This window comes from Bacillus pumilus (assembly GCF_900186955.1).
GTDB classification, from domain to species: Bacteria; Bacillota; Bacilli; order Bacillales; family Bacillaceae; genus Bacillus; species Bacillus pumilus.
Window position 1 is genome coordinate 517,161 of the sequence record NZ_LT906438.1, and the last position, 56,606, is coordinate 573,766.

Below are 56,606 nucleotides of genomic sequence, written 5' to 3' on the forward strand. Positions count from 1 at the left end.
CAAAAGCACTTAACACTGAGAAGTTCGATATACATCCAATTTATATTACAGAAGAGGGCGAATGGCTAAGAGGAGAAAAACTCACTGAACCAGTATCAAACGTCAGAATGCTTCAATTTGAACAGAGCGCAAAGACGTTTTTACCAACTTCTTTAAATGAGAGCATGTTTCCACAGCCTGCATCCGCTGATGAGAAGATTGATGTTGTCTTCCCATTATTACACGGGCCAAATGGTGAAGATGGAACGATGCAAGGATTACTTGAACTGCTAAATATCCCGTATGTCGGCAACGGCGTTCTTGCTTCTGCCGCGGGTATGGATAAAGTCATGATGAAAGATGTTTTTGCTCAAGCAGGACTTGCACAAGCAAAGCACCTTTCCTTCAATAAAAAAGACTATGAGAAAGCCACAGCAGACAGCTTAGAACAGGTAGAACAAGTACTTGGCTATCCATGCTTTGTGAAACCTGCCAACATGGGATCAAGTGTTGGAATAAGCAAATGCCGCAGCAAAGAAGAGCTGCAAACCGCATTCGACTTGGCTTTCCAATATGATCGTCGTGTGGTCGTAGAAGAAGGCGTCGTAGGAAGAGAACTCGAGATAGGTGTATTAGGAAATGACGAGCCGAAGTGCTCTGTCGTTGGTGAAATTGCACCTAAAACAGATTTTTATGACTACAAAGCAAAATATGAAGATGGCGATACAGATTTGATCATTCCTGCGAGTGTGTCAGAAGATGAATACAAGACGATTCATGATATGGCGATTAAGGCATTTAAATCCCTAGATGGTTCTGGTCTTGTACGTGCAGACTTCTTCCTCACAGAAAAAGGCGAAGTGTTGATCAATGAAGTGAATACAATGCCTGGATTCACACCATTCAGTATGTTCCCGCTTCTTTGGAAGCACACTGGTGTAGAGTATCCAGAGCTAATTGAAAAGCTAGTGTCACTTGCAATTGAACGCCATCAAGAAAAACAAACCATTAAAACGACTTTTTAATGTGAGCAACAAGCAGACACTATCCTTAGGTAGTGTCTCTTTTCCTTCAAACGTGAAATGAGAAAGAGAGGCGAAAAAATTATGATCAAACGTACAGTGAATCAAATCGCCCAAATGGCTGGTGGGACACTATCTAATCAAGCTTTTGGCGAAGAGCAAATTTACGGAGTGACGACAGATACACGAAAAGTATCAAAAGGTGCATTGTTTATCCCCTTAATTGGAGAACATTTTAACGGTCACACATTTGCTTCTAAAGCAGTGGAGCTTGGAGCCGCAGCCGTTCTTTGGAATCAAAAAGAAGCCAATCCACCGTTCGGTGTACCTGTCATTCTTGTCGACGATACACTGGCAGCACTGCAGCAATTGGCAAAATCATATTTAAAAGAAGAAAACCCTCGTGTTGTCGGTATTACAGGAAGTAACGGGAAAACGACAACGAAAGATATGATTCATTCCGTCTTACAAACAACGTATCAAGTTCATAAAACAGACGGTAACTTTAATAATCATATTGGTCTTCCGCTCACTATTCTTGCGATGCCAGAAGGTACAGAGATAGCTGTCTTGGAGATGGGCATGAGTGCAAAAGGCGAGATCGAGTTCTTGTCAAACCTAGCTGAGCCTGAAACAGCAGTCATCACCAATATCGGAGAATCTCATATGCAAGATTTAGGATCAAGAGAAGCCATTGCTGATGCAAAATGTGAGATCACAAAAGGGCTAAAAAAGGATGGTACCTTTTATTATTTAGGAGATGAACCTTTGATCCGCGACAGAGCGACTGCACTTTCGCAGCAAGTGAAAACCTTTGGAGAAGCAGAGGACTGTGATATCAAGGTAACGCATATCAACCAGCTTGCAGAAGGAACTGAATTTCAGGTCGAAGGGTATGCCCAGGGGTTTCTCATTCCTGTATTAGGGAAACATAATGTAAAGAATGCCCTTGCTGCCATTGCCATAGGCCAGCATTTCGGACTGAATGAAAGACAAATCGCCCAAGGACTCATGCAAACAAAGTTGACAGGGATGCGTCTTGAACTGTTTAAAACGGAAAAAGGAATCACTGTTATCAATGATGCATATAATGCAAGCCCTACTTCCATGAAAGCTGCCATTGATCTTGTAGGAGATATGGACGGCTTTGCAAATAGGATTCTTGTACTTGGAGACATGCTTGAGATGGGCAGCGAGGAAGAAACGTATCATTATGAACTAGGCCGCTACATCAAGCCTGAATTCATTGATCATGTGATGACGTATGGCCGCCTAGGTGCATTCATCGCTGAAGGAGCAAAGAAATCATTCGGTGATGCGCGCGTGTTCTCATTTATGGACAAAGAGGAACTGAAGAAAAAACTTGCTGATGTAGCAGGTCCTGACGATGTTGTTCTCGTCAAAGCCTCACGCGGCATGAGATTAGAAGAAGTCATTACTGCGCTATAAAAAGTGAGCGGCAAAGAAGGTGACAGAATGATTGGCTGTCTATGTATACATGGATTCACTGGCGCCCCCTATGAAGTGGAACCGCTAGCGCAATATTTAAAGCAGAAGACAGATTGGAACGTTCAGTCTGTCACGCTTCCGGGACATGGAGATGAACTTCAGCTAAAAGGTATTCTCTATCAAGAATGGATTGCGACAGCTGAATTAGAACTTCTTTCTCTTTACCGAACATGTGATACCATTTTTTTGATCGGGTTTTCCATGGGAGGAATGATTGCTTCTTATCTTGCAGCGAAGTATCCAGTTGCTCGTCTCGTCCTTTTAAGTGCTGCGGCGAAATATGTGAATCCAAAACAAATGATTCAAGACACAAGGCAGTTGGTGAAAGAATCATTGTCTGGGCTGATTGATACGAACCCTTTGTATGATAGATACCGTCATAAGCTAACGAGCACACCGCTGTCAGCCGCTGTTGAATTTATGAAGCTGGTGAAGCAAACGAAGAGCTCCCTTGAGAAACTACACCTCCCTGTGTTAATTGTTCAAGGGGAAAGCGATGGGATTGTGCCAGCTTCAAGTGCACAATTTATTGATCATAAAATCCCGTCTCGTCAGAAAGAAGTGTTTTATTTACCTGACTGTAAACATCATGTTTGTCACGAGCCGTGTGCACAGCAATTGTTTGAAAAAGTAGAGCAATTTCTAAAAAAAACAATTTAATCTATAGAAAAGCGAAAATGTGGCTAAACTAATATAAATTGAATCCCACTTGTTAAAAATTGCATCATTTTTGTCGAATGAGTGACAAGCCTATGGTACAATAGGAAAGAAAAGGTGGCTGATTCGGTTGTTTCAATACGACGGAAAAACCTTTGTCCCGCAGTCTAATTCGAGTAACGGAGAAGTATCGGCAGGCACCATATTTCAATATCGTCAGGACGGGAATATATTAACGGGCACATATCAAGGCGGCAGTATTGTATCTGGTGTACTTGTAGGAACTGTAAATGAGGATGGAACACTTCATTTTAGGTACCACCATGTCAGCAAAGACGGCAGCATGAGAAGCGGGTCTTGCAATTCTACACCTAAGCAGTTGGATAACGGAAAAATTCAACTGTTCGAAAAGTGGAAATGGATGGATGGCGATCAAAGTGATGGTGAATCTGTCATTGTGGAACAGTAGATATATCCATTTCTGTCTTGTTGAAAAACAAATAGTGTAATGGTAAGATATAAGGTAGGGTAATTCGGGCTTTGTATATAATGGACCTGTCCTTTCGGGTAAGGGCAGTTTTTAATGATCATTCACGAGATTACTGAAACAGCAATTAGAAGGAGTTTGAATAATTTGACTATAACGTTTCAAGATTTTCAATTAAGCGAAAGTCTCATGAAAGCTATTAACCGCATGGGATTTGAAGAAGCAACACCGATTCAAGCGGAAACAATTCCTCTCGGTCTTCAGAATAAAGATGTCATTGGACAAGCACAAACAGGAACAGGAAAAACTGCAGCGTTTGGTATTCCTCTTGTAGAAAAAATTGACCCAGCGTCTCCAAATATCCAAGCGATTATCATTGCGCCAACAAGAGAATTAGCGATTCAAGTATCTGAAGAGCTATACAAAATTGGACAAGACAAGCGTGCGCGTGTACTTCCGATTTACGGTGGACAAGATATCGGTCGCCAAATCCGTTCGCTCAAGAAAAATCCTCATATCATCGTAGGGACTCCAGGACGTTTACTCGATCACATTAACCGTCGTACAATGCGTCTTCAAAATGTTGAAACTGTTGTGCTTGATGAAGCAGACGAAATGCTAAACATGGGTTTCATCGAAGACATTGAATCGATCCTTTCAAATGTACCAAGTGAACACCAAACACTTTTATTCTCTGCGACAATGCCTGCACCAATTAAGCGCATTGCAGAACGTTTCATGACAAACCCAGAACACGTAAAAGTAAAAGCGAAAGAAATGACTGTCTCTAACATCCAACAGTTCTACTTGGATATCCATGAGCGTAAGAAGTTTGATACATTGACTCGTCTTCTTGACATTCAATCACCTGAGCTTTCAATTGTCTTCGGCCGTACGAAACGCCGCGTTGACGAATTGACTGAAGCACTTAACCTTAGAGGTTATACAGCTGAAGGAATTCATGGTGACTTGACTCAAGCGAAACGTATGGTTGCGCTTCGTAAATTCAAAGAAGGTTCAATCGATGTGCTTGTAGCAACAGACGTTGCAGCACGTGGACTTGATATCTCAGGCGTAACACACGTGTATAACTTTGACGTACCACAAGATCCAGAAAGCTACGTACACCGTATTGGACGTACTGGACGTGCTGGACGTACAGGTATGGCGGTGACATTTATCACACCGCGTGAAAAAGATATGCTTCGTGCGATCGAGCAAACAACTAAACGTAAAATGGATCGTATGAAAGAACCAACACTAGATGAGGCAATCGAAGGACAACAACAAGTAACCATTGATCGTCTGCGCACAATCATCAGTGAAAACAACTTAAACTTCTACATGACAGCTGCTGCTGAATTGCTAGAAGATCATGATTCTGTCACAGTGGTTGCGGCTGCCATCAAAATGATGACAAAAGAGCCAGATGCAACGCCTGTTCGTTTGACAGATGAAGCACCAATGGTTTCAAAACGCAATCGTAACAACCGCAGCTCTTCTAAACGTAGAGACGGTGGCGGCGGAGGCGGCTATCGCGGAAAAAGTCGTTCATCTTACGGTGATAAAAAGCGTTCTTCAAATGACCGCAATCGTTCTTCTAGCGATCGCCGTCAAAAGAAATCTTATAATAGCTAATTCAAAAGCGAATCCTTTGCAGGATTCGCTTCAGTGTGTAGACAAACCCTCGCATTCGTTGTCAGGTCTGCGCGCTGGTGCTCACGAATGTTCAATTCGCTCCGCGCCAGTGCTCGCCCTTCCTAGACTTCAAAGGTTTTCTATCACGCTGAAAAGAAGACAAAGTGCTAAAATCAACATCATTTTAGCACTTTGTCAACAATCTAAAGCGAATCCTTTGCAGGATTCGCTTTTTTTAACAGGTTTACTGAAACTTTTTAGGCTTTCTTTCGTAATATATTGATAGAAAAGTAAGAGAATGGGGGAAGAATGTGAGAAAACAGCCGCAACGTCAAATTAGTTTAAATGGTTTAAAGGTATGGCGTCTTCAAAATGGAATTATCTCATTGATTTTCTTACTCATCATCATTGGGGTATTTGTTGCTAGTTATTATCTTCAATGGCCATATTGGATTGGCGCCATCCTCGCCGGTTTATGGGTCTTGCAGGTTATTTTTGGCATCTGGCTTATACCGAAAATACGTCATCGCATCTGGCGCTACGAAGTATTCGAAAATGAAATTGAAATTCAGCATGGACTCATTCGCGTTACACGTGTGATTGTACCGATGGTGCGTGTCCAGCATGTCGATACATCACAAGGGCCGCTCTTAAGGCGCTACCGTTTGGCATCTGTTCAAATATCGACTGCTGCCACAGTTCATGATATACCTGCGCTAGAATTAGAAGAAGCAGATGAGCTTCGTGATTACATATCTCGTTTAGCAAGGGTGACGGAAGATGATGTCTGAACCAAAACGTGTACATCCAATCTCGATGTTCATTGATTTTATATCAGATGCCGTATCCATGATTAAAAACTTCATTATCCCTTTTTTCGTGCTTATTTTTGTGAACTCGAATTCGAGCATTCGTTTTTATGCATTTATCTTTCTTGGTGTGCTTCTTTTATGGAAAGCTGTTTCAACCGTTTTAGCATGGAGACGATTTACCTACCGGATGGAAGAGGATGAATTTCGCGTGGAATCGGGCGTCATCACAAAAAAGAAAAAATATATTTCGTTAGAGCGAATTCAAACGGTGAATACAAGTGAAGGTATCTTCCAACGGATTTTTGGTTTGGTGCGGGTCCAAATCGAAACAGCTGGCGGAACAGACGGTCCGGAAGTGAGTCTGACGGCGATTACAAAAGCAGAAGCGGAACAATTAAAGCAATCGATTTTCAACCGGAAGAAAAGCTTGCAGCAAGAAGAAGTGGATGAAAATGGGGATGTCCCGCATGATCCTCTGACAGCGCAGCAACCTGTAGAAAAAGAAATCAATGTTTCCTACCGAATGGGTGTACCAGAGCTGCTTTTGGCTGCGACCACTTCCAGCGGGATCGGAGTCATTATTTCTGGGTGCCTCGCCATTTACACACAAATAGATGAAATTCTTCCTTTGGACGGTTTCCTCAAGCGGTTTTCTTTTTTAAGTCATGCGAGTGTTGAGATTTATGCGATTCTCATATTTATTGCCGTATTGATTGCTTGGATTCTTAGTGTTGGGGTAACAGCCCTTCAATATGCGAATTTTACCGCAAAACGAAAAGGGAAAGACATCATCATCACAAGAGGGCTCATTGAGAGGCATCAAATGACCATTCCGCTTGCGAGAATTCAAGCAGTGAAAATCAAAGAAAATATTCTTCGTGAACCCTTTGGCTTTGCGACGGTGATGCTTGTGAGTGCAGGAGGTTCTATTACAGAAAAAGAAACCTCTTCCGTCTTATTTCCACTGATTCGGAAGAAAAAAATCAACGAACTGCTCTCTCAATTCACAGATGATTATCATTTGGCGCCAGAAGCTGAACTGAAAAAGGTGCCAAAGCGTTCACTCAAGCGCTACCTGATCTCTTTCGGCTTTGTGCCATTACTTGTCGGCGTAATCCTATCTGTCCGTTTCCCGCCATGGGGGTATTTGGCACTCATTCCGCTGCCTATTGCTTTGTTTTTTGGTTATTTAGCTTATAAACAATCAGGCTATACGATCAAAGATCCATTGATTCAACTGACATCAAGAGGCATTGGCAAAACCACTGGCATTGTCTTGAGAAAACGAATGCAAAACTATACGATGACGCAATCTTTCTTCCAAAAGAAAGGCCGAGTGGCGAGTATTCACACCTTTGTGAAATCCTCTGCGCTGCTTGATTCCTTTGGTGTGCATCACCTTGAGGAAGAAGATGCAGCACGTGTAATGGATTGGTATTCGTATGAAAAAAATAAATCTTCTTAAACAAAAAATGTCGATCCGCTTCCTGTTAATAGGAGTGATCGACATTTTTTATGAGGTTAGTAGCGTCTTTTTTTTGAATGGAAAAATAGCGTAAGAGGTGCTAGGAGCATGCCGCCGATTAATCCAAATAAGTGAGCCATGATATTGATGTTCGAGTTGACGAACGTCATGATGACAGAGACGGCAAGAATCGTTAAGATCACCTGAGAATTGCCGCGGTCCATCATATGCGGTTTAAATAGAACAAGGTATAAATAAACGCCAAACAAACCGAAGATCGCACCAGACGCGCCGACATGTACATACTCTAAAGGCTCCACCCAATAGGTTCCGAGATTGCCAATGAACCCTGCACCAAGATAGATAATGAGAAATCGAACCTTCCCAAGCAAATGCTCAAGCGCTGGAGCGAATAAGAACAAAGACATAGAATTGAACAAAATATGGGTCAGACTTCCGTGAAGGAAAATAGGTGTGACGAGCCGCCACCATTCTCCAGTAGCTACACCATAATTGAAACCGACGAGATGGTCGTGACCAAGCTGTATAAGAGGGATAGGAAGCGCAAATAGAAGCCATAGACCAAATTGCAAAGCAAGGATCGTTGTGACGATTGGATACGATCTAATAAATTGTTGAAAGCTCTCCGTTCGAATAAACATAACAAACCCCTTTTGACTAGATAATGGTAAGTTTATAGTAACACGTTTATGAAGAGAACATCCAAATTAGTACGAGTCTCATAGGAGGTACCTCATGATCAAAGGAATAGGTATTGATATAGTAGAGATCAACCGGCTCGCGCGCGTGCTTAGTAGACAGCCTCGTTTACCAGAACGGATTTTAACGTTAAGTGAACAAGACATCTTTCACACACTCAGTGAAAAGAGGCAGCTGGAATTTTTGGCAGGACGTTTTGCAGCAAAGGAAGCTTTCGCTAAAGCATACGGAACGGGAATCAGCCGGCATTTAAGCTTTCATGATATGGAGATCCAGAAAGACGAACTTGGAAAACCTTTCATCAAAAGCGAAAAGACGAAGGGTGACCAGGTTCACGTGTCCATCACTCACACGAAAGAATATGCTGCTGCACAAGTTTTAATTGAAAGGTTGTCAAGCTAGTCTGCATATTGTTTGTCCCCCCTTCATATATTGGGTAGTGCGATAAGGAAGGGCGAGTTGCTAACAGGCTTTGATGGTTCGCGGTACGCAGTTAACTCTTGAGGCGTACTGTTAAAGTCAAACAAGCGGTTTCTTCCTTTTAACACAATTAACGAAGGGGTTGAAAAGGGTGAGAAAAAGCTTTGTTTTGCTTGTAACGGGAATCCTTTTTGTACTGATTCTCTCCGCATGCGGTCAAAAATCTCAGCAGGATATCGTTGGAGATTTAAACAAAAAGGCAGGGGAAATGACATCATACAAAGCCAAAGCAAAAATGACCATTGAGACAGGAAATGACCCGCAGGAGTATCAAGTAGAAATTTGGTACAAGAAGCCGGAACTTTACCGTGTCTATTTAGAAAATCCGAAAAAGGATCAGAGTCAAGTCATTTTAAGAAATGGCAATGGTGTGTTTGTGCTGACACCTTCATTGAACAAGAGCTTCCGTTTCCACAGTGATTGGCCAAATAATAGCAGTCAGGTCTACTTATTTGAGTCACTCGTGAAGGACATTAAAAATGACAGTGCCGCTCAGTTCAAAGCGAAAGATTCAAAGTATGTGTTTGAAACCAAAACCAATTATCAGCACAACCAAATGCTGCCTACCCAAGAGATTACCTTTCATAAAAAAACAATGGCGCCTGCCAGTGTGAAAGTACTGGATAGCGACAAAAAGCCAATGGTGAAAGTGGAATTCTCTCACTTTGAATTCAATAAATCCTTTGACAAAGATGCATTTGATGAGAAGAAAAACATGACACTCTCTCAAATGGATGTTGCCACAAGTGCAGACCCATCTGACAGCTTTACGGTGAAAACACCAGTTGACATGCCAGAGGGTGTGAAGAAGATGGAAGAGAAAGAAATGATGACAGATGCAGGTAAGCGTTATGTCATGACGTATGGCGGAAAGAAATCCTTCACACTCATTCAGGAAAAAGCGAGAGTCGCTGAAGCATCTACGCCTGTGACAATGAACGGTGAGCCAGTCGACCTTGGCATGACAGTTGGGGTTCTCACAGATCAATCCCTTTCATGGACATCTGACGGAGTGGACTACTTGATTTCTTCAAGTGATCTATCGAAGGAAGAGCTCTTGATGGTTGCAAAGAGTGTAGAAGGCCAGTCAGCTAAATAAATACCTCAGGCGAGAGCCTTAGAAATGAAACATCAGCCCTATGCATGGGCTGATTTTCTTTGATTTGTTTCACATTATTCTTGATTTTTAGTATCATATGAGGGGATTGAATCATTCAATAGGGAAGTGTGACGGATGGACACAAATGCCTTTTATAGAGACACATGGGCAGAAATTAATTTATCAGCAATCAAGCATAATGTTTCACATATGAAAGATCATATCGGTCAAAGTGTTCAACTGATGGCTGTGGTGAAAGCCAATGCATATGGACATGGAGATATAGAAGTGGCGAGAGCTGCTCTCAAAGCAGGAGCAGACGTATTAGCCGTCGCCTTTTTAGATGAGGCGGTTTCTTTAAGAAATAAAGGCATCAAAGCACCAATACTTGTACTCGGCGCAGTACCGCCGGAATATGTCAAAGTCGCCGTTCGTTACAATGTCATCATGACCGCTTACTCCATCGATTGGCTGAGAGACGTCACCAAAATGGTGAAAGGGCAGATGGGACAACCGATACGTTTTCATTTGAAAATAGACAGCGGAATGAACCGATTAGGTGTGAAAACGATAGAGCAAGTGAACGAAGTGAAAAAGCTTGTCAGCGAGCACTCTTATTTACAACTGGAAGGCGTATTTACTCACTTTGCGACAGCAGATGAAAAGGATGAGGCTTACTTTGATCGGCAGGTCGACACCTTTCAAACACTGCTTGAGCCGCTTCATACGGACAAGCTGCTCGTTCATTGCGCCAACAGTGCTGCAGGTTTAAGGTTTAAAGACGTTTTGTTTAATATGGTTCGCTTCGGCATCAGTATGTACGGGCTGTCACCGTCTGAAGAAATCAAAGATGAATTGCCTTTCAAGCTCGAAGAAGCCATGTCTCTTCATACAAAGCTTGCCCATGTAAAGCATATTCAAGAGGGTGAGAGTGTCAGCTATGGGGCGACGTATACAGCCAATCAAGATACGTGGATCGGCACGGTTCCAGTCGGCTATGCAGATGGGTGGATCAGGAAGCTGGCAGCAACGGAAGTGCTTGTTGGCGGAAAACGCCGGAAGATCGCAGGAAGGGTTTGTATGGATCAATTCATGATTGAACTGAAAGACAAGCTTCCAGTAGGCGAGCCGGTCGTTTTGATTGGTAAGCAAGGAGAAGACATGGTATCAGTCGATGAAATCGCCAAAAGGCTTGAAACCATTAACTATGAAGTCACTTGCTCGATTGGCCACCGCGTCCCAAGAGTATATTTAGAGGACGGCGAAAGAGTGCATGTGCGGAATCCGCTCCTTCAAGGCGGGCCAAATTTTTTATAAACAACATTCAAAAGAACGATAGTCAAACTGACTTCGTTCTTTTTTATTCGACAAAAGTAGGGTAAACATTCTCCCTTTTTTAGAGATTTTGGAAATACCGTATGATTTTCGGAAAAAAGCGTATAATGGGAAAGAGGAACTCCATTATCATCTTGATTTACGGGTGGCGAGCCGCTTCATGTTCTAATAAGAATTCATGAAAAAACAGCTTTGCTTGTGCATTGAATAATGGTATGATTAGTCTTGGAATGGATCGATACGGTATCCGTAAGTTTTGTGGAGGTGTATGTTTTTTGTCTGAATCCAGCGCAACAAATGAAATGAAGATTCGACTGCCGGAGGCTTTAATGTCTGAGATCGAACGAGTAGCAGAGCAGGATAAGGTAACAAGAAATGAATTGATCTACCGAGCGACAAAAACGTATATTCGTGAACGTAATATTCGACAAAATCGTGAATCGATGAGACGCGGCTACATGGAGATGGCGAAAATTAATCTGAATATCTCTTCAGAGGCACAATACGCAGAGTTTGAGGCTGAGAATACAGTTGAGCGATTAGTCAGCGGGGGTTAAACATTTGATTGTTAAACGCGGTGATGTTTACTTTGCTGATTTATCTCCTGTTGTTGGCTCCGAGCAGGGCGGGGTTCGCCCGGTATTGGTGATTCAAAATGACATTGGAAATCGCTTTAGCCCGACTGCTATCGTTGCAGCCATAACAGCCCAAATACAAAAAGCGAAATTACCGACTCACGTCGAAATTAATGCAAAGCGCTACGGCTTTGAACGAGATTCTGTCATTCTTTTGGAACAGATTCGTACAATTGATAAACAAAGATTGACAGATAAAATCACACATCTTGATGATGAGATGATGGAGAAGGTTGATGAAGCCTTACAAGTTAGTTTGGCTCTTATTGATTTTTAATATGGTGAGATATGGTTGCTCTACTGGGAGCAACTTTTTTTGTGTTCAATTTTTATTAACGTTATAATGAAGACAGACTAAAGAAGAGTTTTAAATGTAAGTAGGGGGTAAAACATGTCGAATCATATCGTGTTAGCTTTTGCAAGAAAGCATCAAAAGGAATTAGAAAATGAGTGGACGGACATTTTAAAACGACTCGGAGAAAAAGAAACGGACATGATGCTGAACGACAAAATGTATGAAACCATCTGTTCGGAATATGTTCAACTGATCATTACATCTCTTTCAGAGGGGTATAGTGAGGATTTTGAAGAAAAAGTGCAAAATTTTGCTTTAAAAATTGTTCAAATGGGTATATCACTTAAGTTACTGGCAAACGGTCTAACGGAAATCCGTACACATTTATATGAAAAAATGAACGATGACAAAGATACAACACAAGAAAGTCATGACCTCATTTGGCAAATCGATCGATTCATCACACCCATCCATAACGAGATCTTAAACCAGTACTCCATCTCATGGGAAAAAACCGTCAGCCTTCAAAAAATGGCGCTACAGGAACTTTCTGCCCCGCTTATTCCTGTATTTGAGCACATCACCGTCATGCCACTTGTTGGAACAATTGATACAGATCGTGCGAAAAAAATTATGGAGAATCTGCTCAATGGTGTCGTCAAACATCGCTCACAGGTCGTCTTGATTGATATCACGGGGGTACCTGTCGTGGATACAATGGTGGCCCACCATATCATTCAAGCGTCAGAGGCTGTAAGATTAGTAGGAGCGAAGTGTTTACTTGTCGGTATTCGCCCAGAAATAGCCCAAACGATCGTTAACCTTGGAATTGATTTATCTCAGGTTACAACAAAGAATACCCTTCAAAAAGGAATTCAAACTGCTTTGGAAATGACAAATCGAAAAATTGTTTCATTGGAGGGATAACCAATTGAGAAATCACCCGAAGATTCCAATCTTAAAATTATATAATTGTCTTCTGATCTCAATACAGTGGGAGCTTGATGATCAAACAGCTCTTCACTTTCAAGAAGACTTACTGAATAAAATTCATGAAACAGGAGCAAACGGTGTTGTCATTGACTTAACATCCGTCGATATGATTGATTCATTTATCGCAAAGGTATTAGGCGATGTGATCACCATGTCCAAGCTCATGGGGGCAAAAGTTGTATTAACAGGAATACAGCCGGCAGTCGCTGTGACGCTTATTGAACTTGGTATATCGCTGGAAGAAATTCAAACAGCACTAGATCTTGAACAAGGGCTTGAGACACTGAAGCGGGAATTGGGGGAATAGATATGAAAGACCAATCCTGTGTGAAAATATTGACGGAATGGGATATAGTCGCAGCAAGACAATTGGGGCGCAATGTTGCAAAAGAACTTGGTTTTGGAACAGTTGACCAAGCAAGAATTACGACGGCCATTTCAGAATTAGCTCGAAACATCTATTTATACGCTGGTAAAGGTCAGATTTGTATAGAAGAAGTGATGGAGCGCGGAAAGCGTGGACTCAAAGTCATCGCAGCCGATGAGGGGCCTGGCATCATGGATATACGTAAAGTGATGGAAGACGGATTTTCTACATCAGGCGGACTCGGAGCAGGCTTGCCGGGCGTCAGAAGACTGATGGATGAATTTAAATTAGATTCTGCACCAGAACAAGGAACGGAGATACAAGCTGTTAAGTGGCTTCGCTAGGAGGGAAACCATGGATTTTAAGGAGGTAATGGAGCAGCGGTACCATCAGCTGCTCAGTCGTTATATCAGTGATTTAACTGAAACATCGCTTTATCAAGCTCAAAAATTTAGCCGTAAAACCATTGAGCATCAAATACCTCCTGAAGAAATAGTGAGTGTTCACCGAAAAGTGATTCAGGAGCTTTACCCTGATTTGCCGGAAGATGTTTTTCATTCACTAGACTTCTTAATTGAAGTCATGATTGGGTACGGACTTGCCTATCAGGAACATTTAACACTTAGAGGCATCCAGCAAGAAATTAAATCTGAAATTGAAATTGCTGCAAATGTTCAGCAAACCCTTCTGGAAACGAAAATTCCAGAAGGAGATACGTTCGATATTGGGGCGATCAGTGTACCGGCAAAACAGATGAGTGGAGATTATTACCATTTTGTCACTGATCACGATACGATCAATATTGCGATCGCAGATGTCATTGGAAAGGGAATCCCAGCTGCGCTTTGTATGTCGATGATTAAATATGCGATGGATTCCTTGCCTGAGTCAGGGAGCGGTCCAACTAAAGTGCTGAAAACCCTTAATCGTGTTGTCGAGCAAAACGTAGACCCAAGTATGTTTATCACCATGTTTTATGGCAGTTATAATAAAGAAACGCATGAATTTAAATATGCATCGGCTGGTCATGAGCCGGGCTTTTTCTATTGCAATAAAGAGAACAAATTTTACGATTTAGATGCAAAAGGGCTTGTACTTGGAATCGCACCAGATTTTGATTATAAGCAGTATGAGAAGCATTTGGACGTAGGAGATATGGTGATCTTATTCTCCGATGGTGTTACAGAATCTAAGTCGGAGGACGGCTTTTTAGAGCGGGAGGATATCAAAGCGCTTATAGCAGAGCACCTACCCTACTCAGCTCAGGAAATGGTCGATGCCATCTATGCCAGCTTACTCAAGCTACAAGATTTTCAGCTTCACGATGACTTCACTTTACTTGTGCTCAAAAGAAAGGTTTAGAAAGTGAAGATGCGGGTATATAAAATTCTAGGAAACAAGAATTTCGAGGTGAATGCATAATGAATATGACAGTGAAAGAGCATCAAATAGATCAAAAAACGAAAATTAGTGTCAGCGGAGAAATTGATGTGTACTCTGCTCCTCAGCTAAGAGAAACACTCATGCCTAAAGCCGAGGCGGGAGAGCATCTTGAGATCTGTTTGAAGGATGTTACGTATATGGATAGTACAGGATTAGGTGTATTTGTTGGGCTGTTTAAAGCGGCTCAAAAAGCAGGTGGAACACTAAAGCTTGAGAACTTGTCAGATCGGCTTGTAAGGTTGTTTGAAATTACTGGACTAAAGGACATCATTGACATTTCTGCAAAGACAGAGGGTGGGGTACAATGAACGAATCAGTAGATCTAATCGAGATGAAAATCCCAGCGAAACCAGAATACGTAGGCATCATCCGCCTGACTCTTTCAGGCGTAGCAAGTCGAATGGGTTATGCCTATGAAGAGATTGAGGACTTAAAAATTGCGGTCAGTGAGGCCTGTACAAATGCAGTTCAGCATGCCTACAAAGGTGAAAATGGCGAAGATGGAGAGGTAGCTGTTCGCTTTCTTGTCTACGAGGATCGTCTAGAAATCATTGTCGCGGACAAAGGCGGTAGCTTTGACTTTAAGCAAAAGCAGGAAGACCTAGGGCCGTATACATCTGCTCATACGGTGGATCAATTGGCAGAAGGAGGTCTTGGTTTATACTTAATGCAAACATTGATGGATGAAGTCGAGGTGCAAGCAAACTCCGGAGTTACCGTTGCGATGACAAAGTTTTTAAACAGGGAGCGAGTTGACCATGACACAACCATCCAAAACTATGAAACTAACTAAAGATGAAGTGGATCGCCTTATCCAAAGCTATCAATCCAACCAAGATGAGCAGGCGCAGCTCACGCTGGTCGAATGCTATACAAACTTGGTTGATATGCTGGCAAAAAAATATTCAAAAGGAAAAAGCTTTCATGAGGACCTCAGACAAGTTGGAATGATTGGTTTACTTGGCGCCATTAAGCGATACGATCCGCTAGTCGGTAAATCATTTGAAGCCTTTGCTATTCCAACCATCATCGGGGAAATCAAACGCTTTTTACGAGATAAAACATGGAGTGTCCATGTACCAAGGCGAATCAAAGAGCTTGGACCAAGAATCAAGATGGCTGTTGATCATCTAACAACAGAGACGCAAAAATCACCGCAAGTCCAAGAAATTGCAGAATACCTAGATGTTACAGAGGAAGAAGTACTGGAAACCATGGAGATGGGCAAAAGCTATCAAGCACTGTCTGTTGACCAAGGCGTAGAGGCTGATTCTGAAGGAAGCACAGTCACCATTTTAGACGTTGTTGGCTCACAGGAAGAGGGCTACGAACGTGTAAACCAAAAAATGATGCTTGAAAGTGTGCTTCATGTTCTGACAGACCGAGAAAAAGAGATTATCAATCTGACTTATTTGCAAAATAAGAGTCAAAAAGAAACAGGCGATTTACTAGGGATATCCCAAATGCATGTATCGAGACTGCAACGGAAGGCAGTTAAAAAGCTACGAGATGCATTATCAGAAGATGCGTCTATGGAGCTAGGGTAATGAAGCAGATTGAACAGCATGAGCATGTGAATGCCATTATCTATCAATCGAATAAAGAAGGGAAATCATGCTGCGGGGACAGTTTTTTTATTAAAGCAGATGATGAAGAACTAATTTGTGCTGTGGCAGACGGATTAGGCAGCGGTCAGTTCGCCAATGAATCATCTTCTTTAGTCAGCGAAATTGTCGAAGAATATGGACATGAGGATATGACGACCCTCATCGACAGATGCAATCAGGCGATGAAAAATAAACGCGGAGCCACTGTAGCCATATTAAAGGTGAATTTTTCCCAGCAGCAGTTTACCTATTGTTCGGTTGGTAATATTCGGTTCATCTTGAATGCCCCTTCTGGCGACTATATTTATCCACTTCCGACATCAGGATACTTATCAGGGAAACCTAGAAAATATAAAACATACACCTATTCCTACGAAAAAGGATCGACATTCATTATGTATTCAGACGGACTGAATGTGCCAAACATGAGAATGTGTTTAAAGCATAGTCATTCAGTTGCAGACATTGCCAAACAGCTTGAAACATACACACAAGACAAAAAGGACGATCTCACCTATGTACTTGGTCAGCTCACGTAAAATAGCTGACCTTTTTTCTGTTTTGCCGATTTTTTTGATACACTAAAAGAGAAGACACAGTGAGGGGATGCAAAGTATGAAGACATCTGACTTTTTATTGAAACAAATTGCAACAGAATTAAAGCTTTCAACAAAACAAATTGAAAGTGTCATCAAGCTCTTAGAGGATGGTAACACCGTCCCGTTTATTGCCCGTTACCGGAAAGAGCAGACAGGCTCTCTGGATGAGGTGCAAATTCAAACCATTTCAGAGCGCTATACATATATCCAAAATGTCATGAACCGAAAAGAAGAAGTCATTCGCTTAATCGCAGAACAAGACAAACTGACAGATGAATTAAAACAAAAAATTGAACAAGCTCATAAACTGCAAGAGGTCGAAGATTTATACCGACCATTCAAACAAAAACGTAAAACAAAGGCGAATGTAGCCAAAGCAAAAGGGCTCGAGCCGCTGGCGGAATATGTACTCACGCTGCCAAGCGATGAGATCGAGAAGAAGGCCGCTTCTTTTATCAACGAAGAAAAAGAAGTAACAAGTGTAGAAGAGGCACTTGAAGGCGCGCAGCACATCATTGCTGAACAGCTGGCAGATGATCCTGATATGCGGAAATGGATTCGCAGCGAAACGTACCAAAAGGGAAGTCTGGTCACATCAGGAAAAGACATCGAGAGCGATGAGAAAAATGTCTATGAAATGTATTACGATTATCAAGAGCCCATCAAAAAGATAGTGCCTCACCGCGTACTAGCGGTCAATCGTGGAGAGAAAGAAGGCATCTTAAAGGCAGCCATCGAGCCACCTGCTGAAAATATTCGTTTCTATCTCGACAAACAAGTCATAAAAGGCAAACAGACGACGGCGAGACCGTTTATCGAAGCGGCAATTGACGATGCGTATAAACGCCTTATTCAGCCTTCCATCGAACGAGAAATACGCAAAGAGCTGACAGAAAAGGCAGAGGAACAAGCGATTCATATTTTTGCTGAAAACTTAAGAAAACTGCTGCTTCAGCCGCCGATGAAAGGGAAGCGTGTACTTGGAGTGGACCCTGCGTTTCGTACAGGCTGTAAATTAGCCGTCGTGGATGATACAGGAAAAGTCCATCATATAGGCGTCATTTACCCGCACCCGCCTGTACAGAAAAAAGCGGAAGCGAAACAAAAAGTGAAAGAGATCATTCAATCATCTAACATTGAAGTCATTGCGATTGGAAACGGAACAGCCTCAAGAGAGACCGAACAATTCATTGCAGACCTCATTCAAGAGCTGGATCAGCCAGTCTCCTATTTGATTGTGAATGAAGCAGGAGCAAGTGTATACTCTGCGTCTGCACTGGCGCGAGAAGAGTTTCCAGACCTGCAAGTCGAAGAACGAAGCGCCATATCCATTGCTCGAAGATTACAAGATCCTTTAGCAGAGCTCGTGAAAATTGATCCGAAGTCTGTCGGAGTGGGCCAATACCAGCATGACGTGAGCCAAAAACAATTAAACAGCTCGTTAACCTTCGTGGTAGAGACGGTCGTCAACCAAGTCGGTGTGAACGTCAATACGGCCTCACAGGCGCTGCTGCAATATGTGTCAGGTCTTTCAAAAGCTGTCGCAGGGAATATCATCAAGCGCCGCGAAGAGATTGGAAGATTCACAAGCAGAAAAGAGCTAAAGGACATTCCAAGACTTGGTGCTAAGACTTATGAGCAGTGTATCGGCTTCCTGCGCATCGCAGACGGACAAGATCCACTTGACCGGACAGGCATTCACCCAGAGAGCTATAAAGAAACAAAACAGTTCTTACGCATGATCAAGATGACACCAAATGATCTTGGCACAGAGCAGTTAAAGAAGAAAATCGCAGAGGTCAAGCTGGACGAAGCAGCAGAGCAGCTTGATATTGGTATCATTACACTACAAGATATCGTCGATCAGCTGACAAGACCTGAGCGTGATCCGCGCGATGAAGTACCAAAACCTCTTTTAAAAACAGATGTGTTGAAATTAGAGGACTTGAAGCAAGGAATGGAGCTGCAAGGTACAGTGAGAAACGTTGTAGACTTCGGCGCATTCGTTGATATTGGTGTAAAACAGGACGGGCTTGTCCATATTTCCAAGCTCAGCAACCGCTTTGTGAAGCATCCGCTTGACGTTGTATCAGTTGGTGACATTGTGACTGTATGGGTGGACTCCGTTGACCAGGCAAAAGGCCGCGTTGCCCTCTCCATGCTGAAACCAGAGTAAACAAAAAACGAGGCGCACCTCAGGATGGGGTGTGCCTTGATGCGACTGAATGTTTTTTTCTGTAGAAGTACCAGCATTGATTCAACAACTTGATTTGGTAATGATTTTTTTCGAAAAAAGCCTTCTGCATCTGATTTTTCAGCCAGTTGGGCATCGCCCATTCCTCCTTTGATCGAAACAGTGGGTGTACCTTCAATGTATGCAAAGGGGAAATTGTCCCGTTCGATGTTTTTATAGAAAGGAACGATCTTGATTGAAGGAGAGAGAGTTACAGCAGTTAACAGAGCATATTTCTGAGCAGTTCTTTGGTAAGGCATTCCGCCATCAGGCTGTTTTTAATGACCGTCTCAAAACGACAGGCGGGCGGTATCTACTTGGAACACACAATATCGAACTGAACCGCCGATACCTAGAGGAACATGGACGAGAAGAATTAATCGGGATCATCAAGCATGAGCTGTGTCATTATCATCTGCATCTTGAAGGAAAAGGCTATCAGCATCGTGACCGTTCCTTTAAAGAGTTATTAAAACAAGTAGGAGCCCCGCGTTTTTGTACACCGCTAAAGACCGTACAAAATAAACGGCGTGTACAGAAACGGCAAGAATATGTCTGCACAGGATGCGGTCAGTATTTTATCAGGAAAAGGCGAGTTGATACCTCTCGTTATGTGTGCGGCGTCTGCAAAGGAAAATTAAAATGGCAGCGTACAATCGGTTCAGAGTGATAAGCATTCCTTTATGGGATGCTTTTTTTGTGAGATGAAGTAGACATATTGAGACAAATAGAGACGCAAGTCTCATTTTGTCTCTTTTTTGATCGGTGTGAATCGCTCAAAAACCTAAGCTTTCAAGCGCCATGATGTTGGCACGCTTTTTGCTTGTATAGAAGTGCAAGCAAAAAAGATAGGAGGTTTTATCATGGAAATGGCACTCACAAAAGAAAAAGCCGTTTGGATGTATCAAAAAATGCAGGAAATCCGCCAATTTGAAGATCAAGTACACATGCTTTTTACAAAGGGGATCTTGCCAGGTTTTGTCCATCTTTATGCTGGTGAAGAAGCTGTTGCTGTAGGAGTCTGCGCTCATCTGAATGAACAAGACAGTATTACAAGTACACACCGTGGCCACGGTCATTGTATCGCTAAGGGCTGTGATCTAAAAGGAATGATGGCAGAAATCTATGGAAAAGCCACAGGCCTTTGTAAAGGAAAAGGCGGATCTATGCACATTGCAGATTTTGATAAAGGAATGCTCGGTGCCAACGGAATTGTTGGAGGCGGCTTTCCACTTGCGTGCGGGGCAGCCCTCACGGCTAAATATAAAAATACAGATAATGTAAGCGTTTGCTTTTTTGGGGATGGTGCTAACAATCAAGGGACTTTTCACGAAGGAATCAATCTCGCTGCCATCTGGAAACTGCCAGTCATTTTCATCGCAGAAAACAATGGTTACGGGGAAGCAACGCCATTTTCCTATGCTTCAAGCTGCAAATCGATTGTGGATCGAGCCGCCAGTTATGGTATTCCGGGTATTCAAGTAGATGGAAAAGATGTGACAGCTGTTTATCAAGCAGCAGAACAAGCGATAGAACGAGCAAAAAATGGAGAAGGTCCGACATTGATTGAATGCATGACATATCGGAATTATGGTCATTTTGAAGGAGACGCCCAGCGCTACAAAACCAATCAAGAAAAAACCGAACATCAAGAAGAGAAAGATGCCATCACTCTTTTTAAAAATGAATTATTAAAGCAGCAGCTGCTAACGGATCAAGAGATATCAAGTATTGAAGCGACTGTAGCAGAAGCGATAGATCAAGCCGTGAGATTCAGTGAAGAAAGTGAATATCCAGATCATACTGAATTGCTGACTGATGTGTATGTTTCATATTAATAAACCTGAAAGGGGAGAGGGAAATGACAAGAGAAATCAGCATGTCTAGTGCTTTGAATGAAGCGATTAAACTGGCAATGAGAAGAGACGAAGATGTCATTTTAATGGGAGAAGATGTTGCGGGTGGCGCTCATGTAGATCACTTACAGGATGATGAAGCATGGGGCGGTGTTCTTGGTGTAACGAAAGGAATCGTTCAGGAGTTTGGACGTGAGCGTGTCCTTGACACGCCGATTAGTGAAGCTGGCTATGTAGGCGCGGCTATGGCAGCTGCTTCAACAGGGCTAAGACCAATTGCGGAGCTCATGTTTAATGATTTTATCGGTACTTGTCTGGACCAAGTCCTGAATCAAGGCGCAAAATTCCGATACATGTTTGGCGGAAAAGCAGAGGTGCCAATCACGATTCGAACGACACATGGGGCGGGTTTTAGAGCAGCTGCCCAGCATTCACAAAGTTTGTATGCACTATTTACAAGCATCCCTGGATTGAAAGTAGTTGTGCCTTCTTCACCATATGATGCCAAAGGGCTGCTGCTGGCAGCCATCGAGGATCAGGACCCTGTCATCTTTTTTGAAGACAAGACGCTTTACAATATCACAGGAGATGTGCCGGAGAGGTATTACACACTGCCGCTTGGTAAAGCAGATGTGAAGAGAGAAGGATCTGATGTAACCATCTTTGCAGTAGGCAAACAAGTGCATACAGCACTGGAAGCGGCAGAGCAATTATCTGCTCAAGGTATTGAAGCGGAAGTGATTGATCCAAGAAGCTTGTCGCCGCTCGATGAAGAGGCCATTCTGACTTCAGTAGAAAAAACAAATCGACTTGTCATTGTCGATGAAGCAAATCCAAGGTGCGGAATTGCCGCAGATATTTCTTCTTTGATTGCAGATAAAGGATTTGATTTACTTGACGCTCCAATCAAAAAAGTAACGGCTCCTCATACACCGGTACCATTTTCACCACCTCTTGAAGATATATATCTGCCAACACCTGATAAAGTTGTGAACACCGTATTAGAGCTGATTGGCAAGAGCCATGACAAGATCTTGAACTAGAGAAAGGAGAGAGGGAGATGGCTGTCGAAGTTGTGATGCCTAAATTGGGCATGTCGATGAAAGAAGGAACGGTATCTGTCTGGAATAAGGAGGTCGGTGAGTCTGTAAATAAAGGGGAAAGCATTGCAAGCATCAACTCCGAAAAAATTGAAATGGAGATTGAATCACCTGCTGAAGGAACCATATTGGATATAAAAGTATCTGAGGGAGAAGGTGTACCGCCTGGCACGGTCATCTGCTATATCGGTGAAGGAAATGAACCAGTGGAGGAAAAGAAAGCTAGAGACAACCAGTCAAAAACAAAGAAAGAGAGAAAGAAAATCTCACCTGTTGCCCGTAAAATGGCGAATAGCGCCAACCTAGACATTGATACGCTCGTGGGGACAGGACCAGGTGGAAGAATTACGAAAGAGGATGTGCTTCATGCGCTTCCTGAACGGAAAGAGAAAAAACAAGAAGAGAAAAAACAAAATGAGACAGAGCATCAGCCTATTAACATGATGCGGAAAACAATTGCCTCAAGAATGATGGAAAGCCTGCAAACAAGTGCACAATTAACCATTACGATGAAAGCGGACGTGACAAAACTTACAAACTTACAACAACAGCTGAATGAAACAGCCATAGCACGTTACGATACAAAGTTGACCATCACCGATTTTGTAGCCAAAGCAGCGATCCTTTCGTTGTTAGAACATCCTGCGATGAACAGTCAATATCATAACGGAGTTGTGGAAACCTTTGAGAATGTTCATCTTGGCATTGCTGCTGCGTTAGATAACGGATTGGCTGTACCGGTCATTCGGCATGCGGAGCGGTTAACGCTGATAGAGCTGGCGAAGAGCATTAAATTGTATGGCCAAAAAGCACGTGAAGGAAAGCTTCTTCATGATGAAATTCAAGGTTCAACCTTTACATTGACCAATCTTGGAGCGTATGGTGTAGAGCATTTCACGCCAATTTTGAATCCGCCGGAAGCGGGGATCCTTGGCGTCGGAACAATGTATGACACCCCTGTTTATCGAGAGGATGAATTGTGCAAAGGAACCATCCTGCCACTCAGTCTTACGTTTGATCACCGCGTACTGGACGGAGCACCGGCATCCGCATTTTTATCAACGGTCAAAGCACATTTAGAAGAACCAATATCCATTCTTTTATAGGAAGAAGGTGAATGTACCATGACACTGGTCATTATAGGAGGCGGACCAGCAGGTTATGTGGCGGCCATAACAGCCGCCCGTTTTGGCAGGGAGGTTGTGTTAATTGATCAAGGTCAGCTGGGAGGTACCTGCCTCAATGAGGGCTGTATTCCAACCAAAGCTCTTTTGCAAAGCGCCGATATATATGAGCATGTGAAATCAGCTGTACATTTTGGAATTGAGCTTTCAGAACATGAGCCTACCATCCAATGGGATGCTGTCCAAAAACGGAAGCAGTCTGTCGTCAAGCAGCTCACTGATGGTGTTCGCTACTTGATGAATAAAAACAAAGTCACCGTGGTAAATGGGAAGGCTTCATTTCTATCAGCACATGAGTTATTGATAGAAAGTGAAGGAAAGTCTGAAATCATTCAAGCAAAACAAATCATTATTGCATCAGGGGCAGCGCCTGCTGCTTTACCGTTTGCACCTTTTGATGGCGAATGGATTATTCACAGCAAGGATGCCATGTCACTTTCTTCAATACCAAATTCGCTTTGCATCATTGGGGGCGGGGTGATCGGCTGTGAGTTTGCGAGCATCTTTAGCAGAATGGGGACAAAGGTTGTCATGGTTGAGCGGGCGGTGCACATTTTGCCTGAAGAAGATCGTGATATTGCACAATGTCTTCACGAGCAGCTCGAAGAAACGGGTGTAGACATTTTGACGTCCGCCGCAGTCAAGCAGCTTGATTCCTCTTCAAGAAAAGTAGTGGTGGAGAATAATCAAGGCGAGCAGTGTGAAATCCAGTCGGATCTTTGCTTAGTGGCCATTGGCAGAACTCCGCGGCTTGGAGAGTTGAATCTTGATCAGGTTGGTATTGCATTTGATAGAAACGGTATCTACGTCAATGAACATATGCAAACCAATCTCCCGCATATCTATGCGTGCGGTGATGTGACAGGTGGGGTCCAGCTTGCTCATACTGCCTTTCATGAAGGAACGGTTGCGGCATCCCATGCATCAGGTGAGCATGTAAAGGTGAATGAGCAAGTAATTCCGAGATGCATCTACACCTCTCCAGAAATCGCCAGTGTTGGTTTAAATGAAGAGAGTGCTAGAAAACAATATGAGGAGATTCGGATAGGGACATGTGCATTTTCTGCAAATGGAAAAGCATTAATCTTAAATCAACCAGCCGGTCACGTAAAGGTCATTGTAGAACCGCAATATCAAGAAATATTAGGTGTTTCAATTATCGGACCGCATGCAACAGAACTGATTGGACAAGCGGCGGTGATGATGCATACAGAGCTGACCGCTGATACATTAGAGCAGTTTATTGCGGCACATCCGACACTTTCAGAGGCGATACACGAAGCCTTGCTGCAAACCATTGGACGAGCGGTACACTGCTGAAAAAGGCTTCTTTTCTATCCGATTGACTTCTTGGGTTAGCTAATGATAATTGAAAGCGCTTTTATAATTATCTATAATGAATAAAAAGCCCCTAGAGGAGAGGATGGAATGAATCCGACGCCTTGTTATTTAAATACGTGGAAACGTTTTGTTCGTGAAGGTTTGCTTGATCAGTCTCGTCTGAATAAGAGAGTGGTAGAATCATGGCACAGGTGTAAACAGGCAAATGTGAATCCGTATTTAGATAAAGGACAGTCGTTGTTAGAAAAGGAACGTTTCAGTGCCCAAAAAAAGAAATATTCATTATTCCTAAATGCGGCTCTTCCTTACTTAAATAAAATCAGTCAGCAATTAAAAGAATCTGACATGCTGGCCTTACTCATCGATGCAGACGGTTATGTGCTAAGTCTGACAGGAAGCGAAAGAACGATGGTGGAAGCAAAAAGAATTAATTTTATGGAGGGTTCACGCTGGACTGAAACAGATGTAGGGACAAACGCGATCGGAACTGCACTCGTCATCGGAGAAGCGGTGACGATCAACGGAACTGAGCATTTTTCTATCGCCTCTCACCATTGGAGTTGTTCAGCCGCTCCTATTCGCGATGCAGGTGGTACAATCATAGGGGTGATTGACATCTCTTGTATGACGGATAACAAGCACCCTTTTATGCTTGGAATGGCTTCAACGGTTGCTTATGCCATCGAGAGAGAAATTCAAGTCCAGCAAAAAAGGAGAGAGTTGGAGCTCATCACTCATTGTCTCCAGCAGGTGGAAACAGACGAACCGTATGTGGTCTGTAATGAAAAAAAGCAAATTGTTTCTGCCAGCAGGTCGATTAGAGAACGATTTTCAGACTGGTATGGAATGGATGTCGAGCGGCTTAAGGATTATCCATTTGTTATCCGGGGAAAGCAGATCATTCAATCAGAGCAAGACGGAAAGATGCTAGGCATGTCCCTTTCCCTTGAAGAAGCAGCGAAAAGCAGCATCACCGTTTCTTTTGCTCAATTTCCCGGGGAATCAGGAACAAGTAAGGTATTTCAACAGACGCTCAGCGAAATGAAACGAGCGGCACAAACAGATGCAAATGTATATATTTGGGGAGAAACAGGTACAGGAAAGGAACTGACCGCTAGAGCCATTCACTCCGCCAGTGAAAGGCATAAAGGGCCGTTTATTGCTGTTAATTGCGGAGCCATTCCTGAAAGCCTGTTAGAAAGTGAGCTGTTTGGCTATGCTGAAGGGGCTTTTACAGGGGCAAAACGTCACGGAGCTAAAGGGAAATTTGAACAAGCTCATAAGGGAACACTCTTTTTAGACGAAATTGGTGAAATCCCATATGCGATGCAAGTAGCGCTTCTTCGGGTGATAGAAGAAAGGGCAGTCGTACCGCTCGGCGGGACACACGAAATCCCTTTGGATATTCGAATCATTACAGCGACTCACCGTAATATGAACGAACTGCTGAAGGAAGGAAAAATACGAGAAGACTTGTATTACCGTCTTCATGTCTATCCGATCAACATTCCGCCGCTTAGAGAAAGAAAAGAAGACATTCATGATTTATATCGTTATTACCAAAAGAAGTACCACTGGAATGCGGCGTTTCCTGAATCATTTTTTCAGAAATTGCAAGAGTATCATTGGCCAGGAAACATACGAGAGCTTTTTAATCTGTTTGAACATCTAAGGGTCCTCTTTCCGAAAGGCGGATGGATTGGTGAATCGCAATACGCTTCAGTATTAGAGGCGGTTGATCAGAAAAAGCAGAAGCTGCATCCAGCAGAGTATACCGAGACTCCAAAAGAACTCACATTCAGGGAACGCATTCAAATGCAAACAGTGATAGACGCACTGCATAAAACGAAAGGTCATGTGTCAGAAGCAGCGAGGCTAGCAGGGGTGCCAAGAAGTACTTTTTATAAGTGGATGCGAAAGTTTCATCTGTCTTAATCTCATGGAAGGCTGTATCAAGGCCCTTGGTCTACTTGAAGAGGTCGGGGGCTTTCTGCCAAGTTAAACAAATGGCATGGAAAAAGGCTTGACTGTTATATTAGTATATGTTAAATTATAAAAGCCGTCGCAAATGAAGCAGGATTGAAACGCTTAAAAATTCTTGACACATTTTTCCGGCATATATATAATGAAACATGTCTTATTATTCCGCAGTAGCTCAGTGGTAGAGCTATCGGCTGTTAACCGATCGGTCGTAGGTTCGAGTCCTACCTGCGGAGCCAAATGGAGAAGTACTCAAGTGGCTGAAGAGGCGCCCCTGCTAAGGGTGTAGGTCGCGCGAGCGGCGCGAGGGTTCAAATCCCTCCTTCTCCGCCATTTATCTGGCCCGTTGGTCAAGCGGTTAAGACACCGCCCTTTCACGGCGGTAACACGGGTTCGAATCCCGTACGGGTCATGTTTTGTTTTTTTCATTCGTTGGGCTATAGCCAAGCGGTAAGGCAACGGACTTTGACTCCGTCATGCGTTGGTTCGAATCCAGCTAGCCCAGCCATTTTTTTATATGTTTTTCTGCATAGCAGATGAGCCATTAGCTCAGTTGGTAGAGCATCTGACTTTTAATCAGAGGGTCGAAGGTTCGAGTCCTTCATGGCTCACCATTGTCACGCGGGTGTGGCGGAATTGGCAGACGCGCTAGACTTAGGATCTAGTGTCTTTATGACGTGGGGGTTCAAGTCCCTTCACCCGCATTGTTTTTTCAAACAGTGCACTTATGAATATATGAGCACATCATACACGCGGTCGTGGCGGAATGGCAGACGCGCTAGGTTGAGGGCCTAGTGGGTGAATAACCCGTGGAGGTTCAAGTCCTCTCGGCCGCATCTAAGAAACCAAAGGTGGTAAACCTTTGGTTTTTTAATTTTTTATCACTTTTAAATGAATTTGTCCATTTACCTTAAGTAAGTGGACTTTTTTAATTATCGAGGTTCAACTGTAATCTTAAAAATGACGTAATTATCGTTTATATCATAGGCATAAACCAACGCCGTGCCCAGTGATGAGTAAGAAGATACGACACCACTAGAACTAATGCTAATAAGGTGACTGCCAGAGATGATTTCCCATCTTGTATAGCCATACAGCAATCCAACGTTTGAGTTTCTTAGCATATGGAAATCGACCGTTCCAATTTCATTTGTAGGCTTTGCTATATTGTGAATTTTTGCAGGTTCTTGCGCAGAAGCTTGATTTGTTAAAGCTGGAAGAGCTAATGAAGAAATTGATAATACTGAAACAATTAATCCCTTGTAAAGTTTATTCATAATACTTCCCCCTCAGTTTGGTTTTATTACAAATTCATCATAACATGTAAAATATTTGAATTGTATGGATGTCGAGTATATTTCGAAATTTAACATTCTTCAAGGTCTGTATTTAAAAGAAGATAAGCATTTGTTAGACCGATGTTTTGGGTTCTTAAAAAGTAGGAAAATGTATAGTGATATTGAAGACTTTGCATTAGAAGCAGCTGAATACTTTAGAAGAGCTGGAAGATTTGAAATGGCTACCAAGCATGTACCTCTTACAACAGAAAAATTGAATAATGTCATGTCATTTGATGGTTTATTTGTTATCAAGTAAATTTATGATACGTTTTCCTCGTCCACCTCCAGTTTCTAAGGAATGATGAGCTTTGGCAACATCAGATAAAAGATAAATGCTATCAACAACTGGTCTGACCTTGTTGGAATCTACATAAGATGCTAATTCTTTTAAAAGTTCATTTTTGGGGTTTGCGCTGAATGTGCGAACTCTACGAGAACCGAAAGTAGTTGAAGCTAATATATATATGAAAGACGAAAAACTAGGAAATCCAATAGTAACCATTCTTCCGTTCTTTGTAAGCAGGCGCCTATAATGTTTGAGGTCAGTTCCAACTGTGTCCATGACTACATCAAACTTTTTAAGATCAGTAGGATACGTCTTTTTATAATCAAGTACTTCGTCTGCACCTAGCTCTTGAAGAAAAGTGAGATGTTTTTCGTTTGCAAGAGCAGTTACATGAGCACCTAACATTTTTCCAATTTGAATCGCAATGCTTCCGACTCCTCCACTTGCACCACGTACAAGTAAATTTTCGCCTCTTCTAAGTTTAGCTTGATATTTTAAGGCAATAATTGCAGTAGCACCTACGCCAGGCAATGCCGCGGCTTGTATGAGATCAATCTTTGTAGGAGTTTTAGATATTTTCTCAGGTGATATAGCTACATATTCAGCGGCACTACCAATTTGGCTCCTGAGATTCATAGGAAGAACCCCCCACACTTTATCACCTAATTGATAACTTTTTACGTTCGATCCTACTTCAACAACCTCTCCAGAAAAATCTGCTCCTGTCCCTTTAGGGAATTGATTACCCGTTAATAGTTTCAACTTACCTGATCGAAACAGTGTATCCATAGAGTTTACACTCGACCCATGTACACGAATGAGTACTTCTCCAGATTCTATAACAGGTTTTGATATAGAATCTTCAAAAAGAACATTCGGTGATCCATATTTAGAATATTGTGCAGCACGCATCTTTTCATTTTTCATTTACTCACTCCATCTCCTTGAAAAAGTATTAACTTGAAGGGTTTTATAATCAATTTTGCTCTCTATTACATGGATGACACGGTTTACATATTTGATTATAATAAATGGAATTGATTTAACAAGTACGCAATATAAACTGCTTAAGGAAGGAAAAACTGACTAAGGGGTGGATAAAATATGACTGAAAGTGAGCTGAATAAAGCGATAGCTCCAGCGAGTTATGCATTAAATATATTAGCGGGAAAATGGAATTTGAAAATCTTAGCTGTACTATGTAGTTACAAGGAGATTCGATATAATGAGTTAAAGCGTAAAGTGTATGGAATTACAGGAACAATGCTCAATCAATCATTAAAGGACCTGATTGAAAACGGAATTGTTCAACGAGTTCAGTATAATGAAGTTCCATCAAGAGTAGAATATTCATTGACTGGGGCAGGACTAGAGCTGATCCCTATATTTGAACAACTTCTTTTATGGGGCGAAAACCAATTAAAAAAATCAAAGTCATAATAAAATCCATCTACGTGAGAAGTTCGTTGGGGGAATCATAGCATAGCTTCCTAACAAAGATTTTATTCACTTTAAGCTATGATGAAGAAAAACAACAAAAAATCTTGAGATTACTAGGGAAGCGCTAGAAAAGGGGATGCAAATACATGTCAATTTACCATAAAGTCATTGGAGAAGGATATCCGATCTTAATATTGCATGGTTGGACACTTGACCATCAAGTGATGTTACATGCATTGGAACCGGTATTTGAAAAACAAAGCGGGTGGAAGAGAATATACATAGACTTACCGGGTATGGGACGTTCCGAGCCGCATCCATCTATTCAGAACTCTGATGATATGTTAGAAGCGGTATTGCGTCTTTTGGACGAAATTATCCCTGATGAACAGTTTATTGTTTGTGGTTATTCGTATGGAGGGTACATAGCTAGAGGTATTGTTCATTCACGCCTAGAAACCGTTCGTGGATTACTACTTGTGGCCCCAATGACTATACCTGTATTCGATCAAAGAGTCGTGCCAGAGAAGACCGTTCTAAAAAGTGACAGCAGCTTGATATCACAACTCTCTCCAGAGGAGACGGATGAATTTTGCTCCATGGCAGTTGTGCAAGGAAAACCGGAATGGGAGAGGTTTCGAGATGAAATTTACCTTCCTTCTAAACAAACAAATTATGAATTCATCAATAACATTCTTCAAAATGGATATGGCTATACCTTCGACATTTCATCTGAATTTCAGTATCCCACGCTCATTATCACAGGGCGTCAAGACAATGTAGTTGGATATCACGATGCGTGGCGGCTGATCGAAGACTATCCAAGGGCAACCTTTGGAGTGCTTGATATGGCTGGCCACAACTTGCAAATCGAACAACCCGATGTATTTAACTCATTAGTTCATAACTGGTTAATCAGACTTGAGTCGGAAAATGTAAAGAAATAGATTAGGTTTTGTGCAAAATATGTGCAAATCGGAGTCAGGGGTGAATAACCCCGTGGAGGTTCAAGTCCTCTCGGGCATCTCTAAAAAATACCAAGGGTCGTGTACCATTGGTATTTTTTTTGTGTGCTCTTTTATTAGAAAGAGATCACAAGATACATCGATTGTATGCTAGCTGTGAAATCTTAATTACTATCCTCTAAAGAATAGTTGTCAGTCATGATGTGATTGTTGTCCATAAAAGAACTGAATAAGCTCTTTTATTCAGCTTTTAGTTTCCTTTCATCTTTCATATTGTTAAATAAAGGTTATAATGAGATAATTTGATAAAAAGAAATTAAGTCGCATAAGATCAACCAAAGGAGTTATAACATGATAAAAAGGTTTTCTCTAGTTTTACTTACTCTCATGATGTCTATAGTTGTTTTGCTAGTGGCTGCCAAAAATTCCCCTGAGGATCATGTCATTTCATTTGATCAGCCTCACATCTTAATAATATCAATTGTAATAATGGTATGTTTATTCATTCCTCCGTTAGTGATGTCCTTTTTCAGTCACTTGATTGTGAGAACTATATCTAGTGTATACCAATGTTTTATTGTTCTATCTTTTCTGGGGCTCATTCCAATAGGATTTCTTATTCCAGATTTTTTAACAATTGTTGTTTCTGTTGTAGGAACTTTAGCCAGCGTAGCTAGTCTTATAGTAACTTTAAGAATTGATAGGAATAAAGATGCTAACCTTAACTAAAATAAAAATGACATCAATTTTCTAAGAGTACAGTAATGTTTCGTTATTCCTTACTTTTAAATAAAGCTGAAAGATGTCTGAAAAATGGATTGACGTTATAAACTTGTTTATTCCTTTCGGATTGAACACCCTTTTTGCAAAAAAATAGTTTAAAGTCAGAGAAGAACAAAATTGAGTATGATCATGATTTTGCTCTTTTAAATCCTAAATTGCAATTATTTCCGAATCATGTTACAATAAGATTAATTATTTTTGTTCGGCGTAAAGGATAGCATGAAGAAAGACTTTTCGTCTTGAGGATACTTTGGGCAAGGATAGTATAATACATTGTGTGATAACGCACTAGGAGGCAACAAACATGGAACAAGGTACAGTAAAATGGTTTAACGCAGAAAAAGGTTTTGGATTTATCGAACGTGAAGAAGGCGACGATGTATTCGTACATTTCTCAGCTATCCAAGGTGACGGATTCAAATCTTTAGACGAAGGTCAAAAAGTAACATTTGACGTAGAGCAAGGTTCTCGTGGAGCTCAAGCTGCTAACGTTCAAAAAACTGCTTAATCTTCATTTTTTAAAACAGGTTCTCTGTAGAGAGCCTGTTTTTTTGTGTTTTCATTTATTTCTTCAATAAAAAACCCTACTCAGCGTACAAGTAGGGAGATGTTACAAGGTAATCGTAAAAAAATTCATGCTTCAAAGGTTTATCAACAGTATAGCATATTGGATTTACAATATGCGGAATTTGCCTAAATAAATTCTTTTTTCTTTCATTAATTGAAGGGTGGGTCAGAGAACTTGAATTCAAAAATGGTGAGGGATGCCCAAAAGAGCGGCAGAGTTCTTAACAGAAACTTTTGATTTGTTTTTCTGTAATCCCTTTGATGACCTCTAATTCACTTAGCAAAAATTCATGGGCGTCATCTAGCATTTTCTTTTCACTTGCATTTAGTGCTTTCTCTTTTTTCATACGCATCAGGTCACGTACAACTTCAGCACCGTCTTGGATGCTACCCGTTTTTATTTTATTTGTATTAATTGTATGCCGTTCTTTCCATGTCGGTATTTGATCTGATTCGCCATGCTGGAAAATGTCCATCACATTGTTTAATGCCAGTATATCTGTAACAGGTCTAATGCGTGAACCCGATATTTTCCGTGTTGGAATCATCACTTTCATATGACTGATTGACATATTAATCACATAATACTGTTGTTTTTCATCAGAAAATTCTTTTTCTTCTATGGCTTCAATTATACCTGCTCCGTGCATTGGATAAACAATGTTATCACCAATTTGAAACATATCATCCGCCTCCATATCATGTATCTACTTTAAGGGTACCACACTTAGAGCTAAAATAATCAAATTTTTAATAATAACATGTTTATTTATTTTTTGTCAATAAATTTAGTTCTAAAAAAAGAGATGATTTCATGAAAATGTTGGATGATTTTTGAACATATCCTCTAAAATCTCACTACAAGAAAAACAGGATATCCACCATTAAAAAAGACCAGCCATTGAGCTGGTCTTTCCAGATAGAATCCGATCATAATGTCGAAATATCAATGACAAACCGATAACGCACATCACTTTTCAGCACACGTTCATACGCTTCATCAACTTGACTTGCGTTAATCACTTCAATTTGTGGTGCGATATGGTGAGCAGCTGCGAAATCGAGCATTTCTTGTGTTTCTTGGATGCCGCCAACGAGTGAACCAGCAATGCTACGGCGGCCGGAAATTAATGAAAAGACATGGAATTGATCTGGATTAGGCGGTGCACCGACATTCACTAAGGTTCCATCCACGCGAAGTAAGGATAAATAGGCGTCTACATTGATATTGGCAGAGACTGTATTGAGAATGAGGTCATATTGACCGGCTAATGTTTTAAATGTATCGGGATCACTTGTGGCAAAATAGTCTTTTGCACCAAATGACAGTGCCTCTTCTTTTTTATTCATAGAGCGGCTCAATACCGTGACTTCAGCGCCAAGTGCACGTGCGAATTGAATGGCCACATGACCGAGTCCACCCATCCCGACGATGGCCACTTTTTTACCCGGGCCTGCCTTCCAGTGCTTTAACGGAGAATAAGTGGTAATGCCAGCGCAGAGAAGAGGACTTGCGGCATCAAGGGATAGTTGATCTGGAATGCTGACGACAAAGCGCTCTGTCACGACAATCTTCTGACTATAGCCGCCATAAGTTGGTTCTCCGTCATAATCAATGCTATTATAGGTTTGGACGACTCCTTTCGTGCAATATTGCTCGTCTCCGTTTTGGCAATATTCACAGGTGCCGCAGGAATCAACAAAGCAGCCAACGCCTACACGGTCTCCAATCTGAAATTTCGTCACAGCATCACCGACAGCCGTAACAACGCCAGTAATCTCATGACCCGGAACCATTGGGAAAATACCACCGCCCCATTCATCAAAGGCGCTGTGGATATCTGAATGACAGATCCCGCTAAATTGAATATCAATTAAAATATCATGTGGACGAAGCGCTCTTCGTTCAATGGTTGTCCGTTCAAAGTTCGCTTTTGCATGTGAAACACTTAAAACGTTTGATTGGTGCGTTTGACACATTCTAAATCATCCTTTCAAAAGTAAGATTCTGTTCTACTTCTATACTGTACGTCTTAAAGTGAACTCTAAGTCAATAGAGAACCCTCTTCAGGCTTTTCAACATCCTTAAATAAAGAATTGAGCCAAAAGCATCTTGCGTTCTCTATCAAATTGGAGATGATGAGAAGAAGGAATTTCATTTTTCATAAGGTGAGAGAAGAAGAAGAGAAGGGTGAAAACAATGAAAATAGCACAAGCCGCCAAGAAACTCAATTTATCTACTGCTACGCTCAGATACTACGAGAATATTGGTTTAATTCGACCGATCCGTCGTGATGAAAACGGTGTTCGTGATTATGCAGAAGAGGATATTCAGTGGATTGAATTTATCAAATGTATGAGAAATGCGGGTCTCTCAATTGATGCACTTCGAGAATATACGGCTTTATTTATCGAGGGCGAGGATCATACCCTGTCCTCGCGAAAAAGTATTTTGGTCAATGAGAGAGAAAGACTTGTAGAAAAGCAAAAGGAAATCGAAGAGACGATTAAGCGATTAGATTACAAGATAGAAAGTTATGAAGATATTATTCACAGTTATGAACAAAAGCTAGTTCATCAACTAAAAACCAGCTCTATTTAAAAATGAAGAAAAACCTGTGACTTGTCACAGGTTTTGTGATGTGGTTATCTTTTTGTGTAACGCACCCAGTTATAATGCGCGTGGAGTGGTGTAACACCGTTATAGGAGCCGAGCCATTCATCGACACCTGCACCATTCCAGAGGTTCATCATAATCTTTCCTGGAGTTTGAGGGATTTGAGTAGTGGCAGTATGTTTTAATTGTCCGTCCACATACCATTTAATCGAGTTAGGCTGCCAGTCAAATGCATACGTGTGATAAGAGTTTGCTGCATCAAAACCAAGGTTGACGATCTTTTCATGATTTCCTACACCATTGGTATAGTAGTTAAACTGAACCTTTGTCGTATCTTTTCCTAGAAATTCGATGTCAATTTCATCCCAAGGCGTACCATCAGTCGGTCCTGTATAAGTAAAGAACGAAGACACGATCCCAACATTTTTGGCTGGTTTCATACTGACTTCATAAAGCCCGTAGCCATATGTTTGAGTGGAACGGTTTTCTCCGCAGTCAAACTTATTATAGGAAGGACTTGTGAGCGATAATCGCATTTCCCCTAACGACGTCATGGAGACATTATTTGCACGCCACGTACAGTTAAACATGTTTCCATTCGAGTACCCATCGGCTTTTTGCCATAACCCCGTATTATAGTTGTTAAAAGGCTCATAAAACGATCCGCCTGTTTGGGCCGAGGCACCCGCAGTAAATGTGGATAAACTCAAGACGATTCCAGTGACAAGCAGCATCAACATTCGTTTCACACGGTAAGACATATAGGCATTCCCCTCTCTTGTTTTGAAAGCGCTTTCTTAATTGATCATACATGATTCTCTCGAAATGGAAAATCGGTCTAATATATGATATTAAAGAGGATTTTTTACTAGATTTTTCTCTTATTTCAAAGGAAGTTACGAAAGAAAATGATCTTTTTCAGGCTATTTACTAAAGAATGATTGACAAAGCGGACAGTTGTCCGTAAGATAATACCGGTACAATTGTCCTAATGAAAACCAAAAAGTTTTGATTTAACACATAGAGAGAAGTGCAATATGGATGAAGGTAAAGAAGGTGTAGCATCATGGAAAAGGATATTGGGAAGGAAATTGAAGAGGTCGCTTTTACTTTGTTTCAGGAATTTGGCGTGGAAAATGTCAGCATGCATAAAATTGCCAAAACAGCTGGTGTTGGGCAGGGTACTCTTTATCGCCGTTATGCCAATAAAAGTGATTTGTGCCTTTCTATCCTTGGAGAAAAATTTGAACAGCTGATCCCTGCTTTGCATCTTTACTTGAGCAAAATCAGTGACCAGTCGGTTCGTGAACGTTTGCGTTATGTGCTCGAAGAAATTCATCTCATTGTCGGTCATCATTTAGACTGGATTCGGATGCTTACGATATCTGGGAATTTAGAGCAGACAAGCAAAGTGTATGACTGTCATTACAGTCAATCGCTTAGACAAATGATTCGTGATTTGCTAGAAGAAGCAGATGAAAAAGGGGAAGCAAATATACAGGATATTGAGCTGACGACACTGTGTATGTCCTCTCCGATGACGCCTGAACTAATGTTTTATATTCATGAATCTGGTTATTCAATTGAAAAAATCGCTCAATTCGCTGCAGAAAAACAGATTTTATCTGTTTTCAATAGACATTGAAGTGGCTCATTTCTAACCGTCCTCACTTCCTATGATTGATTTAAATTGAAAAAGAAAAGGAGCCAACTACTATGAACAAACAGCAAGCAGCAGCTTCTCATATTCGAACGCTGCCCATTATTATCTCATTTATTACAGCCGGTTTTATTGGCCTGTTCAGTGAAACGGCACTAAATATGGCGCTGAGAAGCTTAACGTTAGACTTTGGAATTGAAGCGACGACAGCTCAGTGGCTAACAACAGGATATTTATTAACACTTGGTATTCTCGTACCAATTTCAGGACTCATTCTTCAGTGGTTTACAACAAGACAGCTTTTCATGACGTCGCTCGTCTTTTCGATCATTGGAACTTTTATCGCAGCAGTTGCACCAGTCTTTAGTATTTTAATGGTGGCACGTGTCGTACAGGCAGTCGGAACAGCGTTGCTTCTTCCGTTGATGTTCAATACGATTTTGGTGATCATCCCGCCTCATAAACGAGGCAGATCTATGGGGATTATAGGTCTTGTGATCATGTTTGCACCAGCTGTTGGTCCAACAGTCTCTGGTCTTATTTTGAAATCGCTGACGTGGCATTGGATTTTCTGGATTTCACTTCCGTTATTAATAGCTGCACTCGTCTTTGGTTTTATCTTTATGCAAAATATCACAGAACCAACAAGACCAAAAATCGACATCTTATCAATTGTGCTTTCAACCATTGGTTTCGGAGGAATTGTGTATGGCTTTAGTAGTGCCGGTGAAGGCGGCGGCTGGAGCAGTATGCATGTGATCGTTGCAATTGTAGTAGGTGTTATTGGGATTCTTGTATTCTCTCTCAGACAGTTGAATATGAAGGAACCGATGCTGAACTTAAGCCCGTTTAAATATCCGATGTTTGTCATTGGGTTACTGCTGATCTTAATTTGTATGATGGTCATGCTGTCTGCTATGATGATTTTGCCATTGTATCTGCAAACATCCTTGGCACTAACGACCTTTACAGCAGGTTTAATGCTATTGCCAGGTGGAATTATCAACGGTCTGCTATCTCCAATCATGGGTGGTTTATTCGATAAGTTTGGACCGAAATGGCTTGTGATTCCAGGGCTTGCGATCGTCGCAGTGACGATGTTAGGTTTTACCAATCTAAGTGTGAATACATCGATTGGATACATTGTGACCCTTCATATTACATTAATGGTCGGCATCGCGATGATCATGATGCCTGCACAAACAAATGGATTAAATCAGCTGCCGCCAGAGCTATATCCGCATGGTACAGCGATTATGAATACATTGCAGCAGGTGTCAGGAGCCATTGGTACTGCGGTTGGTATTTCGATCCTTTCATCAGGAACCCGCAGCTTTATGGAAAATGTGGCTGATCCTGCAAATCCGATGAACAAGCTGCTCGCCTTTACAAATGGCGTCCAGCATGCATTTATCTTTGCTGTGATCATGACAGTCATTGGTTTGATCATCGCTTTCTTCATTAAACGAGTGAAGGTAGAACAGCAAGTTTCATAAAACAGATGAAAAGCACTGAGGACTTAGCGCCGCAGTGCTTTTTTCAATAAAGTAGATCAAATTAAATGGGATACCAGCTCAAGTTGATCTACTTTATTAGTTTTTTAAAGATCTATGAATCTGCATTTTAAAACAAAACAAAAGAACACGGTGCCTATCCTCTTGGAGCAAAACACAAGATGATATATTCTTAAATATTCGAAACGGCTTCTATTTTAAATTCTTTCTCAAATTGGTGTAGTGCCTTTTCTAATTTTGAAAGTCCATCGTCAATCTGTTCTTTTGTGACTGTCAGAGGAGGGATCATTCTAATCACTTCTCCTTCGTTACCGCATAAGTAAAAGAGAACTCCCTGCTCAAGGGCATAATCTAAAATCTTCATGACAGCGTTCCCGTCCGGTTTTTTTGTTTTTGGGTTTAACATTTCAATTCCAATCATTAAGCCTACTGAGCGTATCTCTCCAATGATCGGGTGATTTTTTTTCATTTTTTTTAGTTTTTCAGTAGCATATTGACCAACCACTTTTGCATTATCTAGTAACCTTTCTTCTTTCATGATTTCGAGAGTGGTTAACGCTACCGAACAGGCAATTGGATTTCCACCGAACGTTGTTCCATGACTTCCAGCAGGCCATTTGCTCATTAGTTCTTTTGAAGCTACTGTGGCACTTAAAGGTAGACCAGAAGCTATTCCTTTAGCAATCGCCATAATGTCTGGAGTGACTTCAAATGTCTGAGTAGCAAACCACTCTCCTGTGCGTCCAAAGCCAGTTTGTACTTCATCAAAAATAAGCAGTATACCATGCTGATCGCATATGTCGCGGATCTTTTTCAGCCACCCTTTAGGAGGGATGATGTAGCCGCCTTCTCCCAATACAGGTTCTAATATGACGCAGGCTACTTCTTCAGGTGTCACTTGGTGTTTAAATAATTCTTCAAAATGTTTTTCTAATTCGTTGATGCAGAAAGTTTCTGGGTCTTTACCTTCGGGGCACGCCTGCATATTAGCGTAAGGCAGATGATAAGTCAGGTGAGAAGGATTTACATATTTTCTATATTTACTTTTTGATGTCGATACGCTTAAAGCACCTAAAGAACGACCATGAAAGCACCCCGTAAAAGAAATAGCATAAGGTCTCTTTGTAGCATATTTAGCCAATTTTAAAGCTCCTTCAATTGCTTCAGCGCCGCTATTGGCAAAGAAAAAACAATTTAAATCTCCTGGCAGAATTTCACCTAGAGATTTGGCCAGTTTTAAAATGGATTCATACATAATGACTCCCGAAGGGCCATGCATTAATTGATCTGCTGCATCCTTGATACTTTGTACAATTTTAGGATGGCGATGTCCTGTATTAGCTACTGCAATCCCGGAAGTAAAGTCTAAATAGGTTTTCCCATCTAGCCCGTAGTAATAACAACCTTCTGCTTTTACTACAGGTAAGTTTGGATGATCTTTTGCCATGCTAGGTGCTAAATAATCACCCATGTTCTCAACTAAGGAACTCCAGCTGTTACTCATAAAATCTTACCTCTCCCATCTTCTTGAGTATTGTTTAAGCTTGTTACATTCCACCTCTACCTTTCCTCTTTCATCTGTTGCAGATGTAGAATAACACGAAAATAATGAACTCAAAATTTGAACTTCTTTATGGTAACTATTGAAATGAATGATGTAAGATAATCCGACAAGATATTGCAATGTCTTTAGGGGTTTAAATATCCTGATTAACTTTACAAAAAAACGAACTAACCATTTGGCAGTTCGGTTTTTTGTACGATTAGATTTTCCAAATATCTATCTTAATGGTTGTTCATCAGCTGTTTACTTTAAGGGTACGCAGATATTCAGAGAATTTTTCAAGACCTGCTTTTAATACATCTGTTGAACATGCGTAACCGATACGAACATATCCTTCCATATCAAAGCAAGAACCGGGCGTTAAGAATGTGCCATTCGTTTTAAATAGGTCAACGCAAAATTCTTCTGATGAAACAGGGTAATCGTATTTCAGCATAGATGTTGTGCCTGCGCGTGGCTTTACGTAGGAGATTGAAGGTTCGTTTTGAACCCACTCATCTAAAATAGCCAGGTTATCTTTGATAATTTTGCGGCTTCTCCCCAGGACTTTGTCATAATTTTTAAGAGCATGAACGGCTAACATATCGTCAAGCACACCACAACTGATGGTTGTGTAATCACGGTGTTTTATGCATTCAGCGATCACATCACTTGGACCTGCAATCCAGCCAAGGCGCAAGCCGGCTAATGAAAATACTTTTGACATACTTGATGTACTGATTCCTTTTTCATATAAATCAGCAACAGATGGCACTACAAGGTTATCTTCCTGTAATAGGTTTCTGTATACTTCATCGCTCAGCAAGTAAGCATCACATGAGCGTGCAATGTCTACAATCTCTTCAAGCATTTCTCTCTCAATAATAGCACCTGAAGGATTATTCGGATTGTTGATAATAATCAATTTTGTTTTTTCGTTAATCAGAGACTTTAATTCGTTTAGATCCGGCAGGAAGTTATTTTCTGGTCTCAATGGCAGCAGATCTACATCCGCGCCAAATGAAGCCGGCACATCATATAATTGCTGGTATGTTGGGTGTACAGCAATTACATGATCTCCTGGCTCAATAAGAGAATAGAGCACTAAGAAGTTTGCACCGATTGCTCCATTCATGACAAGCACATTATCAGCTTCAACTGTCTCATACAGGCCAGATACTAAGCTTTTAAACTCTGGAGATCCTTCAATATGTCCGTATGTTAATTTTTTCTTTCCGACTTCATTGAAAAAGTCAGCTGGATTTGTGCCATCCATTCCAATCAACTCATTTACAGTGAAAGATTCAACACATGTTTCCGCGATATTATAAACGGCCTCTTGCTCGTATAAATTCATCCAATGTTCTACAGCAAATGTTTTAATATTCATCCTATTAACTCCTTTGTAAAGAATACTTTCTAAATCTGCTTATTTAAAAAGTTATCGATTCATTACAGCTTTGTCGACATCCCAATTTGTTTTTCTTCTGCTTGTTCTAGAACATAGTTCGCTGTCAATAGATCTTGAAGAGAAATGCCTGTACTGTCAAAAACAGTGATGTCTTCTGGAGAAATGCGTCCTGGTGCTTGATTTGTAATCACCCCTCCAATTTCCGAAACGATGCTATTTTTTGTAATGATGCCTTTTTTGAATGCAGTTTCAAATTCTCCTACCGTAACAGACTGTTCAAGGTCATCAACGAATATGCGAGAATCAGTTAAAATATTTTCATCAATTTCCTGTTTTCCTGCCATGTCTGCACCCACACATGAAAAGTGAGTACCCGGCATTACCCATTCTTTTTGAATAATTGGTTGGCGTGCTGGAGTAGCCGTAATAATAATATCTGCATTTCTCGTAGCTGTTTCAATATCATTAACTGGCGTATACTCAATCTCTATCTTTTGAAGCATTTCTTCATAAACTTCCGGGTTTTGCTCTTTAGTTTGAGCTAACAGCTCTTTTAACTTGCCTTTGATGTCTGCACAAAACTGACCAGCCTTGTCAAATGAATGGGCATTATACACTCGAACTCTTTTGATATGATTCATTGTCATTAAAACAGCTAAGATTTGATAAGCCGCAACATGACCTGATCCTACCATCAGCAATTCTTCTGAATCTTTTCTTGCTAAATATTTAGCTCCAATTCCACCAGCTGCTCCGGTGCGCATCATGGTCATATACTCACCGCTCAAGATGCCGATCGGAAGACCTGTATGGCTGTCAAGAACTAAGACAGTACCAACAACAGCAGGAAGATCTTTAGAAGGGTTATCCCCGAACCAGGAAACAAGCTTTAAACCGAAAATGCCTACTCCTGACAATTCTCCTGATTTAATATCCATGTCCGCTTTACCAGGTTCGAACTCGTGAAATACCATTGGGAATAAAGAAGCTTCTTTATTTTCTTTTAACACGTAAGCTTTTTCTACGATATCAATTACATTTTTTATATCAAGTATAACTTTGATATCTTCATGATTTAATACTTTAAATGGATACATAATAACCTTCCTTTCCCTTACCTCGTTCTGCTCTTTATCCAATCTATCACAGGATGAAAAAAGCTAAAAATTAATTAATTTAATAGTATGTATTAGAAAACTTTAGCGATATATTATAACTTTAAGAGTAAGGAGAAGATTTGATTTTTATTGGTATTTTATAGAAGCTAATCCATTTTTGTTTTATATACATTCGATAAACTGCTTTCCTACATCGTTAACATTTTTGATATAATGTTTTGAATGCTATTCTTTTCAGTGCATCTTGTCTATGGGGTTATATGGTTCACCTTATATCAGATGATTTTTTTATACTTTTGGTTAGTAGTTTTTGTAGGCTATAAAAAATATAGATAGTGAGATGAAGGTTAAATGGAACTCAGAAATCTAAAAACTTTTCAAGTAGTAGCCAATGAATTGAATATGACCAAAGCTGCAAAGATCTTAAAATATACTCAACCCACTATTACTTTACAAATTCAAGTATTAGAAAGGGAAATAAATCATTCTCTATTCACCCGTATTGGGAAAAAAACGTTTTTGACACCTGCTGGAAAAAAATTAAAGCAACATACAGATAGATTATTTGAATTAATGGAATATATGGAAAGAGACATGGAAGAGTTAAATGGTCCTTCCGGAAGTCTAACTGTTACAGCTTCAGAATATTATTGTACGAATCACCTATCCTTACTACTTAGTTCTTATACAAAATTGCATAAAAAAGTGAAGCTACGCCTTATGCCAGCGAACAGCCTTATAGCTGTCGATAAAATTTTAAATAATGAAGCAGATATTGGGATTGTTGCAGGGGAAGTTGATTCCTCAGAATTAGAAAAGTTTGTTTTAGAAAGGGAAAAGGCGGTGTTGGTTGTCTCCGCCGACCTTGCCAAAAACCGTTCTAAAGAAGAGGTTATAGAATCCTTTCCGTTTCTCGCATATCATGAACATTGCGGTTTTAGCTCAATTACAGAGCAGTGTTTTTCTGAAATTAACACCCGTCCATCTTCTATCATTGAATGCGGGGGAAGCGATGAAACGATTAGACGGGCAGTTTTAAATAAAACCGGAATCGCCTTGCTTGGAGAAAATATGATTAAAGAAGAATTAGCAGAGGGTATTCTTCTCCCTTTGCATTACTGTGAAAAACCAATTGAAACATCTGTAGTATTTTTAAAAAGTCGTTCAGAAGGACCAACCGTTCAATCTTTCTCTGAATTGCTCAAAGACACTTGGTTTGCAGTTACAGATTGATCGTTTTTTCTTAAACATTATTTATTTTTATAGGTTTTCTGCTGTGATATAGAGTAATATAAAAACGAGTTTTTCACGTTTACAATAAACATGGAAAACTCGTTTTCTAATTTTTTATTTTCTTAGTATCGTGTGTTATATTCAGTGTGTTACTTAGCTTTATTGATTAGTTTAGCTAATAAACGTATACCATCTTCAATGTCTTCTTCGTCAATTCCTTCGAAACCAAATAAAAAAGCGGGATTATCTTTTTTATTTTGATGAATTCAGTAAGGTGGTGCTGATTCAGTAGAAGGAAAAGAGGAAAAAGGAACGAATGAGTTAAGAAGAAATGAATAAGATAGGAGACTGAGATCATGAACTTACAAGAACAAATCAAAATCGCTGAGTCATTACGTCAACCGGCTGAAGGTTCATTACCGAGTCAATCGGAACTAAAACCAGTCCATCCTCCCGAAGTGAACAAAATGGAATATGACATTCCAACAAGTGCTGGCGAAACAAAGGTATGGGTATTTAAGCCGGTCAACACATCAAAGCAGCCGCTTCCCGTTTTTGTGAATTTACATGGCGGAGGATTTATCCTAGGCAGTGCTGAAATGGATAACCACTGGTGTCCGGTCATTGCAGACCGAGCGCAATGTATCGTCGTCAATGTCGAGTATCAGCTTGCCCCAGAGCACCCTTTTCCAGCTGCTCTTCATGAATGCTACGATGTCCTGAAGTGGCTGTATGAGCACCCTGATGAGCTTCAAATCGATCCTAATAGAGTAGCCATTGGCGGACATAGTGCAGGAGGAAACCTGGCAACGGCTGCTTGTCTCTTAAATATTCAAAAAGGGAACCCGCTCCCGATTGTCTATCAAGTGCTTGATTATCCGCCACTTGATTTAGCCACTGATCCAGCGCAAAAGCCAGCATTTGAAGAAGCGATCCCAGTTGAAATGGCGAGACTCTTTAATTCCTTCTATCTGCAAGGCCAAGATCCGCACAATCCGCTCGTTTCTCCAATCTTTGCCGATCGTTCATCCTTGGCACAATTGCCACCAGCTCTCGTTATCACAGCTGAAAGAGATTCGCTAGCTCAAGAAGCCGAACAATATGCGGAGAAGTTAAAAGAAGCAGGGATAGACGTCACGTACAGACAGTTTAAAGGAGTCCCTCACGCCTTCACGCATGCCGGAGATTTAGAAATAGCTGAAGAAGCTTGGCATCTCATGAGTGATCAATTGAAGAAGGCGTTTGAATAAGAAAGAAACATTGATATAAAAGCACAGAACCTAGCGGGCCTGTGCTTTATTGTTGTGAAGTGAATGAAAAAGATCAGATATATGCCTTTATAGTCGATATAATAGAAAGAATAGTAGACTTAAAAAAGGAGCGAATCTAATGGAAAAAGAGAATCTACAGGCATTTTGTCTTTCTTTAAAAGGAGTCACCCATGATTATCAGCCAGAATGGCAGGCAGATCGATATCATATTGGTGGAAAGATGTTTGCTATGATGGGCGGAGATGCGAATCGAAAGCCTGTTATCACTTTAAAATGTGACCCTCAACGTGCTGAAGAACTAAGAGAGATGCATGAGGGGATTATTCCGGGCTATTATATGAATAAGACTCATTGGAATTCCATTTACCTTGATGCAGACATTCCAGCTTCATTTGTAGAGGAGTTAATCGAACATTCCTACCAATTGGTTTTTCACAAATTAACAAAAAAATCTCAACATGACATCCTCCAACATGATGAATGAAGCTAGACAAGTCACCCCTGTGATTCTCTTCAAAATTGACTAGAGCAAAGTGCTGTCGTTATAATTTAACTAGTTAGAAGACGTTCATAGGGGGATATAAAATGAACTATACAGTCATTACAGGAGCAAGTTCAGGTATTGGATATGAGGCGGCACTGGCCTTTGCAGCACGAGGCAAAAACCTTATTTTAGCTGCACGCCGGCTCGAGAAACTCCAAGAACTGAAGAAGGAGATTCTTGATCAATATCCCGATATCAAAGTAAATATACAGTCTGTCGATTTAACCGACATGGAGCAAGTGTATTCATTTTATGAATCATTGGCTGAATATGAGCTCGACACCTTCATTAATAATGCAGGATTCGGCCATTTCGGCTCGATAGGAGAACAGGATGTAAGTAAAATTGGGGATATGCTTCATCTGAATATCGAAGCCTTAACGATTTTATCCACTTTATTTGTTCGTGATTATGAGCAAGTAGAAGGGGCTCAGCTGATAAACATTTCTTCAAGAGCGGGCTATACAGTCGTCGGCAATGCCGTCACCTATTCGGCCACGAAGTTTTACGTGAGTGCCTTTACAGAAGGACTGGCACTAGAGTTGAAAGAAAAGGGAGCTAAGTTACAGGCGAAAATATTAGCACCTTCTGCAACAGAATCAGAATTTGCAAAGCGTTCATTAGATGTAGATCAATTCGAATATGAAGGCAATATCAAGAAATATCATACATCAAAAGAAATGGCAGCTTGTCTGCTTGAGCTTTATGACCATGAAAAAACAGTCGGTATTGTTGACGGCAAGACATTTGATTTTGAATTGAAAGATCCGATTTTTTCACATGCTGGTCCAAGTATGAAATAGAAATGACACATCACTGAGGGAAGATGTCCTCGGTGATTTTTTTATGGCATGATTGACTGTGTGGTAACCACATGGTTTAGAATGTGTACACAAGGAGGGAATCTAGTGACGTATGTAACAAGTGGAGAAGTATGTAAGCTATTAAACATCACAAAGTATACGCTTCGTCATTATATAGAACAGGATCTCGTCCGCCCTGCGAAGGTCGCTCAAAATGGGTACCAATTATTTGATGAAAAAGAAATTTACACCCTTTATCAAATCCTCTTCTTAAAAAAGGCGGGGTTTTCTTTAAAAGATATCAGCGAGAGCTTTTCGAAAGAACCCGGTATGACTCTGTCCTATCAAGGTATGCTGGATCAGGTCGAGAAGCAATTACAGGAATTGAGTGAAGTGAAACAGCGTCTGGAGCATATGCTGTCGATTCAAAACAGCCTTCAGCTTAATCAAACAACGACTCAAGATCGGCCAATTCGTTATTTAAAACAGATCCCAGATCATCTTCTAAAGACTGAAACAGAGCTCGACTTTAAACAAATCGTTCACCAAAAAGAGCTGGATCTGTCTCTTTTTGAGGAGAGATATTATGTGATCAATCTGCAAGATGACTCAACCATTTCTTATTATGTATCAAATGAACAGGATTACGATGTGAGACTGGATGCTGGTTCTTACGCGGTCAAAAGTTTTTTAGCCGGGGATGAAAAGAAAGTCATTGAAGAAATTGAGGCTTTTCTACACGAAGCTCCGTTTGACCAGCCTTCTTATATGATCTTATATGAGAATGTACCAGTCTCTGTCACGTACCAAGATTCCATGGTGTACACAGTTGAACAGAGAGCGGGGAATAGAAATTGAAAAAAAGGATTTGGCTGATCATCGCTGCAGCGGCATTCATTTGTATCACAGCATTTGTATTTTATGAAAACAGCTTTGCTATGAATGAAAAGGGAGTCGTCATGGAGACTGTGGATGGGACATTATCAGGTATCGTCACAACACCTAAGAAGGAGTCGGTAAAAGGAATTGTCCTTTTTGTACACGGAGATGGTCCACAAAATGCCACATATGACGGAGGATACAGACCTATAATGGAACGCTTTGCAAAGCAAGGCTATGCGTCTATATCATGGGATAAGCCCGGGGTGAGTCAATCAGAAGGAAACTGGCTGCATCAATCCATGGATGATCGTGCAAAGGAAGTAGAGAATGTGATCAAATGGGCGAAAAAAGAGCATAATCTTCAATCAAAACAAATCATCTTATGGGGAGCAAGCCAAGCGGGCTGGGTGATCCCAAAAGTAATGACAGATCAAACCGATATCACAGCCTCCATCCTTGTCGGGCCTGCTGTCAATTGGATGAGACAGGGAAGGTACAATACACTTCAAACATTAAAAGAAGCGGATGCATCTCAAGAACAAATTCAAAAAACACTCAAAAAAGAAGATGAGCAAAACAAATTATTAGAAGAAGGCGCGGCTTTTCGCACATATCAAAAGAAAACGGACGATCAAGAGATGACAAAAGATCGTTATGAATTCATTCAAAAGAACATGAAAGCCGATGCCACTTCAGATATCAAGCGCATCCAATCACCGATCTATTTGGTTTTGGCACAAAATGACCGAAACGTAGATTCCGCTGAAACAAAAAGGATCTACGAGAAAGAAGTAGCACCTCAATGGTTGCATATTCAAACAATAAGAGACGTAGAGCATTCAATGCTGAATCCGCTCATTCACCATTCCAATGCCCTGATCACATTAGCAGCGATCGCTACACCGAAAGATTTCCTGCTTAGCCAAGCGTATTTAGATCACTGTGAACATATACTCGAGCAGCTAAAAACACCTTCACATTAGGTGTTTTTTTCATGCGTTCTTTGATAAAGCAAAGAATCAAAGATCCAGTAGATGAGACTGCTCATGATGACGATAGGTATAGATGCTGAGCTTCCAGTTAGATAAAGAGGATGGAAAGCCTTTGGCTTTGTAAAATTTACTATATTTTATCATAAATTGATGATCTAGCATCGTTTACTATTCTTAATTGAACAACCTCAATACTCCTTTTTAAAAAGTAAAGTTAGGAATTTAGATGTAAAAAAATAAGTGTAATAATACCCTTTTTACCTTTATTTGGTTCTGTATCTTTCGCCTCATGCTGATGAATGAAGGAATGGTATAAAGTAAATCCTATAGAAAGAGACCTAGCTTTGAATCCATCACATTTAAGAAAAGAGATGATCGAATGAACGTAACAAAATGGTTAGGTGCTGTCCTTCTTTCTGTTTTATTAATGTCGACAGCAGCTTGTGCCAATACAAGTACCCAAGAGAAAAATCAAAGCGAAAACGAAACCGCATCTAAGGAATCAAAAGACAAAACGACAGCCGTAGAAACAGGTAATAAGTCCTTGTCTAATATTAAGGTATTAGCGACGGGCGGGACGATTGCTGGCAGTTCAGACAGTGATACAGATACGACAGGGTATAAATCTGGTTCACTTGGCATCGATAAAGTCATTGCTTCAGTTCCTCAGCTCAAGGATATTGCAAACGTAACAGGTGAGCAGGTGGCGAACGTAGGCAGTGAAAATGTGGATGATGCTCTTCTTTTAAAATTAGCCAAACGAGTCAATAAACTCTTAAACGATGATCAAGTCGATGGGATTGTCATCACACATGGAACAGATACACTTGAAGAAACCGCTTACTTTTTACATTTGGTTGTCAAAAGTGATAAGCCAGTTGTGGTCGTTGGCTCAATGAGACCAGCGTCTGCTATCAGTGCGGATGGCCCGCTGAACTTGTATCATGCTGTGAAAATTGCATCCACAAAAGAAGCCAAAGGCAAAGGGGTCATGGTCACATTAAATGACCGAATTGCATCAGCTCGATTTATTACAAAGACAAACACGACCACAACCGATTCCTTCAAGTCTCTTGAGCAAGGCTACATTGGAGAAATTGCTGGTGAAGTGGTTTCCTTTTATAACGAACCAACAAGAAAACATACGTCTGAAAGTGAATTTGATGTATCAAACATAAAAGAATTACCACAAGTCGATATTTTATACGGCTATCAAAATGATCAAAAATACATGTATGATGCAGCAGTAAAAGCAGGAGCGAAAGGCATTGTCGTTGCCGCAGCCGGAAATGGAACGATGTCAACAGAAGCCATCAAAGGGGCAACAGATGCCGTGAAGAAAGACGTGGTCCTCGTGAGATCAAGCCGTGCAGGAAATGGAATTGTGACCCATGAAAAAATGGATGATGAACATCACTTTGTTTCATCGGATTCATTGAATCCACAAAAAGCACGCATTCTGCTTATGCTCGCTCTAACGAAGACAAAAGATCCAAGTAAAGTGCAGGCATATTATGAAAAGTATTAATGAAGAAAGGGACCCGAAGCTTCGGGTCTTTTTTTATACGTGCTCCTGATGATGCTCTTCTGCACGTGTTTTTAAAGAGAGTAAAATATCTCGCCAAATATCGTCTACATCCGTAAGAAAATGTCCCGCTTCATCGATATAATAGGTTTTGACGTTTGGAATGTTAGGAGCCATTTTTTCTATTTCGACAAACGGAGCCATGGAATCTTCTTTTCCATGCCATACATCAACTGGGATTTGAATATCTTTCATATCGAATGCCCACGGACGCGAGAGTAAATCTGGTTCATGAATACATTCATCCACCGATTGACGAGTGGCTTCGTGTAAATGTGTCATCATCATCTCTAACTGCTCATCGGTTTGAAGGAATTGACGGTCCCACGGATGTAAATGCTTGTTCCCGTTTTTAGCCAGCTTCTTAAATTTCTCTGGTTTGTTCTCAATCATTTTCTTCTGGGAACGATAGCTTGCTCTTAATAGCCAAGGAAACTTCTTACTGAGGAAAAAAGCCAATTTGTTTTCTTTGAGCATACTTTTAGGCGGTTTTCCGTTTTGAAATGGCGTTGTACTTGAAATCAGAGCGGCTGAAAGGACTCGATTCGGCAATTGATAAGCACAGCCAGCAGCGAATGCGCCGCCTCCAGATACACCCATCACTGAAAAATGGTGAACGCCGAGATGATCTGCTACTTCCAACACATCTTTTGCCCAATCTAAAATCGTACGGTCAGGTTGAGGGGTAGATAAACCAAATCCTGGTCTGTCTAAACAGATGAGACGAACACCGAGCTCTTTAGAAATGGGGTCATCATCTAAAAACATCACTCTTGATCCAGGAGTTCCATGAAAAAAGAATACTGGAAACCCTTCAAGATCCCCGTATTCACACAAACCAATATGACGACCATCTTTTAAAAGAATGCTATCCATACTTTCATCTCCTTAATAGTTTATCTAACTTAAATGTTGGAGAAAGAAACACCGTATTAAAGCGCTTCTTTCGCAATCTGATAGATTTTTTCGTATAGAGACAATAATGTTTTTAAATCTTCTTTTGGAAGCTTTGCATAATATTTTTGAATGAGGTGCAATTGAATTTCTTCTGTATTCTTGTGAAAGTCATGACCCTTTTGAGCAAAATCAACAATGATTTCCCGTCGGTTATGTGGATTAATTTCTCGTTTGACATAGCCAAGTTGTTCAAGCTTTGATACAAGCTGGCTAGCGGCACTTGCCGAAATTGAAAAGTAATCAGCTAGTTCGTTGATTGTTCTTGTTTTTGTCCGTAATAATTCAAGTGTCAGTTCTTGTTTGGCTGATAAATCTGCATATTCATGTTTTAAAAATCGTTGATACTCTTCTACATAGATGGAGCCTAGTGCATTCGAGTATTCAATGATTTTTTTACTGTAATGAATGATTTCTGCATCCAATGACATCACCTCTATTCCATTATAGGCAATGTTTATAGTTAAGTGAAGTTAAATATTAAGGTAATTTAAATGAAGAAAGGGCATAAGTGATTGTTTCGATGACTTTTTCATTGTATTTTGAATAAGATCCATTTATAATAAAAAAATAAACCAACTGGTCGGTTTTGAATTTTCCTGATGAAGAAAAGCAAAATAGAAGGGATTGTGAAAGATGACAAGTACACAAAGCGGGGCTGAAAAGAGCGAGAAGACGAAGCAAAAAATCGTCACCGCTTCACGTGATTTATTTGCAAAAAAGGGATATTCAGAAACATCTGTGCGAGATATTCTAGAGGCGGCTGAAGTTAGTAAAGGCAATCTTTATCACCATTTTAAAGGAAAAGAGTTTTTGTTCCTTCATATCATGGAAGAGGATCACCTCTTGATGATGGAGACGTGGCATCAGGAAAAACAAACGATGCACCAGGCCATTGATCAGCTCGCAGGATTTGCAGAGCTGCTCAGTCAAATGGGCATTAACTACCCATTAATGAGAGCAAGTGAGGAATTTTGTGCAAGTGCCTTTACATCAGACGAGGTCATGGAACGGCTGAACAAGATTGATGTCGACTTTGATGATGTGATGAGAGACATCATACTTAAAGGTAACAAAGATGGCAGCTGGTCGATCCAGCATGTCGAGTCAACGGTGAAAATATTATTATCCGTTTTTTACGGATTAGACGTGTTGTATAAAAATGATCCAATCGAAGAGAAAAAAGAATTACAAAAACAAGCGATCTCATTGATTATTCACGGAATCAACCATCATGAGTAACAATTGAATCAATAAAGGGGAAACAAACATCATGCAAAAACCGATTCGTGAGCAAAAAGCTGTACTCGTTATTTTATTAAGTAACATATTTATTGCGTTTTTAGGCATTGGTCTTATTATTCCTGTCATGCCGCTATTCATGAATGTGATGCATCTAACAGGGAGTACGATGGGATACCTTGTGGCGGCATTTGCTGTGGCTCAGCTCATTGCATCACCTATTGCAGGGAGATGGGTAGACCGTTATGGAAGAAAGATTATGATTGTGTCAGGACTATTTCTATTTGCGTTATCAGAACTTGTCTTCGGTCTTGGGACACACGTGTATGTGCTGTATTTTGCAAGGCTGCTAGGCGGTATTAGTGCGGCATTTATCATGCCAGCTGTCACTGCTTATGTCGCTGATATCACGACCATTCAAGAAAGATCAAAGGCAATGGGATATGTGTCAGCGGCCATTAGTACCGGCTTTATTATTGGTCCTGGGATTGGTGGATTTATCGCAGAATACGGCGTACGCCTGCCATTCTTCTTTGCAGCAGGGATTGCCTTTATAGCTGTCATTTCGTCTATGCTTTTGCTAAAGGAGCCATTAACAAAAGAAGAGCGAGCGAAGCAGATGGATCAAGTGAAGGAATCCACCTTCTTTAAGGATTTGAAAAAATCGATCCATCCAAGCTATCTCATCGCTTTTATCATTGTGTTTGTCCTCGCGTTTGGACTGTCTGCGTATGAAACGGTCTTCAGCCTGTTTACAAATCATAAGTTTGGATTTGGTCCAAAAGATATTGCGGTGATTATTACGGTCAGCTCGATTGTGGCAGTCATCATCCAAGTGCTGGTGTTTGGAAAACTCGTAAATACCCTTGGGGAAAAAAGAGTCATTCAGCTATGCTTGATTGTCGGAGCGGTGCTTGCTTTTGTTTCAACTGTTGTCTCAGGCTTTATGGTAGTCCTCATTGTCACATGTGTGATTTTCTTAGCGTTTGATTTATTGCGTCCAGCATTAACGACCTTCTTATCAAAAATCGCTGGCAATCAACAAGGATTTGTCGCAGGGATGAACTCTACCTACACAAGCCTAGGTACGATTTTCGGCCCAGCCCTTGGCGGGATTTTATTCGATCAAAATATACATTTCCCATTTCTATTCGCAGGTGTTGTCTTATTTCTCGGATTAGGCTTAACCCTTATTTGGAAGGGGAAGGCAGAAGAGCCTGCGGCAGAATAACAGAAATGAGACCTTGAGTGAGGTCTCTTTTTTTATGACTGTGGCTTCAGACGATTCAATGCCTGTGCCATTTTTTGATTTTGATGCATAACAATTCTTGTTGCAAAGAGTCACTGCATGCGCGCATTTTTTTATATATAATGGAAAAAAAGAACATGTTTGGAAAAGGGGGCGCCATGCATCTTTTGGAAAAGCAAAGGACAGCATCGATAAAAGAAGGAATTCGCCAGATCGATCCGGCATATCCAGTGTTTGTAGATGCGGTCATGGATGGTTTTATACAAGGGGATCTTTATGTAGATGATGCAGTGCACCCTCGTATTTATTTTCTCGAAACAGCATGCGGCATTTATTATGTTGCAGGGAAGAGAGAGGAGGAGTTGTCACACTGCTCGGCGTTCATTGTGGATGTTTACGAAAGGCAGAGAAGACAAAATGGCCGGTTTACCGTATTTTCAGCGAATCAATCAACAGATGTGATGATGAAAAAATGTCTTGGGTCACATCTGAATGAGATGGAAAGACATGCGTACGTTTTTTCGCAAGCAAAATCTTATGTTCTTGCGACTCATTCAGGCTACAGAGTAGAGCGGACAAATGAACAGGTGATCAAGGCAAGCAGGGCTTTTCCTCCTAGCTATTACGAAGCCTATTGGGGGAGAGCGGCGCGCTTCCTATCAAAAGGAATCGGAGTTGCTATCTTAGATGGTGAGAACGTGGTGAGTGAATGTGTCTCCATTTTTTCAAGTGAAGATCGTGTGGAGATAGATATTTGGACAGAGGAAGCCTGCCGGGGGAAAGGTTTAGCGCAGCTGGCAGGTCAGCTGATGATCAAGAGTTGTCTTGAAAATAAGAGGACACCGCATTGGGATTGCGATGTCCATCACCTAACTTCGATCAAACTGGCAGAAAAGTTAGGCTTTCAGCGGACAAAAACCTATCGATTGTTTTACAGCTCATGATGAGAAGGTTTTGAGATACCAAGCATCCATTGCAGAATGCTCAGAGCCTTCAATCGGTTCTGAAAGAAGAGAAAAGCCATATCGCTGATAAAGGCCTGTAGCCGCAGTTAATTCCTGGCGGGTTTCTAAATAACATGCTTCATAGTATGTAGAGGCATATTGCAGCGCCGTATCCATCAGTTTTTTGCCCGCACCTTTTCCTTGTGCCTTTGGACTCAGATAAAGCTTTTGTAATTCACATATTTCGTTAGTAAATGGAGCAATGCCAACGCCGCCCATAATATCGCCATTCTCTTCAGCAATCCAATAGGCTGCATGAGTCAATGATTGATAGTATTCGAACAGCTGGTCAAGGTGGGGATCAGTGTAGGCGGTTCCTTCAATCGCCAGATTCGCCGATTCTAGTGACTGGCGGATAATCGCTGCGATATACGGGTTGTCTTTTTGCTCAATGGGTCTCATGTTCATTGGAAGTACCTCCATCGTCATAAAATAAAAAAAGAGAAAGTGAGTTGAAACAACATGTTTTGGCTGCAAACCGCTATTTTTACAATTGTTGTATTATGTCTCTCATGGTGGGCAGGGAGAAGAGGCAGAAACCGTCATGCGGGGCTGATCCTCCCTATATGCTTCATTCTATTTGGATTGGTTTTATTGATAGCCAGTTTCTTCATTGGCAGATGGGAAGGCATGGCACTTAGTATATCAAGCGTCTCTATCGTTCTCTCTTCCATGATTTGTTTGATCATCGTCACAGCGATTCAATTTTTAAAAAAAGATGTCCCTTCTTAAGCAGGGGCATCTCCACTGTTCATCTGATTGTATTCTTCACGAAGGATGCCCATGATGATCACATCTGAGTAGGTACCATTGAAATAAAGCGCTTGACGTCTTTTTCCTTCATATTGAAATCCGGCTTTCTCATAGCTTCTGAAGGCTCTCGGATTGTGGGAAAAGACTTCGAGCTCAAGGCGATTGAGTTCTAACGTCTCAAAGGCGAATGCTTGAACCATTCGGACAGCTTCAGTGCCATAGCCTTTTTGGAAATGTTCTGGTCCATGAAGCGCAATGCGGAAGCTTGCCGTATGATTGATTAAATCAATATCCACAATCGCCGCATCCCCAATCATTTCTTTCGTGTCTAACAGACAAATGGCGAAATCTCGTCTGCTGTCATCTTGTAAAAATCGGGTGTAGGCTGAACGAATTTCTTCTAGTGTGAACGTTTTGCGTGTGCCAGTCATGTAAAGTGTTTCTGCATGCTGGCATCCTCTTTGAATCCCCGGATAATCCTGTTCTTCAATCGGTCTCAAAAATAAGCGGGTCATGACGGATCACCCTCCTCTATATATCGAGATATTTCAATTAAATTCAGATCAGGATCACGGATATAAACAGATTCAACCGGACCTAATGTGCCTGTGCGCCTGACGGGTCCCTCTTCAATAGGAACGACTTGCTTGCGAAGGTGCAGCAGCAAACTGTCCATATCTAAATCGGTGATAAAGCACAAATCACTAGAGCCTGGAAGTGGGTGAGCCGCTGCCGGCTCATATTCATGACCAGCTTCATGAAGATTGATCTTCTGTAAACCAAAACGAAGCGCTTTACGGCCTTCTCCAAAGGTTTCTTCCTTCATTCCTAATACGTTTGTATAAAAGCGAATGGTGTCCTCCATATGTTGTACAGTCAACACGATATGATCAAGTCGTCGTATCATCAGTTTCTCCTCCAAGTATGATCATTGATTGAACTGATTTTATTATATCATTACTTGAAGAGGATACCTTAGTGAATCACGGTGTTGAAGGCATGAAAACGGATGATGAAAAATCCATGTATACTTTGTCTTTTCTTTCTGATACAATCGAAATAGAATATATGTTCTCATTTAAGATAAGGGAGTGATGGAATTGAGTCAGAAAAGGAAGCTGCTTTTTTATGGGGCAATGAGTATCGATGGCTATTTAGCGAGAGAGGATCACAGGCTCGATTGGTTAATAGGAACAGAGGGCGAAGAAGAAACGAGGTATGATGACTTTTATGCGTCAGTTGATACGCTGATCATGGGGCGAAATACATATGAGCAGGTTCTACAGCTGTCACCAGATGAGTTTCCTTATGAAGGAAAGACATGTTATATCATGTCACGTACTTTACAAGACAGTTTGAAAGGAACCCATATCATTCGTGAAGATATCTTATCTTTTATGAAAAAATTAAAACATGAAGAAGGTCAGCATATCTGGATTGTCGGCGGCGGGGAACTGCTTCAGTTTTTCATAAAAGCAGGATTGGTTGATGAGCTTTATCTTCAAATTGCTCCTGTCATGATTGGGAGAGGCATTCCCCTGTTTTCCCCAGCGGATATAGAATCCAGGTTTTCATTAAAAGAAGTCAAACAATACAAGCAGATAGCTGAATTGCATTTTGTCTTAAAAGAAGAAGATCACTGATTTGAGGTGGTCTTTTTTTTATGAAACAAACTCGTTGACAATCATATATCCTAGTGTTAGGATAAATTTATCCTAGTTTTAGGATTTCTTAAAAAAGGAGTAGTTGCCATGGTGCAGCATGAACATGAATTAGACTTAAGGCTATTCCGCGTGTGGATGAAAGCCTATCAAGCTCTTTTTACAAATATTCAAACAGACATTGAACGTTATGATATCGGATTTGAAAACTTTCAGATCCTTGAATTGCTTTATAGTAAGGGGCCACATCCCGTACAAAAAATCAGCGACATCCTGTCAATCCCAAGTGGAAGTATGACATATGTCGTGAACAAACTAGAAAAACAAGAGCTCGTGAAAAGGCAATGTGCGCC

General features: G+C 41.0%; 62 protein-coding genes and 7 tRNA genes (2 of these 69 cut by a window edge). 54 read left to right on the forward strand and 15 right to left on the reverse strand.

The window, feature by feature from the left end:
• The 7 genes from CKW02_RS02515 to CKW02_RS02550 all read left to right on the forward strand — a co-directional run.
• Positions 1 to 1,004, forward strand: partial view of a D-alanine--D-alanine ligase gene (locus tag CKW02_RS02515; protein ID WP_003214019.1) — the 3' portion only. Its footprint begins 79 nt before the window's first position; the window shows 1,004 of its 1,083 coding nt (coding positions 80-1,083); its start codon lies beyond the left edge, outside the window; its stop codon occupies positions 1,002 to 1,004.
• Positions 1,005 to 1,085: 81 nt separating this feature from the next.
• A complete protein-coding gene (locus CKW02_RS02520; protein ID WP_003214274.1) occupies positions 1,086 to 2,450 on the forward strand; it encodes a UDP-N-acetylmuramoyl-tripeptide--D-alanyl-D-alanine ligase in 1,365 nt (454 codons plus the stop codon).
• 27 nt (positions 2,451 to 2,477) lie between these two features.
• A complete protein-coding gene (locus CKW02_RS02525) occupies positions 2,478 to 3,170 on the forward strand; it encodes an alpha/beta hydrolase (RefSeq protein ID WP_003214409.1) in 693 nt (230 codons plus the stop codon).
• Positions 3,171 to 3,297: 127 nt separating this feature from the next.
• Positions 3,298 to 3,636 (forward strand): avidin-fold protein, encoded by a 339-nt coding sequence (locus tag CKW02_RS02530; RefSeq protein WP_003213982.1) that lies wholly within the window; start codon positions 3,298 to 3,300, stop codon positions 3,634 to 3,636.
• A gap of 165 nt (positions 3,637 to 3,801) precedes the next feature.
• Positions 3,802 to 5,292: a degradosome RNA helicase CshA gene (cshA, locus tag CKW02_RS02535; RefSeq protein ID WP_003214093.1), complete on the forward strand. Its 1,491-nt coding sequence runs from the start codon at positions 3,802 to 3,804 to the stop codon at positions 5,290 to 5,292.
• 311 nt (positions 5,293 to 5,603) lie between these two features.
• Complete coding sequence (locus CKW02_RS02545; protein WP_003214135.1) at positions 5,604 to 6,083, forward strand: PH domain-containing protein; 480 nt, start codon at positions 5,604 to 5,606, stop codon at positions 6,081 to 6,083.
• A complete protein-coding gene (locus CKW02_RS02550) occupies positions 6,073 to 7,569 on the forward strand; it encodes a PH domain-containing protein (RefSeq protein ID WP_034620218.1) in 1,497 nt (498 codons plus the stop codon). Before CKW02_RS02545 ends, CKW02_RS02550 begins: the two co-directional genes overlap by 11 nt.
• Positions 7,570 to 7,625: 56 nt before the next feature.
• Here CKW02_RS02550 and CKW02_RS02555 read toward each other — a convergent pair whose 3' ends face one another.
• A complete protein-coding gene (locus tag CKW02_RS02555; RefSeq protein WP_003214209.1) occupies positions 7,626 to 8,231 on the reverse strand; it encodes a rhomboid family intramembrane serine protease in 606 nt (201 codons plus the stop codon).
• A gap of 94 nt (positions 8,232 to 8,325) precedes the next feature.
• Between CKW02_RS02555 and acpS the strand changes: the two genes are divergently transcribed.
• The 14 genes from acpS (at position 8,326) to CKW02_RS02625 (ending at position 19,318) form a co-directional block, all read left to right on the forward strand.
• Entirely contained in the window at positions 8,326 to 8,691 is a 366-nt protein-coding gene (gene acpS, locus CKW02_RS02560) for a holo-ACP synthase (RefSeq protein WP_003214420.1), read from the forward strand.
• Between the two features lie 160 nt (positions 8,692 to 8,851).
• Positions 8,852 to 9,868: a LolA family protein gene (locus tag CKW02_RS02565; protein ID WP_095117747.1), complete on the forward strand. Its 1,017-nt coding sequence runs from the start codon at positions 8,852 to 8,854 to the stop codon at positions 9,866 to 9,868.
• Between the two features lie 135 nt (positions 9,869 to 10,003).
• Entirely contained in the window at positions 10,004 to 11,185 is a 1,182-nt protein-coding gene (alr, locus tag CKW02_RS02570; protein WP_003214072.1) for an alanine racemase, read from the forward strand.
• A gap of 293 nt (positions 11,186 to 11,478) precedes the next feature.
• Positions 11,479 to 11,760, forward strand: a complete 282-nt coding sequence (locus tag CKW02_RS02575; protein WP_003214273.1) for a hypothetical protein — start codon at positions 11,479 to 11,481, stop codon at positions 11,758 to 11,760.
• Positions 11,761 to 11,764: 4 nt separating this feature from the next.
• Positions 11,765 to 12,115, forward strand: coding sequence for a type II toxin-antitoxin system endoribonuclease NdoA (ndoA, locus tag CKW02_RS02580; RefSeq protein WP_003214169.1), 351 nt, complete (start codon positions 11,765 to 11,767; stop codon positions 12,113 to 12,115).
• A 114-nt stretch (positions 12,116 to 12,229) separates the two neighbouring features.
• Positions 12,230 to 13,060, forward strand: coding sequence for an RsbT co-antagonist protein RsbRA (locus tag CKW02_RS02585; RefSeq protein WP_003214372.1), 831 nt, complete (start codon positions 12,230 to 12,232; stop codon positions 13,058 to 13,060).
• Positions 13,061 to 13,064: 4 nt separating this feature from the next.
• On the forward strand, positions 13,065 to 13,433 hold the full coding sequence (rsbS, locus tag CKW02_RS02590; RefSeq protein ID WP_003214235.1) for an RsbT antagonist protein RsbS: 369 nt from the start codon (positions 13,065 to 13,067) through the stop codon (positions 13,431 to 13,433).
• Between the two features lie 2 nt (positions 13,434 to 13,435).
• Positions 13,436 to 13,837 carry an anti-sigma regulatory factor gene (locus CKW02_RS02595; protein WP_003214085.1) on the forward strand — a complete coding sequence of 134 codons (402 nt, stop codon included), beginning with the start codon at positions 13,436 to 13,438 and terminating at the stop codon, positions 13,835 to 13,837.
• Between the two features lie 10 nt (positions 13,838 to 13,847).
• Complete coding sequence (locus CKW02_RS02600; RefSeq protein WP_003213895.1) at positions 13,848 to 14,855, forward strand: PP2C family protein-serine/threonine phosphatase; 1,008 nt, start codon at positions 13,848 to 13,850, stop codon at positions 14,853 to 14,855.
• Between the two features lie 59 nt (positions 14,856 to 14,914).
• Complete coding sequence (locus CKW02_RS02605) at positions 14,915 to 15,244, forward strand: anti-sigma factor antagonist (protein ID WP_003213847.1); 330 nt, start codon at positions 14,915 to 14,917, stop codon at positions 15,242 to 15,244.
• Positions 15,241 to 15,729, forward strand: coding sequence for an anti-sigma B factor RsbW (gene rsbW / locus CKW02_RS02610; RefSeq protein ID WP_003214356.1), 489 nt, complete (start codon positions 15,241 to 15,243; stop codon positions 15,727 to 15,729). Before CKW02_RS02605 ends, rsbW begins: the two co-directional genes overlap by 4 nt.
• Positions 15,695 to 16,483, forward strand: a complete 789-nt coding sequence (sigB, locus tag CKW02_RS02615) for an RNA polymerase sigma factor SigB (protein WP_003214304.1) — start codon at positions 15,695 to 15,697, stop codon at positions 16,481 to 16,483. The genes rsbW and sigB overlap by 35 nt, the downstream gene beginning before the upstream one ends.
• Positions 16,483 to 17,082, forward strand: coding sequence for a PP2C family serine/threonine-protein phosphatase (locus tag CKW02_RS02620; protein WP_003214034.1), 600 nt, complete (start codon positions 16,483 to 16,485; stop codon positions 17,080 to 17,082). Before sigB ends, CKW02_RS02620 begins: the two co-directional genes overlap by 1 nt.
• A 76-nt stretch (positions 17,083 to 17,158) precedes the next feature.
• Positions 17,159 to 19,318 (forward strand): Tex family protein, encoded by a 2,160-nt coding sequence (locus tag CKW02_RS02625; RefSeq protein WP_003214156.1) that lies wholly within the window; start codon positions 17,159 to 17,161, stop codon positions 19,316 to 19,318.
• Between the two features lie 19 nt (positions 19,319 to 19,337).
• Here the strand turns inward: CKW02_RS02625 and cmpA are convergent, their stop codons facing one another.
• Positions 19,338 to 19,472: a cortex morphogenetic protein CmpA gene (cmpA, locus tag CKW02_RS02630; protein WP_012009003.1), complete on the reverse strand. Its 135-nt coding sequence runs from the start codon at positions 19,470 to 19,472 to the stop codon at positions 19,338 to 19,340.
• A 99-nt stretch (positions 19,473 to 19,571) separates the two neighbouring features.
• Here cmpA and CKW02_RS02635 point away from each other — a divergent pair, with 99 nt between their 5' ends.
• The 13 genes from CKW02_RS02635 (at position 19,572) to CKW02_RS02695 (ending at position 27,672) form a co-directional block, all read left to right on the forward strand.
• Entirely contained in the window at positions 19,572 to 20,045 is a 474-nt protein-coding gene (locus tag CKW02_RS02635) for a SprT family protein (RefSeq protein ID WP_003214448.1), read from the forward strand.
• 193 nt (positions 20,046 to 20,238) lie between these two features.
• Entirely contained in the window at positions 20,239 to 21,213 is a 975-nt protein-coding gene (locus CKW02_RS02640; protein WP_003213906.1) for a thiamine pyrophosphate-dependent dehydrogenase E1 component subunit alpha, read from the forward strand.
• A gap of 23 nt (positions 21,214 to 21,236) precedes the next feature.
• On the forward strand, positions 21,237 to 22,274 hold the full coding sequence (locus CKW02_RS02645; protein ID WP_003214035.1) for an alpha-ketoacid dehydrogenase subunit beta: 1,038 nt from the start codon (positions 21,237 to 21,239) through the stop codon (positions 22,272 to 22,274).
• A gap of 17 nt (positions 22,275 to 22,291) precedes the next feature.
• On the forward strand, positions 22,292 to 23,437 hold the full coding sequence (locus CKW02_RS02650) for a dihydrolipoamide acetyltransferase family protein (protein ID WP_003214286.1): 1,146 nt from the start codon (positions 22,292 to 22,294) through the stop codon (positions 23,435 to 23,437).
• Between the two features lie 18 nt (positions 23,438 to 23,455).
• Positions 23,456 to 24,835, forward strand: a complete 1,380-nt coding sequence (gene lpdA, locus CKW02_RS02655) for a dihydrolipoyl dehydrogenase (RefSeq protein WP_003214415.1) — start codon at positions 23,456 to 23,458, stop codon at positions 24,833 to 24,835.
• A gap of 108 nt (positions 24,836 to 24,943) precedes the next feature.
• Positions 24,944 to 26,791, forward strand: a complete 1,848-nt coding sequence (locus CKW02_RS02660) for a sigma-54-dependent Fis family transcriptional regulator (protein ID WP_003214480.1) — start codon at positions 24,944 to 24,946, stop codon at positions 26,789 to 26,791.
• A gap of 209 nt (positions 26,792 to 27,000) precedes the next feature.
• Positions 27,001 to 27,075 (forward strand) — tRNA-Asn (locus tag CKW02_RS02665).
• A 3-nt stretch (positions 27,076 to 27,078) separates the two neighbouring features.
• Positions 27,079 to 27,169: transfer RNA gene (locus CKW02_RS02670), tRNA-Ser, on the forward strand.
• 7 nt (positions 27,170 to 27,176) lie between these two features.
• A tRNA-Glu gene (locus CKW02_RS02675) sits at positions 27,177 to 27,248 on the forward strand.
• Between the two features lie 21 nt (positions 27,249 to 27,269).
• Positions 27,270 to 27,344, forward strand: a tRNA-Gln gene (locus CKW02_RS02680).
• A 30-nt stretch (positions 27,345 to 27,374) separates the two neighbouring features.
• Positions 27,375 to 27,450 (forward strand) — tRNA-Lys (locus tag CKW02_RS02685).
• A 7-nt stretch (positions 27,451 to 27,457) separates the two neighbouring features.
• Positions 27,458 to 27,540: transfer RNA gene (locus tag CKW02_RS02690), tRNA-Leu, on the forward strand.
• Between the two features lie 48 nt (positions 27,541 to 27,588).
• A tRNA-Leu gene (locus tag CKW02_RS02695) sits at positions 27,589 to 27,672 on the forward strand.
• A gap of 96 nt (positions 27,673 to 27,768) precedes the next feature.
• Here the strand turns inward: CKW02_RS02695 and CKW02_RS02700 are convergent.
• Both CKW02_RS02700 and CKW02_RS02710 read right to left on the reverse strand, forming a co-directional pair.
• Positions 27,769 to 28,113: a hypothetical protein gene (locus tag CKW02_RS02700; protein ID WP_034620217.1), complete on the reverse strand. Its 345-nt coding sequence runs from the start codon at positions 28,111 to 28,113 to the stop codon at positions 27,769 to 27,771.
• Positions 28,114 to 28,414: 301 nt separating this feature from the next.
• Positions 28,415 to 29,389, reverse strand: a complete 975-nt coding sequence (locus tag CKW02_RS02710) for an NAD(P)-dependent alcohol dehydrogenase (RefSeq protein ID WP_003214345.1) — start codon at positions 29,387 to 29,389, stop codon at positions 28,415 to 28,417.
• A 177-nt stretch (positions 29,390 to 29,566) separates the two neighbouring features.
• On the opposite strand from CKW02_RS02710, the gene CKW02_RS02715 reads away from it, so the two are divergent.
• From CKW02_RS02715 to CKW02_RS02730, 4 genes are all read left to right on the forward strand, one after another.
• Complete coding sequence (locus CKW02_RS02715; protein ID WP_034620215.1) at positions 29,567 to 29,902, forward strand: winged helix-turn-helix transcriptional regulator; 336 nt, start codon at positions 29,567 to 29,569, stop codon at positions 29,900 to 29,902.
• Positions 29,903 to 30,048: 146 nt separating this feature from the next.
• Positions 30,049 to 30,849: an alpha/beta fold hydrolase gene (locus CKW02_RS02720; RefSeq protein WP_003214367.1), complete on the forward strand. Its 801-nt coding sequence runs from the start codon at positions 30,049 to 30,051 to the stop codon at positions 30,847 to 30,849.
• 369 nt (positions 30,850 to 31,218) lie between these two features.
• On the forward strand, positions 31,219 to 31,596 hold the full coding sequence (locus tag CKW02_RS02725) for a hypothetical protein (protein WP_034620214.1): 378 nt from the start codon (positions 31,219 to 31,221) through the stop codon (positions 31,594 to 31,596).
• A 358-nt stretch (positions 31,597 to 31,954) separates the two neighbouring features.
• Positions 31,955 to 32,158: a cold-shock protein gene (locus tag CKW02_RS02730; protein ID WP_003214229.1), complete on the forward strand. Its 204-nt coding sequence runs from the start codon at positions 31,955 to 31,957 to the stop codon at positions 32,156 to 32,158.
• 280 nt (positions 32,159 to 32,438) lie between these two features.
• Here CKW02_RS02730 and CKW02_RS02735 read toward each other — a convergent pair whose 3' ends face one another.
• Both CKW02_RS02735 and CKW02_RS02740 read right to left on the reverse strand, forming a co-directional pair.
• Complete coding sequence (locus CKW02_RS02735) at positions 32,439 to 32,900, reverse strand: CarD family transcriptional regulator (RefSeq protein ID WP_003214090.1); 462 nt, start codon at positions 32,898 to 32,900, stop codon at positions 32,439 to 32,441.
• A 247-nt stretch (positions 32,901 to 33,147) separates the two neighbouring features.
• A complete protein-coding gene (locus CKW02_RS02740; RefSeq protein WP_003213908.1) occupies positions 33,148 to 34,197 on the reverse strand; it encodes an NAD(P)-dependent alcohol dehydrogenase in 1,050 nt (349 codons plus the stop codon).
• Positions 34,198 to 34,417: 220 nt separating this feature from the next.
• On the opposite strand from CKW02_RS02740, the gene CKW02_RS02745 reads away from it, so the two are divergent.
• Complete coding sequence (locus CKW02_RS02745; RefSeq protein WP_003214427.1) at positions 34,418 to 34,819, forward strand: MerR family transcriptional regulator; 402 nt, start codon at positions 34,418 to 34,420, stop codon at positions 34,817 to 34,819.
• A 44-nt stretch (positions 34,820 to 34,863) separates the two neighbouring features.
• On the opposite strand, the gene bglS is transcribed toward CKW02_RS02745, so the two are convergent.
• Entirely contained in the window at positions 34,864 to 35,595 is a 732-nt protein-coding gene (bglS, locus tag CKW02_RS02750; RefSeq protein WP_003214284.1) for a beta-glucanase, read from the reverse strand.
• A 305-nt stretch (positions 35,596 to 35,900) separates the two neighbouring features.
• Between bglS and CKW02_RS02755 the strand changes: the two genes are divergently transcribed.
• Both CKW02_RS02755 and CKW02_RS02760 read left to right on the forward strand, forming a co-directional pair.
• Positions 35,901 to 36,479 (forward strand): TetR/AcrR family transcriptional regulator, encoded by a 579-nt coding sequence (locus CKW02_RS02755; protein WP_003214276.1) that lies wholly within the window; start codon positions 35,901 to 35,903, stop codon positions 36,477 to 36,479.
• Positions 36,480 to 36,550: 71 nt separating this feature from the next.
• Complete coding sequence (locus tag CKW02_RS02760) at positions 36,551 to 37,990, forward strand: DHA2 family efflux MFS transporter permease subunit (RefSeq protein WP_003214214.1); 1,440 nt, start codon at positions 36,551 to 36,553, stop codon at positions 37,988 to 37,990.
• A gap of 190 nt (positions 37,991 to 38,180) precedes the next feature.
• On the opposite strand, the gene CKW02_RS02765 is transcribed toward CKW02_RS02760, so the two are convergent.
• The 3 genes from CKW02_RS02765 to CKW02_RS02775 form a co-directional block, all read right to left on the reverse strand.
• Positions 38,181 to 39,512, reverse strand: coding sequence for an aspartate aminotransferase family protein (locus tag CKW02_RS02765; RefSeq protein ID WP_003214463.1), 1,332 nt, complete (start codon positions 39,510 to 39,512; stop codon positions 38,181 to 38,183).
• Positions 39,513 to 39,807: 295 nt separating this feature from the next.
• On the reverse strand, positions 39,808 to 40,941 hold the full coding sequence (locus CKW02_RS02770; RefSeq protein WP_003214003.1) for an aminotransferase: 1,134 nt from the start codon (positions 40,939 to 40,941) through the stop codon (positions 39,808 to 39,810).
• A 62-nt stretch (positions 40,942 to 41,003) separates the two neighbouring features.
• Positions 41,004 to 42,059 carry an ornithine cyclodeaminase family protein gene (locus CKW02_RS02775; RefSeq protein WP_003214116.1) on the reverse strand — a complete coding sequence of 352 codons (1,056 nt, stop codon included), beginning with the start codon at positions 42,057 to 42,059 and terminating at the stop codon, positions 41,004 to 41,006.
• Positions 42,060 to 42,431: 372 nt separating this feature from the next.
• Between CKW02_RS02775 and CKW02_RS02780 the strand changes: the two genes are divergently transcribed.
• From CKW02_RS02780 to CKW02_RS02810, 7 genes are all read left to right on the forward strand, one after another.
• Complete coding sequence (locus CKW02_RS02780) at positions 42,432 to 43,313, forward strand: LysR family transcriptional regulator (RefSeq protein WP_034620212.1); 882 nt, start codon at positions 42,432 to 42,434, stop codon at positions 43,311 to 43,313.
• A 356-nt stretch (positions 43,314 to 43,669) separates the two neighbouring features.
• Entirely contained in the window at positions 43,670 to 44,563 is an 894-nt protein-coding gene (locus tag CKW02_RS02785) for an alpha/beta hydrolase (protein ID WP_003214423.1), read from the forward strand.
• A 139-nt stretch (positions 44,564 to 44,702) separates the two neighbouring features.
• Positions 44,703 to 45,068: an MmcQ/YjbR family DNA-binding protein gene (locus tag CKW02_RS02790; RefSeq protein WP_003213869.1), complete on the forward strand. Its 366-nt coding sequence runs from the start codon at positions 44,703 to 44,705 to the stop codon at positions 45,066 to 45,068.
• Between the two features lie 101 nt (positions 45,069 to 45,169).
• Entirely contained in the window at positions 45,170 to 45,931 is a 762-nt protein-coding gene (locus CKW02_RS02795) for an SDR family NAD(P)-dependent oxidoreductase (protein ID WP_003214140.1), read from the forward strand.
• Positions 45,932 to 46,036: 105 nt separating this feature from the next.
• Positions 46,037 to 46,789 (forward strand): helix-turn-helix domain-containing protein, encoded by a 753-nt coding sequence (locus tag CKW02_RS02800; protein ID WP_003213924.1) that lies wholly within the window; start codon positions 46,037 to 46,039, stop codon positions 46,787 to 46,789.
• Positions 46,786 to 47,796 (forward strand): alpha/beta hydrolase family protein, encoded by a 1,011-nt coding sequence (locus CKW02_RS02805; RefSeq protein WP_003213932.1) that lies wholly within the window; start codon positions 46,786 to 46,788, stop codon positions 47,794 to 47,796. The genes CKW02_RS02800 and CKW02_RS02805 overlap by 4 nt, the downstream gene beginning before the upstream one ends.
• A gap of 388 nt (positions 47,797 to 48,184) precedes the next feature.
• A complete protein-coding gene (locus CKW02_RS02810) occupies positions 48,185 to 49,333 on the forward strand; it encodes a type II asparaginase (RefSeq protein ID WP_003214267.1) in 1,149 nt (382 codons plus the stop codon).
• A 33-nt stretch (positions 49,334 to 49,366) separates the two neighbouring features.
• Here CKW02_RS02810 and CKW02_RS02815 read toward each other — a convergent pair whose 3' ends face one another.
• On the reverse strand, positions 49,367 to 50,266 hold the full coding sequence (locus tag CKW02_RS02815; RefSeq protein WP_003214294.1) for an alpha/beta fold hydrolase: 900 nt from the start codon (positions 50,264 to 50,266) through the stop codon (positions 49,367 to 49,369).
• A 56-nt stretch (positions 50,267 to 50,322) separates the two neighbouring features.
• The gene (locus CKW02_RS02820; protein ID WP_034620211.1) at positions 50,323 to 50,775 is read right to left on the reverse strand and encodes a MarR family winged helix-turn-helix transcriptional regulator; all 453 of its coding nucleotides are present in this window, start codon (positions 50,773 to 50,775) and stop codon (positions 50,323 to 50,325) included.
• Between the two features lie 205 nt (positions 50,776 to 50,980).
• Here CKW02_RS02820 and CKW02_RS02825 point away from each other — a divergent pair, with 205 nt between their 5' ends.
• From CKW02_RS02825 to CKW02_RS02835, 3 genes are all read left to right on the forward strand, one after another.
• A complete protein-coding gene (locus tag CKW02_RS02825; RefSeq protein WP_003213833.1) occupies positions 50,981 to 51,586 on the forward strand; it encodes a TetR/AcrR family transcriptional regulator in 606 nt (201 codons plus the stop codon).
• Positions 51,587 to 51,617: 31 nt separating this feature from the next.
• Positions 51,618 to 52,817, forward strand: coding sequence for an MFS transporter (locus CKW02_RS02830; protein ID WP_003214403.1), 1,200 nt, complete (start codon positions 51,618 to 51,620; stop codon positions 52,815 to 52,817).
• 176 nt (positions 52,818 to 52,993) lie between these two features.
• Complete coding sequence (locus tag CKW02_RS02835; RefSeq protein ID WP_003213992.1) at positions 52,994 to 53,779, forward strand: GNAT family N-acetyltransferase; 786 nt, start codon at positions 52,994 to 52,996, stop codon at positions 53,777 to 53,779.
• Here CKW02_RS02835 and CKW02_RS02840 read toward each other — a convergent pair.
• On the reverse strand, positions 53,774 to 54,247 hold the full coding sequence (locus CKW02_RS02840) for a GNAT family N-acetyltransferase (RefSeq protein WP_003214094.1): 474 nt from the start codon (positions 54,245 to 54,247) through the stop codon (positions 53,774 to 53,776). The two genes, CKW02_RS02835 and CKW02_RS02840, sit on opposite strands and share 6 nt — an antisense overlap.
• A 54-nt stretch (positions 54,248 to 54,301) precedes the next feature.
• On the opposite strand from CKW02_RS02840, the gene CKW02_RS02845 reads away from it, so the two are divergent.
• The gene (locus CKW02_RS02845; RefSeq protein ID WP_003214041.1) at positions 54,302 to 54,571 is read left to right on the forward strand and encodes a YesK-like family protein; all 270 of its coding nucleotides are present in this window, start codon (positions 54,302 to 54,304) and stop codon (positions 54,569 to 54,571) included.
• On the opposite strand, the gene CKW02_RS02850 is transcribed toward CKW02_RS02845, so the two are convergent.
• Together CKW02_RS02850 and CKW02_RS02855 are read right to left on the reverse strand one after the other, a co-directional pair.
• Positions 54,568 to 55,107, reverse strand: a complete 540-nt coding sequence (locus tag CKW02_RS02850) for a GNAT family N-acetyltransferase (protein WP_003213822.1) — start codon at positions 55,105 to 55,107, stop codon at positions 54,568 to 54,570. The genes CKW02_RS02845 and CKW02_RS02850 overlap by 4 nt on opposite strands.
• Positions 55,104 to 55,499 (reverse strand): VOC family protein, encoded by a 396-nt coding sequence (locus CKW02_RS02855; protein ID WP_003214262.1) that lies wholly within the window; start codon positions 55,497 to 55,499, stop codon positions 55,104 to 55,106. The genes CKW02_RS02850 and CKW02_RS02855 overlap by 4 nt, the downstream gene beginning before the upstream one ends.
• 193 nt (positions 55,500 to 55,692) lie before the next feature.
• Between CKW02_RS02855 and CKW02_RS02860 the strand changes: the two genes are divergently transcribed.
• Both CKW02_RS02860 and CKW02_RS02865 read left to right on the forward strand, forming a co-directional pair.
• Positions 55,693 to 56,235: a dihydrofolate reductase family protein gene (locus tag CKW02_RS02860; protein WP_003214351.1), complete on the forward strand. Its 543-nt coding sequence runs from the start codon at positions 55,693 to 55,695 to the stop codon at positions 56,233 to 56,235.
• A gap of 108 nt (positions 56,236 to 56,343) precedes the next feature.
• Positions 56,344 to 56,606, forward strand: the 5' portion of a protein-coding gene (locus tag CKW02_RS02865; protein ID WP_003213943.1) for a MarR family winged helix-turn-helix transcriptional regulator. The gene runs 211 nt beyond the window's last position; the window shows 263 of its 474 coding nt (coding positions 1-263); its start codon is at positions 56,344 to 56,346; its stop codon lies beyond the right edge, outside the window.

Bases quoted from the DNA above. Each gene is read 5' to 3' on its own strand.
- CKW02_RS02810 (WP_003214267.1), top strand. From the start codon at position 48,185: ATGAACGTAACAAAATGGTTAGGTGCTGTCCTTCTTTCTGTTTTATTA.
- CKW02_RS02830 (WP_003214403.1), top strand. From the start codon at position 51,618: ATGCAAAAACCGATTCGTGAGCAAAAAGCTGTACTCGTTATTTTATTA.
- CKW02_RS02585 (WP_003214372.1), top strand. From the start codon at position 12,230: ATGTCGAATCATATCGTGTTAGCTTTTGCAAGAAAGCATCAAAAGGAA.
- CKW02_RS02710 (WP_003214345.1), bottom strand. From the start codon at position 29,389: ATGAAAAATGAAAAGATGCGTGCTGCACAATATTCTAAATATGGATCA.
- CKW02_RS02550 (WP_034620218.1), top strand. From the start codon at position 6,073: ATGATGTCTGAACCAAAACGTGTACATCCAATCTCGATGTTCATTGAT.
- CKW02_RS02840 (WP_003214094.1), bottom strand. From the start codon at position 54,247: ATGAACATGAGACCCATTGAGCAAAAAGACAACCCGTATATCGCAGCG.
- cmpA (WP_012009003.1), bottom strand. From the start codon at position 19,472: ATGCCCAACTGGCTGAAAAATCAGATGCAGAAGGCTTTTTTCGAAAAA.
- CKW02_RS02780 (WP_034620212.1), top strand. From the start codon at position 42,432: ATGGAACTCAGAAATCTAAAAACTTTTCAAGTAGTAGCCAATGAATTG.
- CKW02_RS02795 (WP_003214140.1), top strand. From the start codon at position 45,170: ATGAACTATACAGTCATTACAGGAGCAAGTTCAGGTATTGGATATGAG.
- CKW02_RS02775 (WP_003214116.1), bottom strand. From the start codon at position 42,059: ATGTATCCATTTAAAGTATTAAATCATGAAGATATCAAAGTTATACTT.
- CKW02_RS02835 (WP_003213992.1), top strand. From the start codon at position 52,994: ATGCATCTTTTGGAAAAGCAAAGGACAGCATCGATAAAAGAAGGAATT.
- sigB (WP_003214304.1), top strand. From the start codon at position 15,695: ATGACACAACCATCCAAAACTATGAAACTAACTAAAGATGAAGTGGAT.
- CKW02_RS02645 (WP_003214035.1), top strand. From the start codon at position 21,237: ATGACAAGAGAAATCAGCATGTCTAGTGCTTTGAATGAAGCGATTAAA.
- CKW02_RS02720 (WP_003214367.1), top strand. From the start codon at position 30,049: ATGTCAATTTACCATAAAGTCATTGGAGAAGGATATCCGATCTTAATA.
- CKW02_RS02755 (WP_003214276.1), top strand. From the start codon at position 35,901: ATGGAAAAGGATATTGGGAAGGAAATTGAAGAGGTCGCTTTTACTTTG.
- CKW02_RS02765 (WP_003214463.1), bottom strand. From the start codon at position 39,512: ATGAGTAACAGCTGGAGTTCCTTAGTTGAGAACATGGGTGATTATTTA.
- CKW02_RS02605 (WP_003213847.1), top strand. From the start codon at position 14,915: ATGAATATGACAGTGAAAGAGCATCAAATAGATCAAAAAACGAAAATT.
- CKW02_RS02740 (WP_003213908.1), bottom strand. From the start codon at position 34,197: ATGTGTCAAACGCACCAATCAAACGTTTTAAGTGTTTCACATGCAAAA.
- CKW02_RS02850 (WP_003213822.1), bottom strand. From the start codon at position 55,107: ATGACCCGCTTATTTTTGAGACCGATTGAAGAACAGGATTATCCGGGG.
- CKW02_RS02730 (WP_003214229.1), top strand. From the start codon at position 31,955: ATGGAACAAGGTACAGTAAAATGGTTTAACGCAGAAAAAGGTTTTGGA.
- CKW02_RS02600 (WP_003213895.1), top strand. From the start codon at position 13,848: ATGGATTTTAAGGAGGTAATGGAGCAGCGGTACCATCAGCTGCTCAGT.
- CKW02_RS02855 (WP_003214262.1), bottom strand. From the start codon at position 55,499: ATGATACGACGACTTGATCATATCGTGTTGACTGTACAACATATGGAG.
- lpdA (WP_003214415.1), top strand. From the start codon at position 23,456: ATGACACTGGTCATTATAGGAGGCGGACCAGCAGGTTATGTGGCGGCC.
- CKW02_RS02760 (WP_003214214.1), top strand. From the start codon at position 36,551: ATGAACAAACAGCAAGCAGCAGCTTCTCATATTCGAACGCTGCCCATT.
- CKW02_RS02745 (WP_003214427.1), top strand. From the start codon at position 34,418: ATGAAAATAGCACAAGCCGCCAAGAAACTCAATTTATCTACTGCTACG.
- CKW02_RS02660 (WP_003214480.1), top strand. From the start codon at position 24,944: ATGAATCCGACGCCTTGTTATTTAAATACGTGGAAACGTTTTGTTCGT.
- rsbW (WP_003214356.1), top strand. From the start codon at position 15,241: ATGAACGAATCAGTAGATCTAATCGAGATGAAAATCCCAGCGAAACCA.
- CKW02_RS02735 (WP_003214090.1), bottom strand. From the start codon at position 32,900: ATGTTTCAAATTGGTGATAACATTGTTTATCCAATGCACGGAGCAGGT.
- CKW02_RS02700 (WP_034620217.1), bottom strand. From the start codon at position 28,113: ATGAATAAACTTTACAAGGGATTAATTGTTTCAGTATTATCAATTTCT.
- alr (WP_003214072.1), top strand. From the start codon at position 10,004: ATGGACACAAATGCCTTTTATAGAGACACATGGGCAGAAATTAATTTA.
- CKW02_RS02525 (WP_003214409.1), top strand. From the start codon at position 2,478: ATGATTGGCTGTCTATGTATACATGGATTCACTGGCGCCCCCTATGAA.
- CKW02_RS02625 (WP_003214156.1), top strand. From the start codon at position 17,159: ATGAAGACATCTGACTTTTTATTGAAACAAATTGCAACAGAATTAAAG.
- CKW02_RS02650 (WP_003214286.1), top strand. From the start codon at position 22,292: ATGGCTGTCGAAGTTGTGATGCCTAAATTGGGCATGTCGATGAAAGAA.
- CKW02_RS02725 (WP_034620214.1), top strand. From the start codon at position 31,219: ATGATAAAAAGGTTTTCTCTAGTTTTACTTACTCTCATGATGTCTATA.
- CKW02_RS02825 (WP_003213833.1), top strand. From the start codon at position 50,981: ATGACAAGTACACAAAGCGGGGCTGAAAAGAGCGAGAAGACGAAGCAA.
- CKW02_RS02815 (WP_003214294.1), bottom strand. From the start codon at position 50,266: ATGGATAGCATTCTTTTAAAAGATGGTCGTCATATTGGTTTGTGTGAA.
- acpS (WP_003214420.1), top strand. From the start codon at position 8,326: ATGATCAAAGGAATAGGTATTGATATAGTAGAGATCAACCGGCTCGCG.
- CKW02_RS02790 (WP_003213869.1), top strand. From the start codon at position 44,703: ATGGAAAAAGAGAATCTACAGGCATTTTGTCTTTCTTTAAAAGGAGTC.
- CKW02_RS02820 (WP_034620211.1), bottom strand. From the start codon at position 50,775: ATGTCATTGGATGCAGAAATCATTCATTACAGTAAAAAAATCATTGAA.
- CKW02_RS02640 (WP_003213906.1), top strand. From the start codon at position 20,239: ATGGAAATGGCACTCACAAAAGAAAAAGCCGTTTGGATGTATCAAAAA.
- CKW02_RS02620 (WP_003214034.1), top strand. From the start codon at position 16,483: ATGAAGCAGATTGAACAGCATGAGCATGTGAATGCCATTATCTATCAA.
- CKW02_RS02555 (WP_003214209.1), bottom strand. From the start codon at position 8,231: ATGTTTATTCGAACGGAGAGCTTTCAACAATTTATTAGATCGTATCCA.
- CKW02_RS02845 (WP_003214041.1), top strand. From the start codon at position 54,302: ATGTTTTGGCTGCAAACCGCTATTTTTACAATTGTTGTATTATGTCTC.
- CKW02_RS02595 (WP_003214085.1), top strand. From the start codon at position 13,436: ATGAAAGACCAATCCTGTGTGAAAATATTGACGGAATGGGATATAGTC.
- CKW02_RS02770 (WP_003214003.1), bottom strand. From the start codon at position 40,941: ATGAATATTAAAACATTTGCTGTAGAACATTGGATGAATTTATACGAG.
- CKW02_RS02715 (WP_034620215.1), top strand. From the start codon at position 29,567: ATGACTGAAAGTGAGCTGAATAAAGCGATAGCTCCAGCGAGTTATGCA.
- CKW02_RS02785 (WP_003214423.1), top strand. From the start codon at position 43,670: ATGAACTTACAAGAACAAATCAAAATCGCTGAGTCATTACGTCAACCG.
- bglS (WP_003214284.1), bottom strand. From the start codon at position 35,595: ATGTCTTACCGTGTGAAACGAATGTTGATGCTGCTTGTCACTGGAATC.
- CKW02_RS02520 (WP_003214274.1), top strand. From the start codon at position 1,086: ATGATCAAACGTACAGTGAATCAAATCGCCCAAATGGCTGGTGGGACA.